The 56,038-nt window shown below is 64.0% G+C and carries 54 protein-coding genes and 1 tRNA gene (2 of these 55 only partly in view); 26 read left to right on the plus strand and 29 right to left on the minus strand.

Features of this window, described 5'->3' with window-relative positions; all coding sequences use genetic code 11:
• The 9 genes from AWB80_RS08725 to AWB80_RS08765 form a co-directional block, all read left to right on the plus strand.
• Nucleotides 1–895, plus strand: the final stretch of a protein-coding gene (locus AWB80_RS08725; RefSeq protein ID WP_061174228.1) for a sensor histidine kinase. It extends 1,535 nt beyond the left edge of the window; the window shows 895 of its 2,430 coding nt (coding positions 1,536–2,430); its start codon lies beyond the left edge, outside the window; it ends in the stop codon at nucleotides 893–895.
• Nucleotides 896–1,609, plus strand: a complete 714-nt coding sequence (esaR, locus tag AWB80_RS08730) for a response regulator transcription factor EsaR (RefSeq protein WP_061174229.1) — start codon at nucleotides 896–898, stop codon at nucleotides 1,607–1,609.
• 85 nt (nucleotides 1,610–1,694) lie between these two features.
• Nucleotides 1,695–1,770 (plus strand) — tRNA-Phe (locus AWB80_RS08735).
• A gap of 213 nt (nucleotides 1,771–1,983) precedes the next feature.
• Nucleotides 1,984–2,796: a glycosyltransferase family 8 protein gene (locus tag AWB80_RS08740; protein WP_160147426.1), complete on the plus strand. Its 813-nt coding sequence runs from the start codon at nucleotides 1,984–1,986 to the stop codon at nucleotides 2,794–2,796.
• A gap of 354 nt (nucleotides 2,797–3,150) precedes the next feature.
• Nucleotides 3,151–3,885, plus strand: a complete 735-nt coding sequence (gene queC / locus AWB80_RS08745; protein ID WP_061174231.1) for a 7-cyano-7-deazaguanine synthase QueC — start codon at nucleotides 3,151–3,153, stop codon at nucleotides 3,883–3,885.
• A gap of 37 nt (nucleotides 3,886–3,922) precedes the next feature.
• Entirely contained in the window at nucleotides 3,923–4,555 is a 633-nt protein-coding gene (gene queE / locus AWB80_RS08750; RefSeq protein WP_061174232.1) for a 7-carboxy-7-deazaguanine synthase, read from the plus strand.
• A 20-nt stretch (nucleotides 4,556–4,575) separates the two neighbouring features.
• On the plus strand, nucleotides 4,576–5,022 hold the full coding sequence (gene queD, locus AWB80_RS08755; protein ID WP_061174233.1) for a 6-carboxytetrahydropterin synthase QueD: 447 nt from the start codon (nucleotides 4,576–4,578) through the stop codon (nucleotides 5,020–5,022).
• A 173-nt stretch (nucleotides 5,023–5,195) separates the two neighbouring features.
• Nucleotides 5,196–5,978 (plus strand): HpcH/HpaI aldolase family protein, encoded by a 783-nt coding sequence (locus AWB80_RS08760; RefSeq protein WP_061174234.1) that lies wholly within the window; start codon nucleotides 5,196–5,198, stop codon nucleotides 5,976–5,978.
• Nucleotides 5,975–6,655: a tetratricopeptide repeat protein gene (locus AWB80_RS08765; RefSeq protein WP_061174235.1), complete on the plus strand. Its 681-nt coding sequence runs from the start codon at nucleotides 5,975–5,977 to the stop codon at nucleotides 6,653–6,655. The genes AWB80_RS08760 and AWB80_RS08765 overlap by 4 nt, the downstream gene beginning before the upstream one ends.
• A gap of 67 nt (nucleotides 6,656–6,722) precedes the next feature.
• Here AWB80_RS08765 and rodA read toward each other — a convergent pair whose 3' ends face one another.
• The 5 genes from rodA to AWB80_RS08790 all read right to left on the minus strand — a co-directional run bounded on the left by rodA (nucleotide 6,723) and on the right by AWB80_RS08790 (nucleotide 13,122).
• Nucleotides 6,723–7,871, minus strand: coding sequence for a rod shape-determining protein RodA (rodA, locus tag AWB80_RS08770; RefSeq protein ID WP_061174333.1), 1,149 nt, complete (start codon nucleotides 7,869–7,871; stop codon nucleotides 6,723–6,725).
• Between the two features lie 24 nt (nucleotides 7,872–7,895).
• Nucleotides 7,896–10,169 (minus strand): penicillin-binding protein 2, encoded by a 2,274-nt coding sequence (gene mrdA, locus AWB80_RS08775; RefSeq protein WP_061174236.1) that lies wholly within the window; start codon nucleotides 10,167–10,169, stop codon nucleotides 7,896–7,898.
• A gap of 82 nt (nucleotides 10,170–10,251) precedes the next feature.
• Nucleotides 10,252–10,764: a rod shape-determining protein MreD gene (gene mreD / locus AWB80_RS08780; protein ID WP_061174237.1), complete on the minus strand. Its 513-nt coding sequence runs from the start codon at nucleotides 10,762–10,764 to the stop codon at nucleotides 10,252–10,254.
• Complete coding sequence (gene mreC / locus AWB80_RS08785; RefSeq protein WP_061174238.1) at nucleotides 10,761–11,879, minus strand: rod shape-determining protein MreC; 1,119 nt, start codon at nucleotides 11,877–11,879, stop codon at nucleotides 10,761–10,763. The genes mreD and mreC overlap by 4 nt, the downstream gene beginning before the upstream one ends.
• A gap of 199 nt (nucleotides 11,880–12,078) precedes the next feature.
• Nucleotides 12,079–13,122, minus strand: coding sequence for a rod shape-determining protein (locus AWB80_RS08790; RefSeq protein WP_004189550.1), 1,044 nt, complete (start codon nucleotides 13,120–13,122; stop codon nucleotides 12,079–12,081).
• 376 nt (nucleotides 13,123–13,498) lie between these two features.
• Here AWB80_RS08790 and gatC point away from each other — a divergent pair, with 376 nt between their 5' ends.
• The 5 genes from gatC to AWB80_RS08815 all read left to right on the plus strand — a co-directional run bounded on the left by gatC (nucleotide 13,499) and on the right by AWB80_RS08815 (nucleotide 18,622).
• Nucleotides 13,499–13,798, plus strand: coding sequence for an Asp-tRNA(Asn)/Glu-tRNA(Gln) amidotransferase subunit GatC (gene gatC / locus AWB80_RS08795; protein WP_035509719.1), 300 nt, complete (start codon nucleotides 13,499–13,501; stop codon nucleotides 13,796–13,798).
• Nucleotides 13,799–13,859: 61 nt separating this feature from the next.
• Nucleotides 13,860–15,356 carry an Asp-tRNA(Asn)/Glu-tRNA(Gln) amidotransferase subunit GatA gene (gatA, locus tag AWB80_RS08800; protein WP_061174239.1) on the plus strand — a complete coding sequence of 499 codons (1,497 nt, stop codon included), beginning with the start codon at nucleotides 13,860–13,862 and terminating at the stop codon, nucleotides 15,354–15,356.
• Between the two features lie 2 nt (nucleotides 15,357–15,358).
• The gene (gene gatB, locus AWB80_RS08805) at nucleotides 15,359–16,828 is read left to right on the plus strand and encodes an Asp-tRNA(Asn)/Glu-tRNA(Gln) amidotransferase subunit GatB (RefSeq protein ID WP_061174240.1); all 1,470 of its coding nucleotides are present in this window, start codon (nucleotides 15,359–15,361) and stop codon (nucleotides 16,826–16,828) included.
• Nucleotides 16,829–16,965: 137 nt separating this feature from the next.
• Nucleotides 16,966–17,805, plus strand: coding sequence for a polyphosphate kinase 2 family protein (locus AWB80_RS08810; protein ID WP_061174241.1), 840 nt, complete (start codon nucleotides 16,966–16,968; stop codon nucleotides 17,803–17,805).
• A 28-nt stretch (nucleotides 17,806–17,833) separates the two neighbouring features.
• A complete protein-coding gene (locus AWB80_RS08815) occupies nucleotides 17,834–18,622 on the plus strand; it encodes an exodeoxyribonuclease III (protein ID WP_061174242.1) in 789 nt (262 codons plus the stop codon).
• 2 nt (nucleotides 18,623–18,624) lie between these two features.
• Here the strand turns inward: AWB80_RS08815 and AWB80_RS08820 are convergent, their stop codons facing one another.
• Genes AWB80_RS08820 through metX form a run of 4 tightly spaced genes read right to left on the minus strand, consistent with a single transcriptional unit; the run spans nucleotide 18,625 to nucleotide 22,618 of the window.
• Nucleotides 18,625–19,500, minus strand: coding sequence for a M48 family metallopeptidase (locus AWB80_RS08820; RefSeq protein ID WP_244206444.1), 876 nt, complete (start codon nucleotides 19,498–19,500; stop codon nucleotides 18,625–18,627).
• A 35-nt stretch (nucleotides 19,501–19,535) separates the two neighbouring features.
• Complete coding sequence (locus AWB80_RS08825; RefSeq protein ID WP_061174244.1) at nucleotides 19,536–20,822, minus strand: AmpG family muropeptide MFS transporter; 1,287 nt, start codon at nucleotides 20,820–20,822, stop codon at nucleotides 19,536–19,538.
• Nucleotides 20,823–20,867: 45 nt separating this feature from the next.
• Nucleotides 20,868–21,476 carry a methionine biosynthesis protein MetW gene (metW, locus tag AWB80_RS08830; RefSeq protein ID WP_061116742.1) on the minus strand — a complete coding sequence of 203 codons (609 nt, stop codon included), beginning with the start codon at nucleotides 21,474–21,476 and terminating at the stop codon, nucleotides 20,868–20,870.
• Complete coding sequence (gene metX / locus AWB80_RS08835; RefSeq protein WP_061174245.1) at nucleotides 21,473–22,618, minus strand: homoserine O-succinyltransferase MetX; 1,146 nt, start codon at nucleotides 22,616–22,618, stop codon at nucleotides 21,473–21,475. The genes metW and metX overlap by 4 nt, the downstream gene beginning before the upstream one ends.
• A gap of 294 nt (nucleotides 22,619–22,912) precedes the next feature.
• Here metX and AWB80_RS08840 point away from each other — a divergent pair, with 294 nt between their 5' ends.
• Both AWB80_RS08840 and AWB80_RS08845 read left to right on the plus strand, forming a co-directional pair.
• Nucleotides 22,913–23,194 (plus strand): type II toxin-antitoxin system Phd/YefM family antitoxin, encoded by a 282-nt coding sequence (locus AWB80_RS08840; RefSeq protein WP_061174246.1) that lies wholly within the window; start codon nucleotides 22,913–22,915, stop codon nucleotides 23,192–23,194.
• On the plus strand, nucleotides 23,191–23,511 hold the full coding sequence (locus tag AWB80_RS08845; protein WP_061174247.1) for a type II toxin-antitoxin system RelE/ParE family toxin: 321 nt from the start codon (nucleotides 23,191–23,193) through the stop codon (nucleotides 23,509–23,511). Before AWB80_RS08840 ends, AWB80_RS08845 begins: the two co-directional genes overlap by 4 nt.
• Here the strand turns inward: AWB80_RS08845 and AWB80_RS08850 are convergent.
• Nucleotides 23,497–24,249 (minus strand): pyrimidine 5'-nucleotidase, encoded by a 753-nt coding sequence (locus AWB80_RS08850; RefSeq protein WP_061174248.1) that lies wholly within the window; start codon nucleotides 24,247–24,249, stop codon nucleotides 23,497–23,499. The two genes, AWB80_RS08845 and AWB80_RS08850, sit on opposite strands and share 15 nt — an antisense overlap.
• A gap of 49 nt (nucleotides 24,250–24,298) precedes the next feature.
• Entirely contained in the window at nucleotides 24,299–25,198 is a 900-nt protein-coding gene (gene argB / locus AWB80_RS08855) for an acetylglutamate kinase (RefSeq protein ID WP_016343979.1), read from the minus strand.
• A 145-nt stretch (nucleotides 25,199–25,343) separates the two neighbouring features.
• Here argB and AWB80_RS08860 point away from each other — a divergent pair, with 145 nt between their 5' ends.
• The 5 genes from AWB80_RS08860 to AWB80_RS08880 all read left to right on the plus strand — a co-directional run bounded on the left by AWB80_RS08860 (nucleotide 25,344) and on the right by AWB80_RS08880 (nucleotide 30,979).
• Complete coding sequence (locus tag AWB80_RS08860) at nucleotides 25,344–25,565, plus strand: cysteine-rich CWC family protein (protein ID WP_087131148.1); 222 nt, start codon at nucleotides 25,344–25,346, stop codon at nucleotides 25,563–25,565.
• Between the two features lie 103 nt (nucleotides 25,566–25,668).
• Nucleotides 25,669–26,967: an ATP-binding protein gene (locus tag AWB80_RS08865; protein ID WP_061174249.1), complete on the plus strand. Its 1,299-nt coding sequence runs from the start codon at nucleotides 25,669–25,671 to the stop codon at nucleotides 26,965–26,967.
• Between the two features lie 41 nt (nucleotides 26,968–27,008).
• A complete protein-coding gene (locus AWB80_RS08870) occupies nucleotides 27,009–27,551 on the plus strand; it encodes a response regulator transcription factor (RefSeq protein ID WP_061174250.1) in 543 nt (180 codons plus the stop codon).
• 417 nt (nucleotides 27,552–27,968) lie between these two features.
• On the plus strand, nucleotides 27,969–29,528 hold the full coding sequence (locus AWB80_RS08875; protein ID WP_061174251.1) for a methyl-accepting chemotaxis protein: 1,560 nt from the start codon (nucleotides 27,969–27,971) through the stop codon (nucleotides 29,526–29,528).
• Nucleotides 29,529–29,677: 149 nt separating this feature from the next.
• Entirely contained in the window at nucleotides 29,678–30,979 is a 1,302-nt protein-coding gene (locus AWB80_RS08880; RefSeq protein WP_061174252.1) for a solute carrier family 23 protein, read from the plus strand.
• Nucleotides 30,980–31,016: 37 nt separating this feature from the next.
• Here AWB80_RS08880 and AWB80_RS08885 read toward each other — a convergent pair whose 3' ends face one another.
• Nucleotides 31,017–32,666 carry a Na+/H+ antiporter gene (locus tag AWB80_RS08885; RefSeq protein WP_061174253.1) on the minus strand — a complete coding sequence of 550 codons (1,650 nt, stop codon included), beginning with the start codon at nucleotides 32,664–32,666 and terminating at the stop codon, nucleotides 31,017–31,019.
• 402 nt (nucleotides 32,667–33,068) lie between these two features.
• On the opposite strand from AWB80_RS08885, the gene AWB80_RS08890 reads away from it, so the two are divergent.
• A complete protein-coding gene (locus tag AWB80_RS08890; protein WP_061174254.1) occupies nucleotides 33,069–34,388 on the plus strand; it encodes an EAL domain-containing protein in 1,320 nt (439 codons plus the stop codon).
• Here AWB80_RS08890 and AWB80_RS08895 read toward each other — a convergent pair whose 3' ends face one another.
• Nucleotides 34,389–37,967 (minus strand): indolepyruvate ferredoxin oxidoreductase family protein, encoded by a 3,579-nt coding sequence (locus tag AWB80_RS08895; protein ID WP_061174255.1) that lies wholly within the window; start codon nucleotides 37,965–37,967, stop codon nucleotides 34,389–34,391.
• Nucleotides 37,968–38,214: 247 nt separating this feature from the next.
• Here AWB80_RS08895 and AWB80_RS08900 point away from each other — a divergent pair, with 247 nt between their 5' ends.
• On the plus strand, nucleotides 38,215–38,865 hold the full coding sequence (locus tag AWB80_RS08900; protein ID WP_061174256.1) for a glutathione S-transferase family protein: 651 nt from the start codon (nucleotides 38,215–38,217) through the stop codon (nucleotides 38,863–38,865).
• Here the strand turns inward: AWB80_RS08900 and AWB80_RS08905 are convergent.
• The 9 genes from AWB80_RS08905 to AWB80_RS08945 form a co-directional block, all read right to left on the minus strand.
• The gene (locus tag AWB80_RS08905) at nucleotides 38,862–39,107 is read right to left on the minus strand and encodes a hypothetical protein (protein ID WP_061174257.1); all 246 of its coding nucleotides are present in this window, start codon (nucleotides 39,105–39,107) and stop codon (nucleotides 38,862–38,864) included. The two genes, AWB80_RS08900 and AWB80_RS08905, sit on opposite strands and share 4 nt — an antisense overlap.
• Nucleotides 39,108–39,176: 69 nt before the next feature.
• Nucleotides 39,177–39,398 (minus strand): hypothetical protein, encoded by a 222-nt coding sequence (locus AWB80_RS08910; RefSeq protein ID WP_061174258.1) that lies wholly within the window; start codon nucleotides 39,396–39,398, stop codon nucleotides 39,177–39,179.
• A gap of 65 nt (nucleotides 39,399–39,463) precedes the next feature.
• Entirely contained in the window at nucleotides 39,464–40,375 is a 912-nt protein-coding gene (locus AWB80_RS08915) for a carbohydrate kinase family protein (protein ID WP_061174259.1), read from the minus strand.
• A 5-nt stretch (nucleotides 40,376–40,380) separates the two neighbouring features.
• Nucleotides 40,381–41,634, minus strand: a complete 1,254-nt coding sequence (locus AWB80_RS08920; RefSeq protein ID WP_061174260.1) for an AGE family epimerase/isomerase — start codon at nucleotides 41,632–41,634, stop codon at nucleotides 40,381–40,383.
• A complete protein-coding gene (locus AWB80_RS08925) occupies nucleotides 41,631–42,650 on the minus strand; it encodes a LacI family DNA-binding transcriptional regulator (protein WP_061174261.1) in 1,020 nt (339 codons plus the stop codon). The genes AWB80_RS08920 and AWB80_RS08925 overlap by 4 nt, the downstream gene beginning before the upstream one ends.
• 203 nt (nucleotides 42,651–42,853) lie before the next feature.
• The gene (locus tag AWB80_RS08930) at nucleotides 42,854–43,468 is read right to left on the minus strand and encodes a class I SAM-dependent DNA methyltransferase (RefSeq protein WP_061174262.1); all 615 of its coding nucleotides are present in this window, start codon (nucleotides 43,466–43,468) and stop codon (nucleotides 42,854–42,856) included.
• A complete protein-coding gene (locus AWB80_RS08935; RefSeq protein WP_061174263.1) occupies nucleotides 43,465–44,256 on the minus strand; it encodes a PIG-L deacetylase family protein in 792 nt (263 codons plus the stop codon). Before AWB80_RS08935 ends, AWB80_RS08930 begins: the two co-directional genes overlap by 4 nt.
• Nucleotides 44,244–45,269, minus strand: coding sequence for an acyl-CoA dehydrogenase family protein (locus tag AWB80_RS08940; RefSeq protein WP_061174264.1), 1,026 nt, complete (start codon nucleotides 45,267–45,269; stop codon nucleotides 44,244–44,246). Before AWB80_RS08940 ends, AWB80_RS08935 begins: the two co-directional genes overlap by 13 nt.
• 311 nt (nucleotides 45,270–45,580) lie before the next feature.
• On the minus strand, nucleotides 45,581–46,600 hold the full coding sequence (locus AWB80_RS08945; protein ID WP_061174265.1) for a bile acid:sodium symporter family protein: 1,020 nt from the start codon (nucleotides 46,598–46,600) through the stop codon (nucleotides 45,581–45,583).
• Nucleotides 46,601–47,107: 507 nt separating this feature from the next.
• On the opposite strand from AWB80_RS08945, the gene AWB80_RS08950 reads away from it, so the two are divergent.
• Together AWB80_RS08950 and AWB80_RS08955 are read left to right on the plus strand one after the other, a co-directional pair.
• Nucleotides 47,108–47,479, plus strand: coding sequence for a hypothetical protein (locus tag AWB80_RS08950; RefSeq protein ID WP_061174266.1), 372 nt, complete (start codon nucleotides 47,108–47,110; stop codon nucleotides 47,477–47,479).
• 485 nt (nucleotides 47,480–47,964) lie between these two features.
• Nucleotides 47,965–49,077: a porin gene (locus AWB80_RS08955; RefSeq protein WP_061174267.1), complete on the plus strand. Its 1,113-nt coding sequence runs from the start codon at nucleotides 47,965–47,967 to the stop codon at nucleotides 49,075–49,077.
• A gap of 70 nt (nucleotides 49,078–49,147) precedes the next feature.
• Here the strand turns inward: AWB80_RS08955 and AWB80_RS08960 are convergent, their stop codons facing one another.
• On the minus strand, nucleotides 49,148–50,104 hold the full coding sequence (locus tag AWB80_RS08960; RefSeq protein ID WP_061174335.1) for an NAD(P)H-dependent flavin oxidoreductase: 957 nt from the start codon (nucleotides 50,102–50,104) through the stop codon (nucleotides 49,148–49,150).
• Nucleotides 50,105–50,308: 204 nt separating this feature from the next.
• Between AWB80_RS08960 and AWB80_RS08965 the strand changes: the two genes are divergently transcribed.
• Nucleotides 50,309–51,199, plus strand: a complete 891-nt coding sequence (locus tag AWB80_RS08965) for an alpha/beta fold hydrolase (RefSeq protein WP_061174268.1) — start codon at nucleotides 50,309–50,311, stop codon at nucleotides 51,197–51,199.
• Nucleotides 51,200–51,378: 179 nt separating this feature from the next.
• On the opposite strand, the gene AWB80_RS08970 is transcribed toward AWB80_RS08965, so the two are convergent.
• The 6 genes in view from AWB80_RS08970 to bioB are tightly spaced (at most 47 nt apart) and all read right to left on the minus strand, a layout consistent with a single transcriptional unit that may run on beyond the window.
• Entirely contained in the window at nucleotides 51,379–52,290 is a 912-nt protein-coding gene (locus AWB80_RS08970; RefSeq protein ID WP_061174269.1) for an MBL fold metallo-hydrolase, read from the minus strand.
• Entirely contained in the window at nucleotides 52,287–52,883 is a 597-nt protein-coding gene (locus AWB80_RS08975) for a DUF1289 domain-containing protein (RefSeq protein ID WP_087131130.1), read from the minus strand. The genes AWB80_RS08970 and AWB80_RS08975 overlap by 4 nt, the downstream gene beginning before the upstream one ends.
• Complete coding sequence (locus tag AWB80_RS08980) at nucleotides 52,880–53,377, minus strand: YbaK/EbsC family protein (protein WP_061174270.1); 498 nt, start codon at nucleotides 53,375–53,377, stop codon at nucleotides 52,880–52,882. The genes AWB80_RS08975 and AWB80_RS08980 overlap by 4 nt, the downstream gene beginning before the upstream one ends.
• A 12-nt stretch (nucleotides 53,378–53,389) precedes the next feature.
• Nucleotides 53,390–54,313 carry a hydroxymethylglutaryl-CoA lyase gene (locus tag AWB80_RS08985; protein WP_061174271.1) on the minus strand — a complete coding sequence of 308 codons (924 nt, stop codon included), beginning with the start codon at nucleotides 54,311–54,313 and terminating at the stop codon, nucleotides 53,390–53,392.
• Nucleotides 54,314–54,360: 47 nt separating this feature from the next.
• A complete protein-coding gene (locus tag AWB80_RS08990; protein WP_061174272.1) occupies nucleotides 54,361–55,302 on the minus strand; it encodes a 2-hydroxyacid dehydrogenase in 942 nt (313 codons plus the stop codon).
• Nucleotides 55,299–56,038, minus strand: the 3' portion of a protein-coding gene (bioB, locus tag AWB80_RS08995; protein WP_061174273.1) for a biotin synthase BioB. The gene runs 301 nt beyond the window's last position; only the last 740 of its 1,041 coding nucleotides appear in the window; its start codon lies off the right edge, out of view; its stop codon occupies nucleotides 55,299–55,301. The genes AWB80_RS08990 and bioB overlap by 4 nt, the downstream gene beginning before the upstream one ends.

Raw genomic sequence — 56,038 nt, forward strand, 5'->3', positions numbered from 1 at the left:
GACCGAAAGCGATTCCGATGACGCCGAAACGACCGGCTATGTCGTCGTGTTCGATGACATCTCCGATGTCATTTCCGCGCAGCGTTCGGTCGCGTGGGGCGAGGTCGCGCGGCGTCTCGCGCACGAGATCAAGAACCCGCTCACGCCCATTCAGCTTTCGGCGGAGCGCCTGCAGATGAAGCTCGCGGACAAGCTCGCGCCCACGGATGCCGACGTCCTCAAGCGCGCATCGACGACCATCGTGAATCAGGTGCAGGCCATGAAGCAGATGGTCGACGATTTCCGCGAATACGCGCGCACGCCGCCCGCGGTGCTCGGCAATCTGCAATTGAACGAACTCGTCGCCGAAGTGCTGACGCTGTACGGCATCGAGGACGGCAAGACGCCGATCAAGGTCGATCTCGCGAAGTTGCCCGTGATCCGCGGCGACGCGACGCAGATTCGCCAGGTGATCCACAACCTGCTGCAGAACGCGCAGGACGCGGTGGCGGAAGTCGCGGAGCCGCGCGTGCTGCTCGAAACGAGAACAGTAGAATATGGCGAGCCCGATGCAACGGGTCATGCGCGTGTCGCGGTTCGCCTGACGGTCTCGGACAACGGCTCGGGTTTTCCGGCGCGCATCCTTTCGCGTGCTTTCGAGCCTTACGTGACGACGAAAGCGAAGGGCACGGGTCTGGGACTTGCAACCGTGAAGAAGATCGTCGATGAGCACGGCGCGCGCATCGACATACGCAACCGTTCGAAGTCGGCGGATGTGATCGAGGGCGCGCAGATATCGATTCTGTTCCTCCAACTCGCGGACGATACCGCGGCGCCCGGCGCGACGCCTCCGGGGGCCGGAGCGGCCGCGAATCAGGGAACGACAAAAGCAACAGTGCAGACAAGGGCAGCGTAAATGGCAACCATCCTGGTGGTAGACGATGAAATGGGGATCCGGGAACTGCTCTCCGAGATCCTGAGCGACGAAGGCCATGTCGTGGAAGTGGCGGAAAACGCGCAGCACGCGCGCGACTACCGCTTGCAGCAGACGCCCGACCTCGTGCTGCTCGACATCTGGATGCCCGACACCGACGGCGTGACCCTGCTCAAGGAGTGGGCCGCGCAGGGCAAGCTCACGATGCCGGTGATCATGATGTCGGGGCATGCGACCATCGACACGGCTGTCGAAGCGACGAAGATCGGCGCGCTCAACTTCCTCGAAAAGCCGATCGCGCTGCAAAAGCTGCTGAAGGCCGTCGAACAGGGGCTCGCGCACGGCTCGGCGGCGGCGCCGGCCGCGATGGTGGCGAAGCCGCCGGCGAGCGTGAGCGCGTCCGGCGTGCCGGTGGCGGCCGCGTTGCCGACGGCCTCCGCGCTGAATGCATCGAACGATGTGTCGGCGAGCGGCGTGCCGCAGAACCAGACGGGCATGACGGCGTCCATCTCGTTCGATATCCCGTTGCGCGATGCGCGCGATGCGTTCGAACGCGCGTACTTCGAGTATCACCTCGCGCGCGAGAACGGCAGCATGACGCGCGTCGCGGAAAAGACCGGGCTCGAGCGCACGCACTTGTATCGCAAGCTGAAGCAGTTGGGCGTCGATCTCGGAAAGAACAAAAACGAGGTATGAACGCTTCCGTCTGAATATTTGCAGAAAAATGCGCCGAAGGGCTTGAGGGGCGCGATTCTCTCTGCTATAGTCTCACTTCTTCGTTGGCCCGGTAGCTCAGTTGGTAGAGCAGCGGATTGAAAATCCGCGTGTCGGTGGTTCGATTCCGCCCCAGGCCACCATAGTTTCAGGCAAAAAGCCCAGTCATTTGACTGGGCTTTTTGCTTGGCGCGCGCCGGGATTGCTTGCCTGCGGACAGGACGTCGCAGCCAAGCGCAAGCATTGCCCTCTTTTTTACAGTCAAAACGCAGTGAAAATCGAGTATTTCGGAAAAGGCGGATACTTTTGCTCTGACCCTGTTGAGAAAATGGGGAAAAATTCTTGAGGAGCAAAATTTGTCCGTTGTCACTGTCGTTTACTGCATCGATAAGGAATACGCACCATATGCTGCCGTATCCACATGTTCGTTGAACTCGAACACGCAATCCCCTCTTCGGGTTGTCTGGATTGTTCCCTGTGGAGATGAGGCGGACATCATTCCGATCGCAGGCGCCGTCGAGCAGAAAACGGGATTGTCGATCAGCGTGGTGGCGGCGTCGCTAGACCATTGCAGTAATTGGAAGGCTACTTTTTATTTTTCGCGCGCCATGTATCTGCGCCTGATGATTCCGGCAATGATTCAGGATTCGCGCGCCATCTATATCGATGCCGATACGCTCGTTCTGTCCGACCTCGGTCCGCTTTTCTCCATTGAAATGGGTGATAAATGGATCGCTGGCAGACTGGACCCTCAATCGGCGACCGCCGCGCATACCCTACCAAGAAGCCCCGGCGATCCGTACATCAACAGTGGCGTGATGCTCATGGATCTGGATGCACTCAGAAGAGACGACATGTTTGAAAAATCAAAAATCGTCTATCGGGAAAACGAGGAGAGGTTGTTTTTTCCCGATCAATGCCTGATCAATAAGTACGCGGACGGCCGTAAGATCGTGCTCGATACAAAATGGAACAGGATGGTGTTCGCGCCTGATTTTACCGATGCGGGGTTCAACGAAATGTTGGCAGCTGAAAATCCGGCTGTTCTTCATTTCGTTGGTGATGTCAAACCGTGGAAGGATAATTGCACGACTGCCGCGATTGTCGGCCTCTGGCGCCACTATGCCGCTCAGGGCCGAGTCGTGGACCGAGTCTCTGAATGTGCCTGATAGCGCCGACCGACCTCGGCGCCAGGAACTCGCTGTAACGCGCGTTTTGCAACGCCGGCCGCGCCCGAGCTCGGCGAACAACCCCGCTCCGTGATAAAATTCGCGTCGAATTAAGGACTTGCCTCGTCCTCGGACCCGCAAGTCCTTTTCTTTTCGACGCTCCGAATCGCTCGCTCATCCGTCTCACGTTCCGCTATCGGCGGCATAAAAGGCGTGCGCGTACGGGCGAGGGTCGCCGGCCTATACTGGACTCGCATACGTCGCGCCCGCAACGTGCCCCGGCAAAGTCCGGTCACTCCGACAGCCTGTGCGGCGCGCGACGCCTTCTCATTCACGGAGTACGGAGTTTTCACGGTGACTCGGATAGACGCTAAAGACAGCGCGCTCGTGCTGTTCTCCGGCGGCCAGGACTCGGCCACGTGCCTCGCCTGGGCGCTCGAACGCTACAAGACGGTCGAGACCCTCGGCTTCGATTACGGACAGCGGCATCGCGTGGAACTGGAATGCCGCGACGGCTTTCGCGCCGCGGTCGCGCGCGAGTTTCCGCAGTGGGCCGAGCGTCTGGGTGAAGATCACATGATCGATCTGTCCGTGCTCGGCGCGATCAGCGACACCGCGATGACCCGCGAGATCGAGATCCAGGCGACCGCGAACGGCCTGCCCAACACGTTCGTGCCGGGGCGCAATCTGCTGTTCGTGACGATCGCGGCGGCGGTGGCGTATCGGCGCGGATTGAAGGTGCTGGTCGGCGGCATGTGTGAGACGGATTTCTCAGGCTATCCGGATTGCCGCGACGACACGATGAAAGCGCTGCAGGTCGCGCTCAATCTGGGCATGGAAACGCGTTATGCGGTCGAAACGCCGCTGATGTGGCTCGACAAGGCCGACACCTGGCGGCTCGCGGAAACGCTGGGCGGCGAAGCGCTCGTCGAGTTGATCCGCATCGAAACGCACACGTGCTATGTCGGCGAGCGCGCCGAATTGCATGACTGGGGCTTCGGCTGCGGCCAATGTCCGGCCTGCAAACTGCGCAAGCGCGGTTATGAGGCGTATCGCGCGGGCGAGCAGGTCACCACCGCGCCGGTTTGATTTTTACGACGGGTTTTACGAGGCAGACAGGGCAGTCATGACGTATGCGGTAAAGGAAATCTTCTACACGTTGCAGGGCGAAGGCGCCAATGCCGGGCGCCCGGCCGTGTTTTGCCGTTTCGCGGGCTGCAACCTGTGGTCGGGGCGCGAGGAAGATCGCGCGGACGCGGTCTGCCAGTTCTGCGATACGGATTTCGTCGGCACGGACGGCGAGAACGGCGGCAAGTACAGGACGCCAGCGGAGCTCGTCGCAAAGATCGCATCGCTGTGGCCGGAAGGCGCGGGGCACAGGTTCGTCGTCTGTACGGGCGGCGAGCCGATGCTGCAGATCGACCAGCCGTTCGTCGATGCGCTGCACGACGCGGGCTTCGAAATGGCGATCGAGACCAACGGCTCGCTGCCGGTGCTCGAGAGCATCGACTGGATTTGCGTGAGCCCGAAGGCCGACGCGCCGCTCGTCGTGACGAAGGGCAATGAACTGAAAGTCGTGGTGCCGCAGGACAACCAGCGTCTTGCGGAATACGAGAAGCTCGATTTCGAGTACTTTCTCGTGCAGCCGATGGACGGCCCGTCGCGCGACATCAACACGAAGCTGGCGATCGACTGGTGCAAGCGCCATCCGAAGTGGCGCCTGTCGATGCAGACGCACAAATACCTGAACATCCCCTGAATATAAGACGGTCAGCCGACGTGCAGACGATTACCCGAAAACTCGAATTCGATGCGGGCCACCGCATCCCCGATCACCGCAGCCAGTGCCGCAATTTGCACGGCCATCGCTACGTGCTCGAAATCACGCTGCAAGGCGACCTCGTCGACGTGGAAGGCGCGCCCGATCGCGGCATGGTGATGGACTTCGCCGACGTGAAAGCGCTCGCGATGGAGCATCTCGTCAACAAGTGGGACCACGCGTTCATCGTCTATGAAGGCGATGTCAAAGTGCGCGAATTCCTCCAGACGCTGTCGGATCACAAGACCGTCGTGCTGGATCGCATTCCGACTGTCGAGAACCTCGCGGCGGTCGCGTTCAACATTCTCGCGAACGTCTACGACGCGCATTACGGCGTCAATCTCAAGCTCAATCGCGTGCGTTTGTACGAAACGCCGAACTGCTGGGCCGACGTCGAGCGCAACTGAGGCGCGCCCAAGGCACGCCCGGCGCGTGCGCTTCTGGCACGGTATGATCGTCCGATGAGTCGCCCGCCATCCGAGGCGACGAGACACGGAGCGCGCATGCCGTCACTTCTTCCGTCGTTTTCTCTGCCGCGACCGCGTGCGGTCATCCTTCGACCCAACGAAGGGACCGCGCGATGAGCACATTCACCAATCCCCTCAAGCAGCGCCTCTCCGAAACGGGCACCCTGTTCGGCCTGTGGCTGTCGCTCGGCAGCGCCGATGCCGCCGAAGCCCTCGCCCACGCGGGTTTCGACTGGCTCTGCATCGACATGGAACACTCGCCGAACGATAGCGCCGATGTCGTCGCGCAGTTGCGCGCGATCGCGGCCGCGCATCTGCCGAGCGAGCCGATCGTGCGCGTGCCGGCCAACGAAGGCTGGCTCGTGAAGCGCGCGCTCGATGCCGGCGCGCGCACGCTCATGTTCCCGAACGTGCAGTCGGCGGAAGAGGCGGCGCGCATCGTCCGGCTCACCCAGTATCCGACCACGGCGGCGCTGGATGGCTTGCGCGGCGTCGCGGGCGCGGTGCGCGCGGCGGCATACGGCATGCGTCGCGACTACATGGCGGGCGCGAATGCGCAGATCGCGACGATCGTGCAGATCGAATCCGTGGCGGCGCTCGAAGCCGTCGACGAGATCGCCGCGACGCCGGGCATCGACTGCCTGTTCATCGGCCCTGCGGACCTCGCGGCGAGCCTCGGTCATCTCGGCGACGGCAAGCATCCCGACGTGCAGGCGGCGATCACGAAAATCGTCGATGCGGCGAATCGCGCGGGCATCGCGAGCGGCATCTTCGCGCTCGATGCCGCGAGCGCGCGGCAGTACGCGCAGGCGGGCATCAAGCTCGTCGCGATCGGCGCGGATGTGATGTGGCTCTTGAAGGCGACGCGCCAGGCGTTGCAGGAGGCGAGATCATGAAATCCGCGATAGCGTCGGTCGTCGCAGCGGTGAGCCTCTCGATATCGGCGGGCGCGGCCCACGCCGACAACGCGCCCAAGCCGACCGACATCGCGACGCAGAACGCCGTCGCCGACTACAACGCGGGCAATCTCGTCGCGGCGCGTTCGGAGTTTCGCCGTGCGGCGCAGCGCGGCAGCCGGCTCGCCGAATTCAACTACGCGATGATGCTGCTCAATGGCGAAGGCGGCGCGGCGGACGTGCCGGAGGGCAAGAAGTGGCTGCGCCGCGCCGCCGACGCTAACATGACGCACGCGCAATACGTGTACGGCAAGATGTACGACGACGGCCAGTTCGTCGAGAAAGATCCGGCGGAGGCGCATCGCTGGTTCCTGCGCGCGGCGAACCAGGGCCATGTGCAGGCCGAACTGGCGCTCGCGAACCAGTTTCTCGACGGACGCGGCACCGCGCGCGACAACGTGCAGGCGTTCGCCTGGTACAAGAAGGCAGCGGAAGGCGGCGACATGACGGCGCAATACGTCGCGGGTTCGTTCTACGAGCGCGGCGGCGACGGCGTCGAGCGCAATCTGAATGTGGCGCGCGCGTATTACGCGGCGGCGGCCGCGCAGGGCGATCCGGCCGCCAAGCTCAAATATCTGCAACTGAGCGCCGAACTCGAGCAGCAAAAGCCGCAGTGAAGCGCGTCGGCAAACAAAAAAGCCGCGGACGAATCCACGGCTTTGGCTTTGACGCGAGCGATCATCGCTAACTCTGCATCAACCTCTTTTGCCGCGCGACGCTCATGATCAGCCCGGCCGCGACGCCGAGCGTCGTCAGCGCGGTGCCGCCGTAGCTCATGAACGGCAGCGGCACGCCGACCACGGGCAGAATCCCGCTCACCATGCCGATGTTGACGAACGCGTAAGTGAAGAACGCGAGCGTGAGCGATCCGGCCAATAATCGCCCGAAGAAGGTCGCGCCGTTCGCCGCGATATACAGCCCGCGCGCGATCAGCGCCATATAGAGGAAAAGCAGCACGAGTCCGCCCGCGAGCCCGAACTCCTCGGCGTACACGGCGAAGATGAAGTCGGTGTGCTTTTCGGGGATGAATTCCAGATGGGCCTGCGTGCCTTTCAGCCAGCCCTTGCCGAGCGTGCCGCCGGAGCCGATCGCGATCACCGCCTGAATCGTGTGGAAGCCTTTGCCGAGCGGATCGGAGGTCGGGTCGAGCAGCGTGCAGATGCGGTGTTTCTGGTAGTCGTGCATCATCGGCCAGACGACATCGGGTTGACAGATCTTGTCCTGAAACACCGCTATACTCGCCACCGCGATGACCGCCGCCACGAGCACCGGCAGGATCAGCTTGAAACTCAATCCGGCGAAATAAATGACGAACATGCCGGCCGCGAACACGAGCACCGCCGTGCCCAGGTCGGGCTGCTTCGCGATCAGGCCAACCGGCAGCATCAGAATCAGAAATCCGACGATGTAATCCCACCAGCGGATATTGCTTTCGCGTTTCTGGTAGTACCACGCGAGCATCAATGGCATCGCGATCTTCATGATTTCCGACGGCTGGATCACCACGCCGACATTGAGCCAGCGTTTCGCGCCCTTGCGCGTCAGCCCGAACGCGGCGACAGCGATCAGTAACGCGACGCCGACCGTATAGAGCGGCACCGCGAACCGCATCAGCATTTGCGGCGGGATGTTGGCGAGCACCCACATCAGGCCGAAGGTCAGCATGATGTTGCGAAGCTGGTCTTCGACGCGCCCGGGCATGTCGAGACTCGCGCTGTACAGCGTCACGATGCCGACGCACAGCAGCAGGAACACGATGAGCGCGAGCGGCTTGTCGAACCCCGCGAACATGCGCTTGGCGCGGTCGAGCATTTCGCGCTTGTCGAATTGCATGTGCAGTTGCATGGCGGTTTTCCTTTACTCGTCGATGCCGCCGGACGGCGCGAGAACGCGCACAGCGTCGTTTTCATTGCCGCGCACCATGGTGGGCGTCGGCTCGGCCGGGCGTTTTTTTGGCGCGGGCGCGCGGCCCGGCGTCGACGCGGGAAGCGCGGCGGCAGGCGGCGCGGATGCGGCGCGCGGCGTCGAGGGTTTCGGGGCGGAAGCCGCGAGCGGCGGCGCGATAATCGACTTCGCGACAGCCGGATTCGACGCGGCCTGCGGCGAAAACGCCGGCGACGAATTCGCGACCGACGCAGGCAACGCGACGGCTGCGGGCGATTGCGTGCCGCCGATCATCGGCAGACCGGTATCTTCCGTCGCCGATGCCGCCGCGGCAACCGCGGCCGCCTGTGCGCCCGGCTTCATGCGGTCGATCAGATAGTAGTCGAGCACCTTGCGCGCGATCGGGCCGGCGGACTCCGCGCCCCAGCCGCCGTTTTCGACGATCAGCGCGAGCGCGATCTTCGGCTGCTCGGCGGGCGCGAATGCGATGAACAGCGCGTGATCGCGCAGATGTTCGGCGAGCGCGTGCCCCTTGTAGTTCGCGCCCTGCAACGAATAGACCTGCGCCGTGCCGGTCTTGCCCGCCGCCAGATACGGCGCGCCCGCGAACACCTTCGCCGCCGTGCCGTTGGTGACGACGCCTTCCATCGCGCGCTTGATGAAATCCACGTCTTTCTGTTGCACCGGGATCTTGTCGCTCGGATCGCGCACGACGGCGCGCGTCGCCTTCGAGATCGGATTTTCGATATCGCGCACGAGGTGCGGCTTCATCACGACGCCGTTGTTCGCGAGCGTCGCCGTGGCGTGCGCGAGTTGCAGGATCGTGAACGAGTTGTAGCCCTGACCGATGCCGAGGCTGATCGTTTCGCCTTCATACCAGCGCTGCTGCTCGGGCTTACGATACGCCTTGCGCTTCCATTCGGTCGACGGGAGAATGCCGCGCGCCTCGCCAGCGATATCGATGCCGGTGATCTGTCCGAAGCCCCACGGCTTCATGAAGCCGGCCATCGCATTCACGCCGAGATCGCGCGCGAGCATGTAGAAGTAGGTGTCGTTCGACACGACGATCGCGCGGTTCATGTCGACCCAGCCCTGGCCCGAGCGCACGTCGTTGCGGAACGTGTGGCCGCCGAAGGTGAAGTAGCCCGGATCCTGAAAGCCCCAGCCCGGCGTGCGCTTGTGCAGCGTCAGCGCGGCGAGCGCCATGAACGGCTTGTACGTCGAGCCCGGCGGATACGTGCCGTGCAGCGGACGATTCAGGAGCGGGTGATCCGGCGAATTGTTGAGGGCGTCCCAGGTTTGCTGATCGATGCCGTCGACGAACGAATTCGGGTCGAAGCTCGGCGCGGAGACGAACGCGAGCACGTCGCCGGTGGAGGGCTCGATCGCGACGAGCGCGCCGCGCTTGCCCGCGAACGCCTGCTCCGCGACCTGCTGCAAGCCGATATCCAGCGACAACTGAAGGTTGTTGCCCGGCGTCGCCTGCGTGCGCGACATCGTGCGCACCGGCCGGCCGCCCGCCGTCACTTCGACTTCCTCGAAACCGGTCAGACCGTGCAACTCGGTCTCATAGCTCTGCTCGACGCCGATCTTGCCTACGTAGTCCGTGCCCTTGTAATTGTTGGCGTCGAGGCGCGGATCGTAGTGATCCGAGCTTTCGTCGTTGGCGTCGCTCGCGTCGTCGATGCGCTCCTGATCGCGCTGCGAGATCCGGCCGATGTAGCCGATCACATGCGCGGCGGTCGCGCCGAGCGGATACTGGCGGAACAGGCGCGCCCGCACTTCGACGCCCGGAAAGCGAAAGCGCTGCGCCGTGAACTTCGCCACTTCCTCATCGGTGAGGCGCGTGCGGATCGGCAGGCTTTCGAAATTCTTCGAGTCTTCGAGCACCTTCTTGAAACGCCGGCGGTCGCGCGCGTCGATCGGAATGACCTGCGAGAGTTCGTCGATGGTTTCGTCGAGCGTGCCGTTGATCTTCGAACGCGTGATTTCGAGCGTATAGGCGGAATAGTTCTTCGCCAGCACGACGCCGTTGCGGTCCGTGATGATGCCGCGGTTCGGCACGATCGGCGCGACGGAAATGCGGTTTTCGTTCGCCTGCAACGAGTATTTGCTGAAGTGCCAGACCTGCAGATACAGAAAGCGCAGCCCGATCAGCCCGAAGCAGACGAACACGAACAGTCCCGCCGCCGCGACGCGCAGGCGGAACTTCGACAACTGTTGCTCGGTGTTCTTTATTTCGGTCATGCAGCTTTCGCGGTTTGCTCGCGATTCAAGTGTAGTTCGCGCGCGGCGGTTTATTCGGTGACCCGGCGCCGCGCGGTCGCGCTCAGATCGGGCGCGTGTCGTCCGGATCGGCGGCGCGGCGTTGCGGCATCAGCAAGAGGAAGCTCGCGATCGGCCAGAGCAGCGCTTCGACGAATCCGTTGACCAGATAACTCCAGCCGGGAAACGCCGCGCCCGTCATCAGGCGGATGATGAACGGCACGAGATGCGCGCCCACCAGCAGCGGCGCCACGACGAACATCTGCACCGGCAGCGAGATCCACAGCACGCGGCGGTGGATGGTGATCGCGCCGTACGAAAGTAGCGTGTAAGCCAGCGCGTGCTCGCCGAGCAGATTCGCGTTATGGACGTCCATCAGAATGCCGAGCATGAACGCGATGCCCATGCCGACCTTGCGCGGCTGATGCACGTTCCAGAACAGCAGCACGAGCGCGACGAAATCCGGCACGCCGATGAGCCGTCCCCACGGCATCAGATTCAGCAGAAACGCAGCGGCGAGACTGAACGTGATGAAGTACGGATTGACCGGCTGCAGGATGTATTGCGGACGGTTCATCGCGCGGCTCCCGAGGATGCGGGCTTCGGCGCATTCGCCTTCTTCGACGGCTTCGCCGCCGCGCTCGATGCCGCCTTGGGTGCGGCCGCTTTCGCCGGAGGAGCCTCGGCGGGCTTCGCCGCCGTTGCGGCCGCAGCCGGCGCGGACGCCGCCGCAGCCGCCGATGCGCCGCTTGCGCCCGCCGCAGCCGCCGCCTTGGGTGTGGCTTTCTTCTTGCCCTTGTTTTCCTTCGCTTCCTTGGCGGCCGCGGCCGCTTCGACTTCGATCGGATTGGGCGGCACGTTCAGGTTGTAGTGCAGCACGAGCAGCTGGCGCGCGCCGCGCACCGCCGCGATCGGCACGCAGACGACGCGCGCGAACGCAGTGTCCGCCTGTTTGTCGACGCGCAGCACCTTCGCCACCGGCAAGCCCGGCGGATAGATGCCGTCGAGGCCGCTCGTCACGAGTTCGTCGCCGGCTTGCACGTCGGCGCTGATCGGCACGAAGCGAAGATCGAGCGTATCGCCTTTCGGCGTGCCGTAGATCACGCTGCGCAAGCCGGTGCGCGCGATCTGCACGGGGACGGCCTGATCCTTGTCGCTGAGCAGCGTGACTTCCGATTGCAACGGAAACACGCGCGTGACCTGGCCGATCACACCGTCTTCGGTGACGACCGGCGCGCCGTCCTGGATATTTTGCTGCGAACCCTTGCCGATCACGACTTTCTGCGTGAACGGATCGCGCGTGTCGTACTGGATTTCGGCGGGCGTCTCTTCGGTGCTCGCGCGCGATTGCAGATTGAGCAGCGCGCGCAGATGCGCATTCTCGATGGCGAGCTGCGCCGCATCGCCTGCCTTCACGGAAAGCTCCAGGTTTTTATCGGCGAGCTTCGCGTTTTCGCTGCGCAGCGTCGCGCTGGTCACGGCGAGGTCGGCCGCGCCCATGAAGATGTCGCGCGGCACGAGCGCCGCGCGCTGCAACGGATAAAGCCCCGCGCCGAGCATGCCGCGAACGATTTCCAGCGTGCTGAAGCGGGCGTCCGAGATCAGCAACGCGATGGCGAGCACCACGAAGAAAATCAGGCGCGCGAGCGCGGAGGGGCCTTGCTTGAAGAGTGGCGGCGGACTGTATTCCATGGTCGGCGCCGAGGGCGTGAACGGATGGATCGATGCTGCAGGTTATCTCGCCGGCGGCGAGACCTGCCCTACGCTGTTCCGACAACGGCCCGGACAGAAGCCGGGCCGTGCGCGCGTCGCGTTACGCGGGTGCTTTTGGCTCTCGCGTCGAAGACCGTCACGCCCGGAGAAACAAGGGCGAAAGCCTTCAGCAGGGAGATCACTCGTACGAGAAGATGCTGCCGAGCTTGTCCATGCGCTCGAGCGCCATGCCCGAGCCGCGCACCACGCAGGTCAGCGGGTCTTCGGCGACCAGCACCGGCAGGCCCGTTTCTTCCGCGAGCAGGCGGTCCAGGTCGCGCAGCAGCGCACCGCCGCCCGTCAGCATCATGCCGCGCTCGGCGATGTCCGCGCCGAGTTCCGGCGGCGTCTGTTCCAGCGCGATCTTCACCGACGACACGATCTGGTTCAGCGGGTCCGTCAGCGCTTCGAGAATTTCATTGCTCGAGATAGTGAAGCTGCGCGGAATGCCTTCGGACAGATTGCGGCCCTTGACTTCCATTTCCTTCACTTCGGAGCCGGGGAACGCCGAACCGATTTCCTTCTTGATGGCTTCGGCGGTCTGTTCGCCGATCAGCATGCCGTAGTTGCGGCGGATGTAGTTGACGATGGCCTCGTCGAACTTGTCGCCGCCGACGCGCACGGAGCCCTTGTACACGATGCCGCCCAGCGAGATGACGCCGACTTCCGTCGTGCCGCCGCCGATGTCGACGACCATCGAGCCCGTTGCTTCCGACACCGGCAGGCCCGCGCCGATGGCTGCGGCCATCGGTTCTTCGATCAGATAGACCTGCGACGCGCCCGCGCCGTGCGCCGCTTCCTTGATGGCGCGGCGTTCGACCTGCGTGGAACCGCACGGCACGCAGATGATGATGCGCGGCGAAGGCGAGAACATGCGGGATTCGTGAGCGGTCTTGATGAACTGCTTGATCATCTGCTCGGTGACGGTGAAGTCGGCGATCACGCCGTCTTTCATCGGGCGGATCGCCTCGATGTTGCCCGGCACTTTGCCGAGCATCTGCTTGGCTTCCTTGCCGACCGCCTGAATGGTCTTCTTGCCGTTGGGGCCGCCTTCCTGGCGAATGGAAACGACCGAAGGCTCGTCGAGGACGATGCCCTTGCCGCGCATGTAGATCAGCGTGTTGGCGGTACCGAGGTCAATCGCCAGGTCGTTGGAAAAATAGCTGCGCAAAAAACCGAACATTCAAAAATCCTGTCTCGCTGGGTGGCCGTTCGTCGCGAGGAGCGCCGGGGACGGCAGCGGAAAAAATAACGGATTGCAAGGGCGGCGAACGCTCGCCGTGAAGTGCAATTCCGGGAAGAAATCTACCGCAGAATGGAACGCTGCACGCAAACGTTTCTCGCAATTCACTGATTCAGGGAGAAAGCCGCTGACAAGCCGTTCCAGAGGTGAGTCGAACGTGTAATGATACCTTATAATTTGTGGGTATCTATAGGAAAAGGATGGCACTTTTGACCATCGCCAGCCCTGCTTCCGTAAGCTCCTTTCGAGATCGTAACTCGCTGTCACAGCGAAGGTTTTCGAGATTGGGGCCGTCCACGTTTTCTCCGGTGATTCCATGTCTTTGACCCTGACCGACGTAAAACGCATCGCGCATCTGGCGCGGCTCGAATTGCCCGACCACGAAGCCGAACCCACGCTTGCACGGCTCAACGACTTTTTCGGTCTCGTCGAGCAGATGCAGGCCGTCGACACGACCGGTATCGAACCGCTCGCACACCCGATCGAACAGATCGAGGAAGTCGCGCTTCGTCTGCGTGACGACGCTGTCTCAGAGCGCGTCGAACGCGAAGAGTTCCAGCGATCCGCGCCTGCCGTGCAAGACGGGCTCTATCTCGTGCCGAAGGTGATCGAGTAACGGTCGACAATCCAGCGATACCGCGCGCGGGAATGAAGACCGCGCTCATCAGGGAACTGCAATGCATCAAAAAAGCTTGACCGAACTGCGCGCCGCGCTCGACTCGAAGGAGATCTCCGCGGTCGAACTGGCGCAGTCGTATCTGCAACGCATCGAGGCCGCGAAGGCGCTGAATGCGTTCATCGGCATCGATCGCGAGCTCACGCTCGAACAGGCAAAAGCCGCCGATGCCCTCATCGCGCAGGGCAACGCCGGCGCGCTCACCGGTCTGCCGGTCGCGCACAAGGACGTGTTCGTCACGCGCGGCTGGGCGTCGACGGCCGGTTCGCACATGCTCGAAAACTACGCGAGCCCGTTCGACGCGACCGTGGTCGATCGTCTGAAGCACGCCGGCATGGTGTGCCTCGGCAAGACCAACATGGACGAGTTCGCGATGGGCTCGTCCAACGAGAATTCGTACTTCGGCGCGGTGAAGAATCCGTGGGACCTGAAAGCCGTGCCGGGCGGTTCGTCGGGCGGTTCGGCCGCTGCCGTGGCCGCGCGCCTCGCGCCCGCCGCGACCGGCACCGACACCGGCGGCTCGATCCGCCAGCCCGCGTCGTTCACCGGCATCACGGGCATCAAGCCGACTTACGGCCGCGTGTCGCGCTACGGGATGATCGCGTTCGCGTCGTCGCTGGACCAGGGCGGCCCGATGGCGCAAACCGCCGCCGACTGCGCGCTGCTGCTCAACGCGATGTCCGGCTTCGACGAGCGCGACTCGACCAGCCTGCAACGCGAGAACGAAGACTACACGCGCCATATCGGCAAAACGTGGAACGGTTCCGATGATGCAAGCAAGCCGTTGAAAGGCCTGCGCATCGGCATGCCGAAGGAGTACTTCGGCGCCGGACTCGCGGACGACGTGCGCGCGTCCATCGACGCGGCGTTGAAGCAATACGAAGCGCTCGGCGCGACGCTCGTCGAGGTGTCGCTGCCGCAGACCGAGCTGTCGATTCCCGTGTACTACATCATCGCGCCGGCGGAGGCTTCGTCGAACCTGTCGCGCTTCGATGGCGTGCGCTACGGGCATCGCGCGGCCGAATACCGCGATCTGCTCGACATGTATAAGAAGTCGCGTGCGGAAGGCTTCGGGCCGGAAGTGAAGCGGCGAATTCTGGTTGGCACGTATGTGCTATCGCACGGCTACTACGACGCGTACTACCTGCAGGCGCAGAAGATTCGCCGCATCATCGCGCGCGACTTCCAGGAAGCGTTCAAGCAGTGCGACGTCATCATGGGACCGGTCGCGCCGACGGTCGCGTGGAATCTCGGCGAGAAGGCCGACGATCCCGTGCAGATGTACCTCGCCGATATCTACACGCTGTCCGTCAGTCTCGCGGGCTTGCCCGGCATGAGCGTGCCGTGCGGCTTCGGCGCGGGCGCGAACGCGGATCGCCCGGTCGGGCTGCAGATCGTCGGCAACTATTTCAACGAAGCCCGGATGCTCCAGGTCGCCGACGCGTTCCAGCGCGCGACCGACTGGCACCGCAAGGCACCATCGGCATCGGGAGTGTGAACATGCAGTGGGAAGTCGTCATCGGTCTGGAAACGCACGCGCAGCTTTCCACCGTCTCCAAGATTTTCTCGGGCGCGCCCACCCAGTTCGGCGCGAGCCCGAACTCGCAGGCGAGTCCCGTCGATCTCGCGCTGCCCGGCGTGCTGCCGGTGATGAACCGCGGCGCCGTCGAGCGCGCGATTCGCTTCGGGCTGTCGATCGGCGCGCATATCGCACCGCGCAGCATCTTCGCGCGCAAGAACTACTTTTATCCGGATCTTCCGAAGGGCTATCAGATCAGCCAGTACGAGATTCCGGTCGTGCAGGGCGGTCAGATCACGATCCAGGTTCCGGCCAATGAAAAAGCGGGCAAGGAAGCGTATTCGAAGACCGTCAATCTGACGCGCGCGCATCTCGAAGAAGACGCGGGCAAGTCGCTGCACGAAGACTTCGCGGGCATGACGGGCATCGACCTGAACCGCGCGGGCACGCCGCTGCTCGAGATCGTCACGGAGCCGGAAATGCGCAGCGCGGCGGAAGCGGTCGCGTATGCGAAGGCGCTGCACGGACTCGTCGTGTGGCTCGGCATCTGCGACGGCAACATGCAGGAAGGCTCGTTCCGCTGCGACGCGAACGTGTCGGTGCGGCCGGTCGGCCAGAAGGAGTTCGGCACGCGCGCGGAAATCAAGAATCTGAACTCGTTCCGCTTTCTCGAAGAAGCGATTCAATTCGAAGTGCGCCGTCAGATCGAGCTGATCGAGGACGGCGGCACCGTGGTTCAGGAAACGCGTCTCTACGATCCGGACAAGCGCGAAACGCGTTCGATGCGCAGCAAGGAAGACGCGCACGATTACCGCTATTTCCCGGACCCGGATCTGATGCCGCTCGTGATCGAGGAAAGCTGGATTGCGCGCGTGAAGGGCGAACTGCCCGAGCTGCCGGCGGACATGCAGAAGCGTTTCGTCGACACGTACGGTCTGACGCCGTATGACGCGGGCGTGCTGACTTCGTCGAAGGCGATGGCGTCGTACTTCGAAGCGCTCGTGCAGAAGGCGGGCGCGAACCAGGCGAAGATCGCCGCGAACTGGATCATGGGCGACGTCTCCGCGCAACTGAACCGCGAATCGCTCGATATCGGCGAGTCGCCGGTGTCTGCCGCGCAGCTCGCGCTGATCGTGCAGCGCATCGCCGACGGCACGATCTCCAACAAGATCGCGAAGGACATCTTCCAGACGATCTGGGAAGAAAAGGCGACGGACGAAGGCGCGGCGGATCGCATCATCGATGCGAAGGGCCTGAAGCAGATTTCCGACACCGGCGCGCTCGAAGCGATCATCGACGAAGTGCTCGCGGCGAACCAGAAATCGGTCGAGGAATTCCGCGCGGGCAAGGAGAAGGCGTTCAACGCGCTGATCGGCCAGGCGATGAAAGCGACCAAGGGCAAGGCGAATCCGCAGCAAGTGAACGAGTTGTTGAAGAAAAAGTTATCCTGATAGGGCCTTCAGGGGCATTCCTCCGCGTAAGCGGAGATAGACCGAAGTTATCCTGACAGCGTGTCCCCAACGGGATGAACGGGCTGCTGCCGGTTAAGCCTGGCAGCGGCCCGTTTTCATTAGACGACGGTAAAAAAATGGCAAAGAAACCCGAACTCGACGACTTTCGCGTACCGTTCTTCGACGCCGGCAAGAAACTGAAGCCGTTCGACCTGAGCGCGATCGACCCGTCCGCGAAGCCATTTTCCAGCGGCGCGAAGGAAGAAGACCGAGAACGCCTCGCCGCGATCGGCGCGCAACTCGATGACCTTCAGGAGAAGCTCCACGCGCAGCGTCGCCAGCGCGTGCTGCTGGTGCTGCAAGGCATGGACACGAGCGGCAAGGACGGCACCGTGCGCGCGGTGTTTCACGATGTCGATCCGCTCGGGTTGCGCATCGTGCCGTTTCGCGCGCCGTCGGAACGCGAGGCCGCGCACGACTTCCTGTGGCGCGTGCACGCGCAGGCGCCGCAGGCCGGCGAATTCGCGATCTTCAATCGCAGCCACTACGAAGACGTGCTCGTGCCGCGCGTGCTGAAGCAGATCGATGCCGATCAATGCGAGCGTCGCTATCGCCACATTCGCGCGTTCGAGTCGCTGCTTGCGGACAGCGGCACGACCATCGTCAAATGCTTTCTGCATATTTCGAAGGACGAGCAGCGCGAGCGTTTGCAGGCGCGCATCGACGATCCGACCAAGCACTGGAAGTTCGACGTCTCCGATCTCGAAGCGCGCAAGCAGTGGAGCGACTATCAGGCCGCGTACGCGGACGCGCTCGGCGCGACGTCGACGGAATACGCGCCGTGGTACATCATTCCGGGCAATTCGAAGACGCATCGCAACGTGATGGTCGCGGAACTGCTGTTGCGCACGATGCAGGACATGAAGCTCGAATTCCCGCCGGCCAAGGAATCGCTCAAGGGCGTGAAGGTCGACTAAACGAAATCGATAAAAAGGAAGCAAGCGTATGTTTCGCGTGATTACCGCCAATCTCAACGGCATCCGTTCGGCCGCCAAGAAAGGTTTCTTCGACTGGTTCGGCGAGCAGAAATCCGACGTCGTCTGCGTGCAGGAAATCAAGTGCTCGCAAGACGATCTGACGCCGGAATTCCTCGCGCCGCACGGCTTTCAGGGCTATTTCCAGCACGCGGTGAAGAAGGGCTACAGCGGCGCGGGTCTCTACACGCGTCATGAGCCGGATGACGTGATCATCGGCTTCGGTTCGGAAGAGTTCGATCCGGAAGGGCGCTACGTGGAAGCGCGCTTCGGGAAACTTTCCGTGGTGTCGGTGTATGTGCCGTCGGGGTCGAGCGGCGACGAGCGTCAGCAGGCGAAGTACCGCTTCATGGACGAGTTCATGCCGCATCTCGACGCGCTTTCGAACGAGCGCGAAGTGATCCTGTGCGGCGACGTGAATATCGTGCACAAGGAAATCGACATCAAGAACTGGAAGAGCAATCAGAAGAACTCCGGCTGCCTGCCGGAAGAGCGAGCATGGCTCACCAGGCTCTTCGACGACGTCGGTTATGTCGACGTGTTCCGCACAATCGATCAGCGTCCCGAGCAGTACACGTGGTGGAGCAATCGCGGTCAGGCGTATGCAAAGAACGTCGGGTGGCGGATCGATTATCAGATCGCGACGAAGGAAGTCGCCGCGACCGCGAAGAAGACGTCGATTTTCAGGGACATCAAGTTCAGCGACCACGCGCCGCTGACTATTGATTACGACTGGAAGATCGCGAAGGCGAAGAAGTAAGGCTAGCGGCCGGACTTCTTGAACCGCCCCATCCCCGCATAGTTGGGCAACTGATCGATAGTCTTGCCCACCGCCTTCGCATATAGCGGCATCATGTCCGACATCCGCTTGAGCAGGTCCTGCCTGCGATCCGGCCCATACGGATGCAGCCACACGAAGCCGTCGTCCGCGCGCCGCGTTCCCGAATCGATCTTGTTCCACAACGTGACGGCCGCGCGCGGATCATAGCCCGCGCGCGAGGCGATCTCGCTGCCGATCACATCGGCTTCCGTTTCGTCGGCGGGGGAATAGCGCATCGACAGCAATTGATCGCCGATATCCGGCTGCTGCGACGCATAGTTCGAGAAGCCGAAAAGCTGCGGCATCGTGCCCGCGCTCAACTGCGCCGCCTGCTGTCTGCCGAGCCGCTCGCGCGCATGCTCGCGCAACGCGTGCGCGATTTCATGGCCGATCATCATGCCGATCTCGTTGTCGTTCAGACGCAGTTTGTCGATGAGCCCGCTATACACGACGATCTTCCCGCCCGGCAGGCACACCATGCGCTCTTCGGGCGACTTGATGACGTTGATTTCCCACTTCCAGTTCTTCGCGCGATCGTTCCACTTGAGCGCGAACGGAATCTCGTGATTCGCGATCTCGCGCACGCGTTTCACGAGCGGGTTGTCATCGGGCAGCAGCGTCTTGTTGCGCTCGGCATCGTGTATGACCTGCCTGTATTCATCCGCCGACTGCGCTTCGAGCGTCGCGGGCGGAATCAGGTTGCGAAAGAGCGCCGTGTTGCCGAAGCGGATCTGGTTGTTCGGCGCGGAGTACGGCGGCGGCGTCTTCTGCTCGTCCTGGCCATGCGCGAACAAAGGCGCGAGCGACGCCAATGCCATTGCGCAAACCGAGGCGCGAAGCTTGCAAGAAACCGTCATCGTTGAGTTCTCCAGGGCGCGATTTTCGGCAACAGTAACATGCCCGGAATGGACAGCGCGACGCAGATCAGGAAGTATGAAAACCACCCGGTTTCATTGACGATATAGCCGCTGCCCGCCGCGGCGAAGGTGCGCGGCACCGCCGCGAGGCTCGTGAAGAGCGCGAATTGCGTCGCGGTATAGCGCGGGTCCGTCGTGCTCGCGATATACGCGGTGAAGGTGGCGAGCGTGAGACCCGTCGCGAAGGTTTCGAAGCCGTACAGCACGCCGAGCGCCAACGGCGACGGCCCGATCTTCGCCAGCCACGCGAAGCCCACCGTTGCGACGATCTGCAGAATGCCGAAGATCCACAGTCCGCGCGCGATGCCGATCTTCACCAGCGCGATGCCGCCGAGCAAGCCGCCCGCGATGCTCGCCCAGAACGCGACCGCCTTCGCGATCACGCCGATCTGCGCAAGCGAGAAACCGACGTCGATGAAGAACTTCGTCGCGAGCGCGGTCGCCATCGTGTCGCCGAGCTTGTACAGGAAGATGAAGCCGAGCACGAGCAGCGCCGCGCGCCAGCCATCGCGCGTGATGAATTCATGAAACGGCTCGACGATCGCCTCGCGCAGACTCTTCGGCGGCGCGCCGTGAATCGCCGGCTCCTTGACGACGAGCGTCATGATGAGACCCGGCAGCATGAACGCGGCGGTAATCAGAAATACGGTCTTCCACGGCAGGACGGTCGCGAGAATCAGCGACAGCGAACCGGGTACGAGACCCGCGACCTTGTACGCATTGACGTGCACCGCGTTGCCCAGCCCTTGTTCGGTATCGGCGAGCAGTTCGCGCCGATAGGCATCGATGACGATGTCCTGACTCGCGCTGAAGAACGCGACGAGCGCGGCCACCGCCGCGACGGCCCACAGATTCCGCTCCGGCGAGAAGAACCCGAACGAGCCGATCGCCACCATCACGAGCACTTGCGTAAGGAACATCCAGCCGCGCCGTCTGCCTGGAGTCCAGCCCGGAAAGCGCGGAATGTAACGGTCCATCAGCGGCGACCAGACGAACTTCCATGTATAGGGAAGTCCGATCAGCGCGAACAGGCCGATCTCCTTCACATTGATATGCGCGGTCGTGAGCCACGCCTGCAGCAAGCTGTACAGCGTGAAGAGCGGCAATCCGGACGTGAAGCCGAGAAAGACGCAAATGAGGATGCGCTTGTTGAGAAACGCGCGCCATCCGGGATGATCTTCGTGAGCAGTTAGAGCGGGCGCCTCGTGTGGCGTATCAGGCATGTCGTATAGCAGGCAGTTGTCGATGCGCGAGCGCGCCGGTCATCGTTACCGGCGCTTCACGCGATAGACCGCAAGACTACCACGCCAGTTCGCGCCCCAACGGACCGGCTGCCCGTCGTGCAGCACGACACGGTCCAGAATCTCGATGCCGACTTCCGGCGCGAGCGCCTCGAAATCCTTGATCGTGAGCACACGCACGTTCGGCGTGTTGTGCCACTGATACGGCAGCGACTTCGACACCGGCATACGCCCCTGAATCACCGAAAGCCGGTGCTGCCAGTAACCGAAATTCGGAAACGACACGATGCACTGACGCCCGACGCGCACCGTCTCGCGCAGGATCGCGGCGGTTTGATGAATCGTCTGCAGCGTCTGCGAAAGAACCGCGAAATCGAAACTGTCGTCTTCGAAAAGACGCAAACCGTCTTCGAGATTCTGCTGGATCACGTTCACGCCTTTTTGCGCGCACGCGAGCACGCCGGCGTCGTTGATCTCGATGCCATAACCCTTCACTTCGAGCTCTTCCCCGAGCAGCGACAGCAGCGAGCCGTCGCCGCAGCCGAGATCGAGCACCGTCGAGCGCGGTTCGACCCAGCGGGCGATCGCGCGAAAATCCGAACGCAGCGCGAGCGAATCGAGTGTGTGCTGGTTCATGCGCCGATCTCCGTGGCAATGCGTTCGTAATAGGCGCGCATGAGATTGTGATAGCGCGCGTCGTCGAGCAGGAAGGCGTCGTGGCCGTGCGGCGCGTCGATTTCCGCGTAGCTCACCGTGCGTTTGTTGTCGAGCAGCGCCTTGACGATTTCGCGCGAACGCGCGGGCGCGAAACGCCAGTCGGTCGCGAAGCTCGTGATGAGATATTTCGCCTGCGTGTTGGCGAGCGCTTTCGTGAGATCGCCGTCGAAGGCCTTCGCGGGATCGAAATAATCGAGCGCGCGCGTGATGAGCAGGTACGTGTTCGCGTCGAAGTATTCGGCGAACTTGTCGGCCTGATAGCGCAGATACGACTCCACTTCGAATTCGACATCGAAGTTGAAGTTGTACGCATCGAGCGCGCCTTCGGCACGGCGCAGCGCGCGGCCGAATTTCACGGCCATGTCGTCGTCCGACAGATACGTGATGTGGCCGATCATGCGCGCGACCCGCAAGCCGCGACGCGGCTTCACGCCGTGCGCGTAGTAATCGCCGCCGTGAAAATCGGGATCGGAGAGGATCGCCGAGCGCGCCGTTTCGTTGAACGCAATGTTCTGCGCGGAGAGCTTCGGCGTCGACGCCACCACGATGCAATGCGCGAGCCGCTCCGGATACATCATGCTCCACGCGAGCGCCTGCATGCCGCCGAGGCTGCCGCCCATCACGGCCGCGAAGCGCTCGATGCCGAAGCGGTCCGCGAGACGCGCCTGCGCGTTCACCCAGTCCTCGACCGTGACGACCGGAAAGCTCGCGCCGTACGGCTTGCCCGTGGCGCCGTCGATGCTCATCGGCCCGGTCGAGCCGAAGCACGAACCGAGATTGTTCACGCCGATCACGAAGAAGCGGTTGGTGTCGAGCGGCTTGCCCGGCCCGACCATGTTGTCCCACCAGCCGACGTCCTTCGGGTTATCGGCGTGGATGCCCGCGACGTGATGCGACGCGTTCAGCGCGTGGCACACCAGCACGGCGTTCGAGCGCGCGGCGTTGAGTTCGCCATACGTTTCGACGACGAGTTCGTAGTCGCCGAGCATCGAGCCGTTCTGCATGGCGAGCGGCTCGGTGAAGCGCAGTGTTTGGGGCGTGACGATGCCGATCGATTCCATTCATTCCGCCTTTGACCAAGCGGCTAAACGGTGTCGGCGATGCGCGTGAATACAGCGATGGCGCGGCTGACGACCTCTTTAGCCGCATTTATAGTGAACCTTCGGCAATGCAGCCCTGAGGTTCGCGCGCCCGCAATCGAGTCAGCAAATCGGCGCGTCGTTGATGTTCGAGAAAATCTCGTTAGCGATGAAGTATAGCGGAAATCGTCATAACGCCGCCATGTCGGCCATCTTGGATATGGCCCGCTTTTGCGTCTATATTGTCTAATCGTCTCGTCTTGCCAAGGAACGGAAATGAAACCGAGCCGGGTCAGACCGCTCAGTCACCTGAAGAGCCGTGCGGCCGAGATGATCCGCAATGTCGTCGAAAGCCGCGAGCCGATGCTCATCACGCAGAACGGCGAAGGCAGGGTGGTCGTGCAGGACGTGCAGTCGTATGAGGACGTGCATCAGACCCTCGCGCTGCTGAAGATTCTGGCGATGGGACAGAAGACCATCGAAGCCGGTCAGTGCACGAGCGCAGCCGATGTATTCGCCGAGATCGAGCGTATGGACCGCGCGGAAGGCATCAAGTGAAGACCGTCTTTCTCGATCCGGTGCGCCAGGATTTGCAGGATTTCCGGCGCTACGTCATCAACAAGTTCGGCGGCACCGCCTGGGCCGCGACGCGCAACCGGATCGCGGATACCATCGCCGAAATCGAAGCCGCGCCGCGCAACGGCGTGACGCCGCCCGAACTCGTCGACTTCCGCATGTCGGGCTACTACGAAGTGCCGAGCGGCACGATCCGCATCATCTACAAGATCGAGGGCGACACGATCTACGTGCATCTCGTCGTCGATGCGCGCTCTGACCTCGAAGACATCCTCGCGCGCCGCTTATTCCGAATGTAGGCGCCGCCCATGCGATGACGTCAGCGCGCGCAGCGAGCGCACGGTGCGATCGACGTAATGCGGCCGGCCCACGCCCGGCAAACGTACGGACATGCCGCCGCCCGACGTTTTCGCGACCGGCAGATGCCCCACGATCCACACCGTGCGAATTCCCAGCCGCCGATAGCTCTTCAGATGCCCGCGCGTATCCTCGACGAGAATCGCGTCTTCGAGACGCACGTGCGCGCGGCGCATCGTACGGCGCAGCATCGGCGCATCGGGCTTGGCGCGCCAGTGGCTGCCCTCGCGCATGTCCTCGATCGCGATCACGCGCTCGAACAGCTTCGCGATGCCGAGTTCCGCGAGCACGGTGCGCGCGTAGAGCGTCGGCGCGTTGGTGAGCACGATCTTGCGGCCGGGCAGCGCGCGCAGGATTCGCGTGAGGCCGCGCTCGGCGCGCAGCATCGACGGCAGATCGGGGAAGGTGTGAACCTCGCGCAGGAAGTCGGCCGGATCGATGCCGTGATGCCTGACGAGCCCGAGCAGCGTCGCGCCGTAGCGCACCGTATAGCCGACGCGCAGCCGGTTCGCCTCGTCGACATCGACATTCAGGCGATCCATGATGTACTGCGTCATCCCGCGATTGATCGCCGGAAAAATCGCGTGCGACGCGTGATGCAGCGTGTTGTCGAGATCGAAGAGCCAGACAGGGCCGCGTGCCTTGACGCGGCGGCGGCGGGACGGGCGATGCGCGGTCATATATGAAAACGCCCGCGCATTGGCGGGCGTTGAAGGAACGGGAGAAAGCTCAATGCGAGCGGATCATCGTGCCGAACGGCTGCTCGGTCAGGATTTCGAGCAGCACCGAATGTTCGATCCGGCCGTCGATGATGTGCACCGAGCGCACGCCGCTCTTCGCGGCATCGAGCGCGGAGGAGATCTTCGGCAGCATGCCGCCGGAAATGGTGCCGTCGGCGAACAGCGCGTCGATCTCGCGCGCGGAAAGGTCGGTCAGCAGATTGCCTTCCTTGTCCATCACGCCGGGGATGTTCGTCATCATGACGAGCTTTTCGGCGTTCAGCACGACGGCGAGCTTGCCCGCGACCAGATCCGCGTTGATGTTGTACGAGAGGCCGTCTTCGCCGAAGCCGATCGGCGAAATGACCGGAATGAACGCGTCGTCCTGCAGCGCCTTCACAACCGCCGGGTTGATTGCCTCGACTTCGCCGACCTGACCGATGTCGATGAACTGGCCCGGATTATCGCGGTCCGGCATCAGCAGCTTGCGCGCGTGGATGAGTCCGCCGTCCTTGCCCGTCAGACCGACCGCCTGACCGCCGAAGTGATTGATCAGCGTGACGATGTCCTGCTGCACCTCGCCGCCGAGCACCCATTCGACGACTTCCATGGTTTCTTCGTCGGTGACGCGCATGCCCTGGATGAAGGTGCCCTGCTTGCCGATCTTCTTCAGCGCCTGGTCGATCTGCGGGCCGCCGCCGTGCACGATCACCGGATTGATGCCGACGAGTTTCAGCAAAATGACGTCGCGCGCGAAGCCCTGCTTCAGGCGCTCTTCGGTCATGGCGTTGCCGCCGTATTTGATCACGACCGTCTTGCCGTGATACTGACGGATATAGGGCAGCGCCTCGGCCAGGATTTCAGCCTTCAGGGTCGGCGCGATTTGCGTGAGGTCGGGTAGCTCGGACATGGCGGCAAATGAGGCGAGGAGCGTTTAAACACGCCGAATTGTACAGGACTGACGCATTGCAGCAGGACGAATTGCCGCGCGGGCGCCAACGTTTTCCGGCATGGCGGCCGGCATGCGATCATCGTTCAGGCAGATCGATGACAGGATGATGAACGACTCCCCCGAAACGAACGAGCGTGAAGCGCCGGGCTCGCTCATTTGTGCGCGCTGCGGCGCGCCGTTTCGCTGCGGCGCGCAGGCGGGCGATTCCACCTGCTGGTGCGCGACGCTGCCCGCGCTGCCGGCCGATCGTCTGCGGCCCGGCGTGAGTTGCCTGTGCCCGGCGTGTCTCGCGGCCGAAATCGGGCGCGCCGGGCGCGCGAAATAGCGCGCGGCAAGGTGCGACAAATCGCGCCAGATGCCGCAGCAAGCCTGATGCAAGCGGGATAATGTCGCATGAAGCGTGATAACGCAGTCAGGCACTCAACCAGATGCATCGCATAACCAATACCGGACGGGTCAATCTCGGTCATCTCTTCTGGCTTCGCTCGCTCGCGATCATCGGCCAATTGACGACCATCGCCGTCGTGCAGATCTTCTTCGGCGCGAAGCTCCCGCTGCCCGCGATGCTGCTCGTGATCGCGCTGGAGATGATCTTCAACGGCCTCACGTGGCTGCGCGTCGCGCGGGCGCGGCCGGAGACCAATCTCGAACTGTTCGGCCAGATGTGGGTCGACCTCGGCGCGCTCTCGGCGCTCTTGTTCCTCTCCGGCGGCGCGACCAATCCGTTCGTCACGCTCTATCTGCCGTCGCTCGCGATCGCCGCCGCCGTGCTGCCGTGGACGATGATGACCTGCCTCGCGCTCTTCGCCGTCGCGTGTTACGCGCTGCTCAGCTACAACTACGTACCGCTCAATATCGAGAATCCGGCCAATCTCTTCGATTATTTCCGCACCGGCCTGTGGGTGAACTTCATGGTGAGCGTCGGGCTGATCGGCTGGTTCGTCGCGCGCATGTCGCGGGCGCTGCGCGTGCGCGACGCCGCCCTCGCCGATGCCCAGCAACGCCATCTGCGCGATGAGCGCGCGGTCGCGCTCGGCGTGCAGGCGGCGACCGTCGCGCACGAGATGGGCACGCCGCTTTCGACCATCGCGATGCTGTCGGAGGAATTGCGCGACTCCGCCGCTCACGACAAAAACCTCGCGCCCTACGCGGCCGATTTCGAATTGCTCGAGCAGCAGATGGCGCTCTGCACCTCCGCGCTCGCGCGCCTGCGCAGCCGTGCGACCGGCCCGTCGAGCCGTCAGGCGCTCGGCGAATGGCTGCCGAGTTTCATCGAGCAATGGCGTCTGCGGCATCCGCAGGTGAAATTCGCGCAGATCGACCGGACGCCCGCGAATGCGTCGATCGACGATGCGGTGGCCGTCGGCCAGATCCTCACGATCCTGCTCGATAACGCCGCGCGCGCGAGCAGCGAATCGGTGACGCTGCAGGCGTCGGCGGAAACCATCGACCAACTGGATTACGTGCGCTTCGATGTGTGCGATCGCGGTCCGGGCATTCCGCCCGCGTTGCGCGCCACGCTCGGCGCGGGACCGGTCGACAGCACGCAGGGCGGCCACGGCGTCGGGCTTTATCTGGCGTTCGCGGCGGCGGCGCGGCTCGCAGGCTCGATCGAACTGATCGACGGCAAGCCGCGCGGCACCTGCGCGGTGTTGCGCCTGCCGAATCGCGGCGCGGTCACGGCGCCGGCGCACACGGCAAGAACTGAACGAAGCGGCGCGGCCTGAACTCGAACACAGGCTCGCCCGAACGGCTACGGAGAAAAAACATGAGCGATACCAACTTCCTGATCATCGACGACGACGAAGTCTTTGCCGGCATTCTTGCTCGCGGCCTGACGCGGCGCGGCTTCACCCCGCATCAGGCGCACGACGCCGACGAGGCGCTGAAGCTCGCGAACCAGCACAAGTTCGGCCAGATCACGGTCGATCTTCACCTGGGCAACGATTCCGGGCTGCGGCTCGTCGCACCGCTGCGCGATCTTCAGCCCGACGCGCGCATTCTCGTTCTGACCGGCTACGCGAGCATCGCAACCGCCGTGCAGGCGGTGAAGGACGGCGCGGACAACTATCTGGCGAAGCCGGCGAACGTCGAGACGATTCTCTCCGCGCTCCACGAGCAGGCGAGCGAGCAGACGGCCGAGGAAGCAATCGAGAATCCGACGCTGCTCTCGGTTGCGCGGCTCGAATGGGAGCATATCCAGCGCGCGCTCGCCGAGAACAACGGCAATATTTCGGCGACGGCGCGCGCGCTCAACATGCATCGGCGCACGCTGCAGCGCAAGCTGGCGAAGAAGCCGGTGAGGCAGTAAGACGGGAGGGGCGGCGCGGCATGGCGCAAGCAGAAGCGCAAAAAGCGGCGCCCCAAAAAAGAACCGCCCAAGCCGGGTGCCAAGGGCGGTAATCGGAGAGTTGCAACGACTACATGCGTGAACATGGAACACGCACGTAGAAAGCATACGTTCCAGCGTTGCCTGTCCAAATAAGAAAAATCCGAATTAAGAATTCACTTAGTTTCTCTGCGTTTTAGCAGCAATTAGCCGATTTCTTTCGGCTGTTCTTCATTGACCTTTCGCCGATATTCCGGCGTCCATTCTCAAGGCGTTATCCCGTTCATACGCGCTCAAGAAAAATGAAACGAGCGCCGTAAAGCCACTCTGTGCGCGAACCTCGGTTTGCGCTGCGCCGGCCGCGGACGTCGTCTGCGGGGCGCGACAGAGGAGACATCGATGAAATGGTTTGACCGCCTGTCCGTGCTCAGCAAGCTGTTGCTGTCTTTCGCGGTCGTGATTCTGTTCACCGCGTGCGTGGGCGTCACCGGCGTGGTTTCGCTCGCGAAAATGAACGGACTGATCGAGGAAATCGGCGATCGTCACATGGACGGCCTGTACTGGGTCGAGGAAGCCAACAAGCACAAGCTCAACACGGATCTCGCCGCCGCCAACCTGACCTTCGCCGACGATGCAGGCAAGGACAAGCTGAAGGAAGGCATGTCGGCTTCGCTCGACAGCATGCATCGCGCGTTCGAGAACTTGCGCCCGACGATGCGCTCCGCCGAGAGCATCGCGCTGTACGACACGGCGAGCAAGTCCGTCGCCGGGTGGGAGGACATCGTGCTGATGCAGATGGGCAAGAAGCCGATGCCGGTCGACGTCGACCAGATGGGTCTCATCGCGCGCGCGATCGCTGCGAGCGAAAAGGCGCGCGATTCGCTGGAGCGTCTCGCCGACTTCAAAAGGAAGCGCGCGACCGACGCGCGCCGTGACGCGGCATCGGAATATGAAACGATGCGCATCGTCATGCTCGCGCTCGTGTTCGGCGCGATGGTCGCGGGCGCGCTGCTCGCGGCGCTGATCGGACGGCGTCTTGCCGCGCAACTGGGCGGCGAGCCGGCCTATGCCGCCGATATCGCCGACCGCATCGCGCGCGGCGATCTGACGACGCGCGTCGCCACGCGCCACGGCGATGACTCCAGCATGCTCGCGAGCCTCGGCAACATGAGCACGAAGCTGGCGGATATCGTCGGCGGGATTCGCCATTCCAGCGAATCGATTCTGTTCGCATCGCGCGAAATCGCGCAGGGCAACACCGATCTGTCGCAGCGCACGGAAGAGCAGGCGGCCTCGCTGGAGGAAACCGCGTCGAGCATGGAGCAGCTCACGCAGACGGTGCGCCAGAACGCGAGCAACGCCGACGAAGCGAGCGGCCTCGCGCGCGGCGCGTCGGATGTGTCGGCGCGCGGCAGCGAGCTGGTCGGCGAAGTGGTCGAGAACATGCGTGAACTGGCGTCGGGCTCCAAGCGCATGACGGACATCATCGCCGTGATCGAGGGCATCGCGTTCCAGACCAATATCCTCGCGCTGAACGCCGCCGTGGAAGCGGCGCGCGCGGGCGAGGAAGGCCGCGGCTTCGCCGTGGTGGCGGGCGAAGTGCGCTCGCTCGCGCAACGCAGCGCGATGTCGGCGAAGGAGATCAAGGAACTGATCGAGGCATCGACGGCGCGCGTCGACAGCGGCGCGGCGCTCGCCGAACGCGCCGGCGCGACGATGGCCGAAGTCACGCAGGCCGTGCAGCGCGTGACGGACATCATGGCGCAGATCTCGTCGGCGTCGCACGAACAGAGCACGGGCATCGAGCAGGTGAATCGCGCTGTCGCGCAGATGGATCAGGTGACGCAGCAGAACGCGGCGCTGGTCGAACAGGCGGCGGCCGCGGCGGGCGCGATGGCCGATCAGGCCGAGCAGTTGAAGGGCGCCGTCGCGGTCTTCGAACTGGATCGTGGCGCCTGAAAAGCGCGCACGGTTCGGGCGGCGGTTGGCGAAACGGTCGTAATATCGGCTCGCTTGCCACTCGAGGGTCCGCTCCGTACACTCGCGCCTGTTTTTCCAACAAGCGCGCCGCACGGACGGCGCCTCACCGCCGAGAAGGAGCCCCGCAGATGTCCGATTCCTATTTCCCGCGCTGGCCGGTCCAGGCCGATGCCGAGGCGGGGCGCGTCGTCGCTCCCGACGAGCGTCTGCCCTGGCCGCAGATGATCGCGATGGGCATTCAGCACGTCGTCGCAATGTTCGGCTCGACCGTGCTCGCCCCGCTCCTGATGGGCTTCGATCCCAATCTGTGCATTTTCATGTCGGGCATCGGCACGCTGCTGTTCTTCGTGCTGGTCGGCGGCCGCGTGCCGAGCTATCTCGGTTCGAGCTTCGCGTTCATCGGTCTCGTGATCGCGGTGACGGGCTACGGCGGACACGGTCCGAACCTGAACATCGGGGTCGCGCTCGGCGGGATCATCGCGTGCGGCGTGGCTTACGCGATCATCGGTCTGATCGTCGCGGCGGTCGGCACGAAGTGGATCGAAACGCTGATGCCGCCGGTCGTGACGGGCGCGATCGTCTGCGTGATCGGGCTGAATCTCGCGCCGATCGCCGTGAAGGGCGTGATGGGCAGCAGCTTCGAATCGTGGATGGCGCTCGTCACCGTGCTGTGCGTGGGCGGCGTCGCCGTGTTCGCGCGCGGCATGGCGCAGCGGCTCCTGATTCTGATCGGCCTCGCTATCGCCTACCTCATTTACGCCGTGCTGACCAACGGCATGGGCATGGGCAAGTCGGTGGACTTTGCGATCGTCGCGAACGCCGCGTGGTTCGGCATGCCGCATTTCACCGCGCCCGTGTTCCAGGCTCCGGCGATGACGCTGATCGCGCCGGTCGCGATCATTCTCGTCGCGGAGAATCTCGGGCACATCAAGGCCGTCGGCGCGATGACGGGCAGGAGTCTCGACAAGTACATCGGCCGCGCGTTCATCGGCGACGGGCTCGCGACGATCGCGTCGGGCTTCGCGGGCGGCACGGGCGTGACGACGTATGCCGAGAACATCGGCGTGATGGCCGTCACCAAGATCTATTCGACGCTCGTGTTCGTGATCGCCGCGCTGTTCGCGATCGTGCTCGGGTTTTCGCCGAAGTTCGGCGCGCTGATCCAGACCATTCCAGGGCCGGTGCTGGGCGGCGTGTCCATCGTCGTGTTCGGCCTGATCGCGGTGACGGGCGCGCGGATCTGGGTCGTCAACAAGGTGGATTTTTCGGACAACCGCAATCTGATCGTCGCGGCGGTGACGCTCGTGCTCGGCACCGGCGATTTCACACTGAAGCTCGGCGGGTTCGCGCTCGGCGGCATCGGGACGGCTACGTTCGGCGCGATCATTTTTTATGCGTTGCTGCGGCGGCGCGGCAGCGGCGTCGTCTGATGCCTGACGTCACGCGCGCTTGATGGCGCGCGTGACGTCACCCGCCCGTCCCGCGCTTCCGATTCACGATCGCCGTCTCCGACAAATCGATCTCCCGCATCAGCTTGTTCAGCGTCTCGTCGTTGATATGCTGAAGCGTGCGCAGCCTCAGCAACTCCGCGCGTTCGGCCCGCAGCGCCGACATCTTGAGCCGCGTCTCCACCATCTCGCTCTTCTTTGCCGCCACGCGCGGTGCTTCTTCGTCGCCGAGCGATTCGAGCCGACGCCGGTACATGCCCATCACGCGCGCGGTGGAATCGGCGCAGCGCGCGGACCCGGCTTCGTCCATCTGCTCGATCAGCTCATCGTGCGTTTCGTCGATCGCGCGAATCGCCGCCTGCGCCGCGCGGCGGCGCGCCATGCGTTCTTCCGTCGCGTGCGGATTGCGCTCGCGTTCGATGCCGCGCAGCATCAGCGGCAAGCCGACGACCGCGATCAGCAGCGACACCAGAATCACCGCCGACGCGATGAAAATCGCCAGATCGCGCCCTGGGAGCATCACGGGCAACGACAGCACGCCCGCAAGCGTCACGGCGCCGCGCACGCCGCCGATCGTCGTCAGCGCGAGCGTGCGAACGCCGGGCGCGGCGCTGTCGAGGCCCTGTTTCGCAGTCTTGCGCGCCGCGACCCAGCGCAGCGAATACACCCAGACGAAACGCAGCGAATAGAGCGCGACCAGCGTCGCGAGCACATAGCCGATCAACAGGCCGACTTGCTCGTTGCCGTCGTGATGCGCCTCGATCAGCGCCTGCCCGATGATGTGCGGAAACTGCAGCCCGAGCAGGATGAAAACCATGCCGTTGAAGACGAATTCGATCATCGTCCAGGTGCTCGTCATGCGCACGCGCACCGCGCTCGGAATGCCTTCGCGCAGGCTTTGGATGTTCATCATCATGCCCGCCGACACCGCCGCCAGAATGCCCGAGCAGCCCACGTGCTCGGCCATCACGTAGGCCGCGAACGGAATCAGGATCGTGAGGATCACGCCGGCGGCGGGGTCGTCGTCCTCGGAGAATCGCAGGAGACGCGACGGAATCTCGGTGACGGCCCAACTGATCGCCGCGCCGATCACGATCCCGCCCGCCGCGATGATGAAAAAGCTGATCGTCGCGTCGCGCAGCGAGAACACGCCCGTCAGCGCGGCGGCGATCGCGAACTTCAGCGCGACGAGGCCCGACGCGTCGTTCATGAGCGCTTCGCCTTCGAGAATGTGCATCAGGCCTGCCGGAATGCGGTTGCGCCCGGCGATGCCCGTCAGCGCGACGGCGTCGGTCGGCGAGAGCACGGCGGCGAGCGCGAACGCGACGGGCAGCGGCATCGTCGGGATCATCGCGTGCAGGAAGTAGCCGAGCACGCCGACGGTGATGAACACGAGCCCGAGCGCGAGCATCAGGATCGCGCGGCGCTGCATGTAGAGCTCGCGCTTCGGAATGCGCCAGCCGTCCGCGAACAGTAGGGGCGGAATGAACAGCAGCATGAAGAGTTCGGGATCGAACGTGACGTGCAGCGCGAAGCCCGGCCAGGCGAGGCACGCGCCGAGCGCGATCTGGATGAGCGGTAGCGGCAGCTTGATCGGCAGCAGGCTCAGGCCGAAACCTGAGAGCGCCACGGCCAGCAGAAGAATGAGGACGGTGAAGACGATTTCCATGGGTGCGCGAGCGGTGACGAGCCGAAAGTTTAGCGCTTGCCTGGGACGCGGGCAGCGGCGGCGTTGTCTTGGGGGGTGTTTGGCCGGATCCCGTGATCGTTTCGGTATATTGGCGTTGCCCCGCACAGGGGCAACGCTAATAAACCAACACGAACACGGGACCCGGCGAAAAAACCGCACCGCAACGGTGCACGTTGCACAGAAAACCGCCTGCCGACGGTGCACGCCACGGTCAAACCATCGACGAATCACGCCACGCCGTGCGCATGGAGCTTGCTTTAGCGAAAGCTACGGGACATCGAGACTCCCGGCGAGATCATCGAGGGCTGTTATGAAAATGGTATGGGACCGATCCGGCGCGGGTCCGCAGGGCAAGGGGAACGTTCAGACGAGGGCATCGTCATGGTGATCGCAAATCCCGAGAAAACGACGATTTCCGCGCGCAGTTTCGAACTCGGCGTGACGTCGGGCTTCGACCGCTATTCGGTCGAGCACGGCGACTGGACACTGTCGAGCGTTTTTCAGCCGGTGTTCAGCCTGTCGCACATGCGCGCGGTCGGCTACGAAGGCCTGCTGCGCGCGCACGACGCGCTCGATCGCCCGGTGTCGCCGCTCGATGTGTTCGGGCAGGCATCGCGCGTCGGCGAAGCGTTGCAGATCGACCGCCTCGCGCAGGCGCTGCATCTCGAGAACTTCAAGATGCTCGGCGCGCAGACCGAATGGCTGTTTCTCAACGTTCATCCCGGCGCGCTGACCGAGCCGTATCACGCGGCCGCGCTGCTCGCGAATCTCAAGCGTCTCAACATCGAGCCGCGCCGCGTCGTGCTCGAAGTGCTGGAGCAAAGCGCGGAAGATATCGAGCGGCTCGCGCTCGCAGTGCAGCAGTTCCGCGATCACGGCTTTTTCATCGCACTGGACGATTTCGGCGCGGGGCACACGAACATCGAGCGGATCTGGCAGCTCGATCCGGATATCGTCAAGCTCGATCGCGTGATGCTCTCGCACGCCGGCCACAACGTGCATGCGCCGCTGTCGGCGCGCTCGCTCAAGCAGCGGCAGAACATGGAGGCGGTGCTGTCGGGCATCGTGTCGCTGCTGCACGAGGCGGGCAAGCTCGTGCTGATCGAAGGCGTCGAGACCGAGCACGAAGCGCAACTCGCGCTCGCGAGCGGCGCGGACTTCGTGCAGGGCTTTTTCTTCGCGCGGCCGCATCCGGGTCTCGCGGACGGCGCGCACGCGCAAACGGTCATCGGCGAGCTGACCGAGCGTTACCGCCTGCAGACCGAAGCGCGCGAGCGGCGCGTCGCGACACGGCTTCAGCCGTATATCCGCGCGTTCGAGCGCGCGGCCGAACGGCTCGCGGCGGGCGAGCCGCTCGAAGAAGTGTGCTGGAATTTTCTCGCGCTCGATAACGCCGCGCGCTGTTTCCTGCTCGATCAGAACGGCCGTCAGGCGGGCCGCAACGTCGTGCTGCGCGCGGACCGCGCCGCACACGAGGCGCGCTTTCTGCCGCTCATGGACGCGCAGGGCGCGAACTGGCTGCGCCGTCCGTACTTCCGCGCGGCGCTGGGCGACCCGGAGCGCGTGCACGTGACGAAGCCGTATCTGTCGATCAACGAAGCGATGCCCTGCGTCACGCTCTCCGTGGAGACGCGTTCGCAGGGCAAGCGCTGCGTGCTGTGCGGCGACCTCGACTGGTTGCCCGACGACGACATCGATTGACTACTTCGCCACGACCACCGGAATACCCTTGAGCGACGATGCGCCCCTCATCGTGTCGATGGCGGCGCGCACGGCATCGCCCGTCGCCGCTTCGATGCCGATGCGCGCGGCGATGTCGCGTTCGCTGCGCTTGACCATCGCGACGTTCGCGAGCTTCACGTGACCGTAGCCGCGCACCTTCTCGAACAGCGCGGCGAGCGCTTGCGTGTCCTTTGCGTTGTCGGCACTCACGCGAGACAAAGCGCGCGTCATCGTGATCTCGAAGTCGTCGGCGAGCTGGCGTTCCATGCGGCGTTCGAGCGTCCTGCCGAAGACATCGAGCGCGGTGCCGCGCAGCGCGCGCATTTTCGCGAGGCCGCCGAACACCGGCCACATCCACTGGCCGAACACCTTCTTCTTCGGCGCGCCGCCGTTGGTCGAATGGGATAAGGCCGGCGGCGCGAGGTTGAACTTCACCTTATAGCTTTCACCCGCCGTGCCTTCGAACTGCGCGCCGAGCGCGGCGCGCAACGCCGGGTCCGCGTGGAGGCGCGCGACTTCGTATTCGTCCTTCACCGCGAGCAGCTTGTAGAACGAAACCGCGATGGCCCGCGCGATGGCTTCGTTGCCAGCCGCCGCGTTCACCAGCTTGCGATAGCGCGCGACATACTTCGACCCGCCGTAAGCGAGCAGACGTTCCTCGCGATCGCGGATCAGCTCGGGCAACGACATCCGGTCCATCGTGACGCGCTTCGCCAGCACTTGCGCGGTCAGCGCTTCGAGCGCGGCCATGTCCGACGCCGCCAGACGGCCGATCGAAAACGCGAGCTTGTTCGCCGCGACCGCGACATTGTTCAGCTCGATCGCGCGCATCAGTGCCGCGAGCGACAGCGGCACGAGCCCAAGCTGCCACGCGAAACCGAGCATCAGGATGTTCGCGCCGATGGTGTCGCCGAGAAAGCGCTGCGCGAGCGCCTGCGCGTCGCAACTGCGCATGGCATCGTGCGCGCCGGGGCCGGCGGCGTGACGCATCTTGTCGAGCAGCGCATCCGCATGAAGATTCGCTTCGGGGTTCTGCACGAAGCTCGCGTTCGGAATCGCGTGCGTGTTCACGACGATCTTCGTGCGATCGTGCCGCACCGTCTGCAACGCCTCCGGACTCGCGCCGACGACCATGTCGCACGCCAGCAGCAAATCGGCCTGTTGCGTGTCGATGCGCACCTGATTCAGCAGCGCGTCGGTCGCGGCGAAGCGCACGAACGACAGCACCGAGCCGCCTTTCTGCGCGAAGCCCATGAAATCGAGCACCGACGCGCTCTTGCCTTCCAGATGCGCCGCCATGCTGATGAGCGCGCCCACCGTCACGACGCCCGTGCCGCCGACGCCCGTCACGAGAATGTCGTAGGGCGCGTTGTCGAGATGACCTTGCGGGAGCGCGAGCGCATCGACGCGGCGCGCGAGTTCGGCCGCATCGAACGCGTGGCCTTCGGCCTTCTTCAGCTTCGCGCCTTCGACCGTGACGAAGCTCGGGCAGAAGCCGTTCACGCACGAATAGTCCTTGTTGCACGACGACTGATCGATGCGGCGCTTGCGGCCAAGCTCGGTTTCGACCGGCTCGACGGAAAGGCAGTTCGACTGCACGCCGCAATCGCCGCAGCCTTCGCAGACGGCTTCGTTGATGAAGAGACGCTTGTCCGGATCGGGAAACTCGCCTTTCTTGCGGCGGCGGCGCTTTTCGGCGGCGCAGGTCTGATCGTAGATGAGCACGGTGACGCCCGGCGTGTCGCGCAGGCGGCGCTGCACGTCGTCCAGCTGGCCGCGGTGATGGAACGTCGTGCCGCGCGGAAACTGATCTTCGTGACCTTGATACTTCTCGGGTTCGTCGCTGACGACGACGAGCAGCGCGATGCCTTCTGCTTCCACCTGCCGCGCGATCTGCGGCACCGAAATGCTGCCGTCGACGGGCTGGCCGCCCGTCATCGCGACGGCGTCGTTATAAAGAATCTTGTAGGTGATGTTCGCCTTCGCGGCCACCGCCTGACGAATCGCGAGAATGCCCGAATGGAAGTACGTGCCGTCGCCGAGATTCTGGAAGACGTGCGGCGTTTTCGTGAACATCGAATGCGACGCCCAGTCGACGCCTTCGCCGCCCATCTGGATCAGACCGGTCGTGTCGCGCTCCATCCACGACGCCATGAAGTGACAGCCGATGCCCGCCTGCGCGACCGATCCTTCCGGCACCTTCGTCGACGTGTTGTGCGGGCAGCCCGAGCAGAAGTAGGGCGTGCGCTTCACCGCGTCGGCGACATTCGAGAGGATCTGCGGCGCGACGAGATCGACGACCTTGTCGCGGCGATCCAGCGCGGGCTTGTGACGCGCGAGCCATTGCGCGAACACCGGCAGCACGCGCGACGGACGCAGTTCGCCGAGCGCGCTCAGAAGCTGCGCGCCATCGCGCGCGTTCTTGCCGATCACGACCGGCCGCGCACCGTCGACGCGGTTGTACAGATGATCCTTGATCTGCTGCTCGATGACCGGCCCTTTCTCCTCGATCACCAGCACTTCGCTCAAACCTTCGACGAACGTTTCCAGCCGCGTCGTTTCCAGCGGATACGACAGCCCGACCTTGTAGATGCGCACGCCGGCGGCGTCGAGATCGTCGACGGTGAGTTCGAGGCGGCGCAGCGCTTCCATCAGATCGAGATGCGCCTTGCCGCACGTCACGATGCCCACATTCGCGCGCGGGCTCGGCGCGATCCATTTGTCGATGCTGTTCGCGCGCGCGAAATGGCGCACGGCGTCGATCTTCGCGGCGAGGCGCGCTTCGATCGTCAGGCTCGGCAGATCGGGCCAGCGGTTGTGCAGGCCGCCCGGCGGCGGCGTGAAATCGGCGGGCGGCTGCCAGTCGGTGCGGATCGCGTCGAGATCGACGGTCGAGCCGGATTCGACCGTCTCCGAAATTGCCTTGAAGCCGATCCACGCGCCCGAGAAACGCGACAGCGCCCAGCCGTAGAGGCCGAACTCCAGCATGTCCGCCACGTTCGACGGATTCACCACCGGCATGTGCCACGAGATCATCGTCTGGTCGCTCTGATGCGGCATCGACGACGACACGCAGCCATGATCATCGCCCGCCACGACGAGCACGCCGCCATGCGGCGACGAGCCGTACGCGTTGCCGTGCTTGAGCGCGTCGCCCGCGCGATCGACGCCCGGACCCTTGCCGTACCACATCGCGAAGACGCCATCGACGGTGCGCTCCGCATCCGATTCCACGCGCTGGGTGCCGAGCACGGCGGTGCCGCCGAGTTCCTCGTTGATCGCGGGCAGAAAGCGCACGTCGTGCGAGGCGAGCAGTTTCTTCGCTTTCCACAATTGCTGATCCACCATGCCGAGCGGCGAGCCGCGATAGCCGCTGACGAAACCGGCGGTGTTCAGGTTCGCGGCGCGGTCGCGTTCGCGCTGCATCAACACGAGGCGCACGAGCGCCTGCGTGCCGGTGAGGAAAATGCGGCCCTTGGTGGCGCTCAGGTTGTCGCTGAGCTGATAGTCGGACAGCGCGGGAGGAAAAAATGCATCGGCGGGGACGCGCGCGTTCATGAAATCTCCAGAGTCTTTTTTGATATGCGGGGCAATGCGACATTCTTTGCCGACAAATGCGGAATGTTTTTGCGCACTCGCTTCGATTCCGCTCGCATCGGAAAGCAACGCCCTGATTTTCGGGATCGGCGAGAGGAATTTTTCTCGGGCGCGCGCATCTACGCGTAAACCCGACGCCATCCGCCGCGCGATTCGTGGGGATTTGGGGCTACCCTGAACGCATCGAAAGACAACGAAAACGACGCCGATGAAGCTCTTCTACTGGCCGAAGACGCGCGCCTTCCGCGCGCTGTGGATGCTCGAGGAAATGCGCGTGCCGTATCAGCTCGAATTCGTGAATATCCGCGCGGGTGCGCAGAACGATCCGAACTTCTGCCGCGTCAATCCGATGTCCAAGCTGCCCGCGCTGGAAGACGGCAGCGTGCGCGTGGCGGAATCGGGCGCGGTGCTGCTCTATCTCGCGGACCGTTATCCGGAAACCGCGCTCGGCGTGCCGCTGGACGATCCGTCGCGCGGCCGCTTCCTGCAATGGATGTTTTTCACCGGCTCGTGTCTCGAACCCGCGATGGCCGAACGCGTGACCGGCGCGCAGGGCAACACTGTGAGTTTCGGTTGGGGCGATCTGATGCGCGTCGAGCACGCGATCGAAAACGCGCTGGAGGAAGGACCGTGGCTGCTCGGCGAACAGTTCACCGCCGCCGACATTCTCGCGGCGAGCACGCTGCAGATTGCGTTCAGGGCGAAGCTGATCGAGCCGCAGGGCGTGCTGTTCGATTACGTCGAACGCGCGCTCGCGCGTGAAGGCTACGAGCGCGCGTCAGGGATCGATCATCGCGAGGCCGAGCGGCACGCGCTCAATGCGCATGTTGGCCTCGCGCACCCGCAAAACGATAATTAGGGAAACGCGCGCGGTTTCGGAATGCCCGCGCCGGCTTCGATATCCGACACCGCGCGCCGATGCGCCAACTCGACGGCTTCGGCCTTGTCGGCGAGACCGTCATCGCCGCCGACGGTCGTCCACGGCTGCACGGCCTTGTCGTGATGACGGATCTCGTACTCCGCGTCCCAGCGCGAGCCCTGTAGCTCGACCGGCCTCACGTGGATGGCGTAGACGCCGTAAAGGAAGATCTGCTCCGGCATGATGTCCTCCGATGCCGCCAGGAAGCGCCGCGAAAGCGAAGTGCGCCACGCGCCGCCGTGGCCGCGTGGTTAAAGTTCGATTTCTCCGAGGATGCGGTGCGCGAGCGCGCGCGCTTCGTTCAGCGCTTCTTCTTCGTTGCCCGAAGCGGCTTCCACTTCGTAGAGCGTCGAGTCGGCGTCTTCGCCGTCGTCGCGCGCGAGCGAGACAAGACCCTGAAACTGGCCGCCGTCGATGGCGCGTACGCCGATCGTCGCGGTATAGATGCCTTTCGTGTAGGTGGTGTCTTCCATGATGGATTCGCCTCCGGGCAAGGACGAATCCATGCTAGCACGCTGATATGTAGCGCGTACGACGCTTATGCGAGCAACGCCTCGACCTCGTCCAGCGAAGGCGAATGCGCGCCCGAGTGACGGCACGCCGCCGCGCCCGCCGCGAGCGCGAACTTCAGATGATCGGGCCACTCGCCGTGGCGCGCCATCAGGCTGTAGAGCAATCCGCCGATGGACGCATCGCCCGCGCCGACCGTATCCGCCACTTCGACGCTCGGCGGGCGCGCGCTGTACTGCTCGCCGTCGGCGTAGAGCGTGGCGTCCGACGAACCGCGCGTGACGAGCACGGTGGCCTGTGGATTCATCGAGCGGATTTTTGCGAGCGCGTCCGCCTCGGGCATGCCTTTGAAAAGCATGTGCAGATCTTCATCCGACACTTTGATGAGATCGGCGAGGCTCGCCATGTTGCGCAGGATCGGCTCGTAGCCGTGCTCCATCAGATTGCGATAGTTCGGATCGAAGCTGATCTTCACGCCGTGCTCGCGCAATTGCCGGGCAAGCGCGGCGAGCGTCGCGCCGAGCGGCTGGCGCACGAGGCTGATGCAGCCGAAATGCGCCCACTTCACGCGCTCCATCCAGCCGGGCGGCAGCCGCGACGGATCGAACGCCAGATCCGCGCCGTTCTCGCCCATGAAGTAGTAGGTCGGCGGCTGCGTCTTGTGGACGATGGCCAGCAGCGGCGGACGCTCGACGCGCTGCATGAAGCGCATGTCGAGCCCCGATGCGGCGCTCGCGTCCCACAGATCGTCGGAGAAATTGTCGGTGCCGAGCGAGCCGGCGCAGGCCGTCGGCAGGCCGAGCCGCGCCACCGCGCGCGCGACGTTCCAGCCCGCGCCGCCCGGACGCGAAAGCCAGCTCGACACGTCCGTGCGGATCATGTCGGTGAGGATGTCGCCGGCGGAGACGAATTGCGGGAAGGTAGTTTGCTCGCTTGCCATGCTTGTCACCGTTGAGTCGAGGTCGGGCCGAGCGCGTTCAGCACTTCGTAGCACGCGCCCATGGTGTGATAGTCGGTCTTGCCGGCGGGACTTTTCTCGTCGCCGTACTTGCGGTTGTCGCACGTGAGAATGCGATACCACGCGCCGTATTCGTGATCGACGAAGTGCGCCCAGCTATAGCGCCAGAGTTCGTCGTAGCAATCCCAGAAACGTTCGCGGCCCGTGCGCGCGCCGAGCAGCGCCGCCGCCGCGAAGCTTTCCGCCTGCACCCAGAAGTATTTGTCGTGGTCGCAGATGGTGTCGTCCGGGCCGAAACCGTAGTAAAGGCCACCGTGCCGGCTGTCCCACGCGCGATTGAAGCCCGCGTCGAAGAGTTCGGCCGCGCGCGGCGCGAGCCACGGCAGCGCGCGATGCCGCTCAAGGATCAACAGCAGCTTCGCCCATTCCGTCTGATGCCCCGGCTGAAAACCCCACGGTCGAAAGATGTTCGAGCTGTCCGATTCGTTGTAATGCCAGTCCACCGACCAGTCGCGATGAAAATGCTCCCACACGAGCCCGTTCGACAGCTTCGCCTGACGCAGCGTGATATTGCCCGCGATGATCGACGCGCGATCCAGATAGATGACGTGGCCCGTCGCCTCATACGCGGCGAGCAGCGCCTCGGTCGCGTGCATATTCGCGTTCTGTCCGCGATAGTCCGAAAGCTGCCAGTTGGCCGTGGCTTCGTCGGCGTAGAGGCCGGCGTCGGCGTCCCAGAAGCGCTTGTCCATCAGCGCGAAGATTTCGTCGATCATCGGCCTGGCTTCGTCGATGCCCGCCATCGCCGCGTGCGCGCAGGCGAGCAGCACGAAGGCCATGCCGTAGCAGTGGCGCGTGCCGTCGAGCGTGCGCTTCTGGCCGTCGCGCCACTCGATTTCCCAGTCGTAGCCTTCGTTTGCGGCGTCCCAATGCGCGTCGCGCAGGAATTTGAAGGCATGCCGCGCGTCGTCTTGAAAACGAGCGTCGCCGAAATGGCGATACGCCATCGCGTAGTTGAAGACGAAGCGCGTGCTGCTGACGAGATGGCGCGTCGTGCGGTCGTAGACGCTGCCGTCGTCCTTGAAGAAATGGAAGAAGCCGCCGGACGGATCGCGCGCATTGGGCGCGTAGAAGGCGAGCGTGTCGCGCACGTGCGAGAGCAGGAAGTCGCGGCTGCGGAAATCGATCGCGCGTTCCACTGACACTTCTTCCGCGAGGGCAGGTGAGGCGGTCATGTTCATGGCGTGCTGATGTCCTGTTTCGTGCCCGAGCTCGCGCGAGGAACGAAATTGACGGCGACGAGCGTGTCGGCCTGGCTCGGCGGGCTCGATTGATCCTCCAGCAGCAACTCGACGCCGCGACGTCCGAGCGCTTCCTTGTCGACGGTCACGGTCGACAGCGGCGGCGTGCTCTGCGCGGCCGCCGGAATGTCGTCGAAACCGACGAACGCGAGGTCCTCCGGCACGCGCAGCCCGTGCGCGAGACAGACGCGCATGGCGGCGAGGGCCGCTGCATCGTTATAGGCGAAAACTGCGTCGGGCAGCGGACTGGATTGCGCGCGGGCGTCGGCGATCAGGCGCTCCATTGCGTCGGCGGCGGCCAGATCGGCGGGCAGGCCAGGCTGCGTCATGATTTCGAGCGTCGGATCGAAGAGCAGGCCCGCGTCGAAATACGCCTTGCGATAGCCGAGCGCGCGCTGCGCGATGCTGTAATGCGCGAGCGACCCGCCGATGAACGCGATCCGCCGCCGCCCTTGTGCGAACAGATGCTGCATCGCGAGCGAGGCGCCTTTCATGTTGTCGATGTTGACGGAGCGAAATCCCGGCGCGCGCAGGTCGATCAGCACGGTCGGGCGCGCGAGCGAATGCAGATGCGCGAGCAGTTCCGGTTCGACGAAGCCCGCCACCGCGATGGCGTCGGGCGCGTGCAGACGCATCTGCTGCGCGAGGTCCTGCGTCGGCCCGGCGCTGAGCACCGACGGCACGAGCCGGCGCTCGCGGCACGCTTCTTCGAAGCCATTCAGCACATGCGAAAAAAACGGGCTGAGGGCGAAGTTGTTGTGCTGCCGATGCAGCAGAAAGGTCACGCGGCGAATGCGCGTGCGCAATTGCGCCGAGTCGTAGCCGAGCTGCTGCGCCACTTCGACGACGCGCACGCGCGTCGCTTCGGACAAGCCGGGTTGATTCTTGAGCGCGCGCGACACTGTCCCTATCGAGACGCTTGCCGCCCGCGCGACATCGCGAATGGTGGTGGCCATCGTGGTGTTCTCTGTCTCCGCCTGGTTCCGGCTGTTTTTCGGGGGACGCGCTGTTTATCGCGCGGACCCGATTCGCTTGTTCAAGGCGATTGTATAGTAAAACATCTCGAAAACAGTCCCGGAAGGGATAGGAGAAAACCAGTAGAGCCTTGTTGTATATGAGATTCCTTGCGATTTGTTTGTTTAGTAAAGATCGCAAAACATCAGGTTGAGCTTTCGCGATCGTGGATCGAGCGCTTGTCGGGCGTCCAGACGTCGAGGACCAGATCATCGTCCCAGTAGTGGCCGAGCACCGGCATGCCCATGCGGCCGCGCAGCTTCGCATGAACTTCGTCGCCGGTCTGGCTCCAGCCGTCGATCGGCCTGCGCCAGTGGCACGCGATCACAGCGCCGTCGCGCGACAAGGACTGGTGAATGTGCTCGACGATATGCCATAGCTGCGGTTCGTCAAGGTAATAACCGATCTCGCTGATTAGGACGAGATCGAACTTGCCGCCTGGCCAGACATCGGGCAAGAGCATCTGCTCGACCTTCACGTTCGCGCAGTGTGCGACGCGTTGCCGCGTGAGCGCGACCGCTTCCGCGGCGATGTCCGTCGCGATCAGTTCGTCGCAGCGCGACGCCAGCAAAGCGGTCAGTTCGCCGTTGCCGCAGCCGGGCTCGAAGGCCCGCGCATAGCGCTCGTGCGGAAGCGCGGCGAGCATGAGTGCGCGCTTGCGCCGTTCATACCAGCGATGTCTGATTTTCCAGGGATCTTCGCTGCCTCGATACAGATCATCGAAGTACTGCTTAGTATCGTTGTTGATGTTGTTGTTCATATGAGTACGACTTCGAAAGGCCGGGTCAGCCGGGCCAGCACATGCTCGGGCAGCACAGGCGCCTGACCGGTTGCGGTGTCGGGTTCGAGCTGGCTTCGAAAAGCCTGCACGGCCCGGAGCTTCCGGGCATGCGTGGCGTTGTCCAGCACGATGCGGCGAGCACGGCTCCATGGCACGCGCGTATCGTCCGGCGACGCCCAGTGCCAGGTCCATAGCGGCACTTCGACGCAAGGCAGATCGAGCGCCTGTGCCGCGGAATGGACGGCGCGCCCGGCGGCCTCATGGTCGGGGTGCCCATCATAGCGCCAAGTCGTGAAAACGATGTCGCCCGGTTGAAGATAGGCCGATAGCAATCCTGACAAACTGGCCTCGATACGTTCGGGGTCGCCATCCTGAAGGCCGAGCCTGGCAACCTGTACCTGACGCAGATGCAACCGTTGCAGCGCCGCTCGCGTTTCCTGCGGACGCACGCGTGCAAGGCGCTCCGGCGGCCATTCGGTCGAATTCGGATGACTCGCGGTGCCGTCCGTGACGGCGATGACCAGCAGGTTTCGGCTTATTTCCGAGAGAAGCGCGAGCAGTCCGCCGGTGCCGAGCACTTCGTCGTCAGGGTGTGGCGCAACTACGACAGCCCGTCCGCCGAGCGGCACCAGTTCCGACGGCGCGACTTCGGGCAGCGCATTGAGACGCGCCCATCCCTGCCACGCCGACTCCGGCGTGCCCTTGCCGGAAATGATGCGGTCTATGGCAGTTTCACCGGGCGACCTCTGCGTGATCAGATTTGCCATGAAGTCTCTTCCTCCTCTATCACACGCTCGGCGAGCGAACTCTCGTCCCGCTCGGCGTGGCTTTGTCGAATGAATACCGGCAGATCGGCCATGAGTTGAGCGAAATGCGCGTCGCGGCACAGCGGGCCTGCGCCCAGCGCGCGGCCGGCGCGCTCGACGACGAGCGCCGCCGCGTGTTCGGCCGCCAGGCGGGCGCGCATCGTGGCAGCCATGGCGTCGGCGCGCGGCTCGCGGTCGATGAATGCCGCCGTCTCGCGCAACAGCGCGGCCGTGGCGGACAGCATCGTGTCGATGGCGCCGAGATGCGCGAGCTTGTACGGTCCTGCCCGATGTCTCGCGTCGCGCGCGACGAACGCCGCGATGCCCGCCGCCGCGCCGAACCAGCACGCGGCGATGCCTGCGCCGCCCTGCCAGAAGCCCGGCCGTTCGAGATACGCGCGCGGCCCGCCGACACGGCGCGCGGGCACGCGCTCGAAACGCACGTCGACGCTCGCGCTCGCCTTCATGCCGACGGCCTGCCAGCCGGCGCCGGTGATCTGCACGCCGTGCTGATTCAGCTCGACGGCGGCGAGCACCGGTTCATCGCGCTCGTTCCAGGCCGTCACGAGCGCATGGGTGACCGACGCCGCGCCCGAACACCACGCCTTGGCGCCCTGAAGCAGCAGAGTTTGCGATTCGGGATCGCCCAGCGCCTTCAGCCGCGCGCCCGGCGGCTCGGCCGCCCACACCGCCCATGCGGTGCCTTCGTCCGCTTGCGCCGCGTCGAGTTCGGCGAGGATCGCGAGCGCGTCCGTGTGACCTTCGTAGAGCTTGACCAGTGAAAGATCGAACGCGGCTACCGCACCGAGCGCACGCCAGCGCTCCGGCGTGTCGCCATGGCCGGGCAAAGGCAGGCGGTCGAGACCGGCGTCGATCAGCGCGCGCAGAGTGCGCCCGGCATCCTCTGCACTGCCGCGTTGAAACGGCGTCTCGCCGAGAAAGGCGCGCAAGGCGTGATGGTCGACCTGGTTCATCTTTGCCGTCTCGATCGATGGGTGACGCGTCTTGTCCACATGCTCGTCCTGAGTCCGTTTCTGGCCGCTGTTGGACAAGAGTGTGGCAAGGGACATGCCCGGACGCCATTAGGCGCAATGACATAGGCCAAAGCGTCGGACGCGAAGCAACTCACGTTCGATGATCGATGCGAGAGGTCAGGTGATTCGGCCTATGCCGTTCGGCCGAATCGACGCCGGCGCGCGGCCGGGTTCAAATGACACAAAGGCCGCACGAGGCGGCCTTTTCTGAACACAGCGGAGAACGACGATGAAGCAGCAGACGCCGCCAGTCAGCGACGCGCGGGCGCGCCGACACTCTTGCCCTCGCGCGGCGGTTCGGGCGCGGTCTTGCGCGCGCCCCATCGCTGCGCGAGCACGGCGCACACCATGAGCTGGATCTGATGGAACAGCATGAGCGGCAGCACCACCGCGCCGACCGCGTGCGACGCGAAGATCACCTTCGCCATCGGAATGCCGGAGGCGAGGCTCTTCTTCGAGCCGCAGAAGATGATCGTGATCTGATCCGCGCGGGAAAAGCCGAGACGCTTGGCCGTAAACGCGGTGATGAAAAGCGCGGCCGCCAGCAGCAGGATGTTGACTGCGAGCAGCCCGGCGAGCGTCGACAGCGAGATCGAGTGCCAGATGCCTTCGTTCACGGCTTCGCTGAACGCCACATACACGACGAGCAGGATCGAACCCTGATCGACGAATTTGAGCATCGCGCGATGCTTGTCGATCCATTTGCCGATGGCCGGCCGCAGCAGTTGTCCGGCGATGAACGGCACGAGCAGTTGCAGCGTGATGTTGCCGACGGTATGCCACGGCGAGCCGGTCGTCGCGCCATGGTTGCTCACCACGATCCCGACCAGCGCCGGCGTGATGAAGATGCCGAGCAGGCTCGAAGCAGACGCGCTGCATACGGCCGCCGGCACGTTGCCCTTGGCCATCGACGTGAACGCAATCGACGATTGCACCGTGGACGGCAACGTGCAGAGGAACAGGATGCCGGTGTAGAGCGCGGGCGTGACGAGCGGCGTCAGAACCGGCTTGAGGGCAAGTCCCAGCAGCGGAAAGAGGGCGAACGTGCTGAGCAGCACGACGAGGTGCAGCCGCCAGTGCGTCGCGCCCGCGACGATCGCCTCGCGGGAAAGCTTTGCGCCGTGAAGGAAAAACAACAGTCCGATGGCGAAATCGGTGATCCAGTTGAACGCCACCGCGGCGCTGCCGCGGCACGGCAGGAAGCTCGCGATGATGACGGTGCCGACGAGCGCCAGCGTGAAATTGTCGGGAAGAAGTTTGGGCCGTGCCATCAAAGGATCTCGTACCTGGACATGCCGGGAACCGTACCCGGCCTTCTCAGCGTCAAGTCAGGAAAAACCATGATTTTCCCCCGTACCCGATTAAATCGTCAAATTCATTTGCCAGATCGATTGATTCACAATGCGCATGAAAACGCCGAGTGCAGAAGGAACGAGGCAGCAACATCCGGGCCGCACGACCGTCGAATTGACGGCTTCGACAATCGTCTATCCAGCACGATTTTCGTCACATGATTGGGCATCCGAAACGGTCGGCCAAAGCGAAAAAACTCTGACGTAACACGGTGTTACAACCATCGAGCAGGCCTAACACTTTTTGGCTCGACTGCCGCCGCAAGCCCCAATAAATTGTTGGATACACCGGTCGGCGGGTTTTTGCATCACATTGATGCCTTCGCCCGAATGCTCCGACTTTCGGCCGGTCGTCCGCCTGAATCGTCAGCCCCGCGCTTTCGGTGTCACGGACGCGAATATCGGTCGGACGCAGGCAGTTTGGACATGGCGCTCATTGGCTTTCGCAAGACTACCCGGCTTTTCGTAACCGCTGCGCTCGGCGCGCTGACGGTAGCGGGTTCGCTCGCGCTTGCGGGGCCGCGCGCCGAGTGGTTGTCGCCGTCGGCGGTGTTCAGCGATTCGGCCGACAGCAGGCAATCCCTGCACTACACGCCGGTCGCCGCGAAAGACGGCCTCACTCCCGTGAGCGCCGAAGTGCGCCCCGGCACGCGCGCTGAACAGGCCACGCCCATGCGCGGCTCCGGTTCCATCCGCGCGGACATCACGCGGTACAACGAAGAACGCAGCCTGCCGCGCCAGCCCGGACGTCCGGCGGACGACGGCCGCACACCCGCCAACGCAAGCTACCGCAACTGATACGTCGCCTTCGTCGTTATTGCGCACGAATCAAAAAAGTATCGGCGCGTCTAGTTTCGCTTTCCCGATGACGTAATCACGCCACAGTTACGCGTCGAATTTCTTCAAGATATTCCGCTCTTTTTTCCGCGCAAGGACAATGCGCCCTGCGCGGATAAATGTCGTTTTCCCAATATTTCGAATGGCTTTCGGTGCTCGAAGAGGCGCGTCGATGCTCGCTGTGCGTCGCGTTCGTCATCGAGACGGGCCGCATGAGCGCGTGACGAAGTGCGCATTTCTTAATGCGCCAACGGCCTGAAGTATCCGAACCGCTATACCCGCAATAACCAAAAACATTTTTGACCGGAAAAATGGTCCGTAAAGATGGTGCCGCTCCACACGCGTTGCCACTCTCGCCCACAAAACCGTTAAGCCGGTCAGACGAGGCGAGTGCCACGCCCCTCGCCCGCCAAGCTTTCAATTTTCGACAAAAGACAGGAGAGTTCATGAAGTCAACCGTCAACCGTGCGCCGAAGACTACGGTGAGAGCAACGGTCAAGGCCACCGCAGTCGCCGCGGCGATGCTCGGCCTCTTCGCTGCGGGCGCGGCACACGCGCAGTCGAGCGTTTCGCTGTATGGGCAGGTCGACGAATGGGTCGGCGCTCAGAAGTTTCCGGGCGGCGATCGCGCGTGGAACGTGAGCGGCGGCGGCATGTCGACGTCTTACTGGGGCTTGAAGGGCGCCGAGGATCTGGGCGGCGGCTACAAGGCCATCTTCACGTTGGAAAGCTTCTTCCGCGCGCAGAACGGCCAGTACGGGCGCTTCCAGGGCGACACCTTCTTCGCGCGCAACTCGTACGTCGGCATTCAAGGTCCGATCGGCACGTTCACGACGGGCCGCCTGACGACGCAACTCTTCGTCTCGACGATTCTGTTCAACCCGTTCGTCGACTCGTATGTCTTCTCGCCGATGGTCTATCACGTGTTCCTCGGCGCAGGCACGTTCCCGACGTACCGCACGGATCAGGGCGTGATCGGCGATTCGGGCTGGAACAACTCGGTGCAGTACACGTCGCCTGACTTCAACGGTCTGTCGGGCAGCGTCATGTACAGCTTCGGCAACAACGCCGGCGATGGCCGCTCGAAGAAGTACAGCGCGCAGTTCCTGTACTTCCACGGCCCGTTCGCGGCGACCGGCGTTTATCAGTACGTGAACTTCAACAACACGCCGGGCGACCTGACCTCGGTGGACGGCTTCGCCACGCCCGGCTACAAGAGCCAGAGCGTCGGGCAACTGGGCGCGTCGTACGATCTGAAGTACGTCAAGTTCTTCGCGCAGTACATGTACACGAAGAACGACTACGAAGGTCCGGGCACCTTCCACGTCAATACCGGTCAAGGCGGCGTGACCGTGCCGCTCGGCCCGGGCACGGTGATGGCGTCGTACGCGTACTCGCGCAGCAACGGCGGGCTCGACCAGACGCACAAGAGCTGGGCGCTCGGCTACGACTATCCGCTGTCCAAGCGCACCGATGTCTACGCGGCTTACCTGAACGACAAGTACACGAACCTGTCGTCGGGCGATACGTTCGGGGTCGGCATCCGCGCGAAGTTCTAAAGAAACGCGTTCGCCCAAACAAAAACACCGCGCTTCGTGCGCGGTGTTTTTTTGCGGGCGTCGAAAATAATCAGCCGATCGCGAGGCGCGCCTTCGCGTCGTCGTACTCGCGCTTCAGGCGCTGAACCAGTTCCGCGACGCTCGGCGCGTCCTGCATCAGCCCGACGCCTTGCCCCGCGCCCCAGATGTCCTTCCACGCCTTCGCCTTGCCTTCGGCGAAGTTCATCGCGGTCTTGTCGGACGCGGGCAACGCGTCCGGATCGAGTCCCGCATTGACGATGCTCTCGCGGATGTAATTGCCGTGCACGCCGGTGAAGAGATTCGTGTAGACGATGTCGGCGGCCGTGGCATCGACGATCGCGCGCTTGTAGTTCTCCGGCGCGTGCGCTTCTTTCGTCGCGATGAAGCGCGTGCCCATATAGGCGAGGTCCGCGCCCATCGCCTGCGCGGCGAGAATCGAGCCGCCGTTGGCGATCGCGCCCGACAGCACGATCGGACCATCGAACATGCGCCGCACTTCGCCGACGAGCGCGAACGGCGAGGTCGTGCCCGCATGTCCGCCCGCGCCCGCCGCGACGAGAATCAGGCCGTCCACGCCCGCTTCGAGCGCCTTCTGCGCGTGCCGCAGATTGATGACGTCATGCAGCACGATGCCGCCGTACGAATGCACCGCGTCGATCATCTCCCTGACCGGCGCGCGCAGGCTCGTGATGAAGATCGGCACCTTGTGCTCGACGCACACGCGCACGTCCTGTTCGAGCCGCGAATTGGATTGATGGACGATCTGATTGACCGCGATCGGTCCGATCACTGCGTCGGGATTCGCCGCCTTGTGTTCGGCAAGCTCGCTTTGTATCTGGGTGAGCCATTCGTCGAGCATCCCGGCGGGGCGCGCGTTGAGCGCCGGAAACGAGCCGACGATGCCCGCCTTGCATTGCGCAAGCACGAGTTCCGGATAACTGACGATGAACATCGGCGAGCCGACGACGGGCAACGTGAGGTGCTGCAGGATGGCGGGCAGGGCCATGGCACGAATCTCCTGAATGTGTGCGGGCAGCATTGAAAGCATTCTACGAACTGCCGACAGCGAACGATCGTTCGATTATAAGCAGCGCGTTGTTTTTGAGATATCCGCCATTTCCCGAGGAAGTCTTCGGTTTTCGCGTTTGCGGGCGAGCGATCGCGCGAGCGCGCCTACAATGATCCGCAACGCCACGAACAAGAAAACACCATGTCCTTCGGAGACTACGAGCCGTTTCGCGTCGATGCGGGGGGCGTAGAGATCGTCGGGATGAAAGGCGGTGACGGGCCGCCGCTGCTCCTCATGCACGGCCATCCGCAAACGCACGAGATCTGGCACAAGTGCGCCGGCGATCTCGCGAAACACTTCACCGTCATTGCAACGGATCTGCGCGGCTACGGCGCATCGGCCAAGCCGAAGAGCGACGCGCGCCACACGCCGTATTCGAAACGCGCGATGGCCGCCGATCAGGTCGCGGTGATGCGCCACTTCGGCTTCGAGCGCTTTCTCGTCTGCGCGCACGATCGCGGCGCGCGCGTCGCGCATCGCATGGCGATGGATTTTCCCGATGCCGTCGATCGCCTGATGCTGCTCGATATCGCGCCGACGCTTGCGATGTACGAAGCGACCGACCGCTCCTTCGCGACCGCGTACTTCCACTGGTTCTTGCTGATTCAGCCGTCGCCGCTGCCGGAACTGCTGATCAGCGGCAATCCGAATGCCTACATTGACCGCGTGATGGGCAATCGGCACGCGGGCCTCGCACCGTTCGCGCCGCACGCGTTGCAGGCGTACCGCGATGCGCTCGCGTCGCCCGGCGCGATCTTCGCGATGTGCGAGGACTATCGCGCGTCGGCGAGCATCGATCTGGAGCACGATCGCGCCGATCTCGAACGCGGTCTGAAGGTCGCGTGTCCGCTGCGCGTGCTGTGGGGACAGGAAGGCGTGATCGAACGATGCTTCGACGCGCTCGACGAATGGCGGCGCGTCGCGCGCGACGTGAGCGGCCGCGCGCTGCCGTGCGGACACTACATTCCCGAGGAACAGCCCGACATGCTGCTTGCGGAAATACTCGCCTTCTTCGAGGCCGATGCGCCCTGAAACCCGCGCCGGCGTTGGGTCTTACGCGAGTTCAGGTGATCGTTAAAATTTTGTAGGGAAAGCACCGATGCACGTGAAATGGTGTCGCGTTACGATACGTTGGACGTTGATCACGTCCAATTGATTCTGCCGCTTGCCGTAGCTGACAAGCGGCTTTCTTTTTGTGCGCCCGGTTTGCTTCAGGCGGCCGACACGGTTTCGCCGCTCACCCTCACCGAGCCGCCGCGCGCCAGTTCCCCGACGATCTTTTCGATGAGCCTCCGAAGCTCGCCCGATGGCGCGAGCGTATCGGCGGCGGCGCGCATCGCGCGGGCCTGCGTGGTCATCGTGACGAGCGCGTCGAGCGTCATCGCGCGGACTTCCATCAGCTTGAAGACGATCAGCACCTTGAGTGCGTTCTTCGCGTTGCGCGCGGGATCGGCCTGCAGGTAATCGAGCCGCGACGAAGCGACGTCGAGCGCGCGGCCGACGTCCGTGAATGGCGCACCGTGGCCGGGAATCACGACATCGACGTCGAGTTGCGCGATCAGTTCGAGCACCGCGCGTTCTTCTGCGAAGCCGCTGTTGCCTTCCAGTTCGGGAAAGATCACGCCGAAGCCGTTTTCCCATAGCGCGTCGGCGCTGATCAGCACGCGCAATTCGGGGCAATGCAGCATCAGCGAATGCGGATCGTGGCCCGGCGCGCCGAGCACGTTCCAGTCGAAACCGCCGAGCGCGAGCGTCGCGCCGTGTTCGATCGTGCCCGTGAAGCCGAACCGGTCGCAGCGCTGGCCCGTCGCGCGGAACGTGAGCGCTTCCTCGTCCCAGTCGCGCACGGCGTGCGCTTCGCTCGCGGGAATCAGCGTGTCGCACTTATAGGCTTGCTGAAGCAGCGCGTTGCCGCCGCAATGATCCGAATGCAGATGCGTGTTGACGATCAGATCGAGCTTGCGCGCGCCGAGCGTTCGCTGCACGAGCGCGAGCGTCTGCGGCGCGTGCGACGCGTAGCCCGTATCGATGATCGCCGTGCCTTCGTCGCTTGCGAACAGCACGTTGTTCGACGAGAGCCAGCCGCGCTCCAACACCGTGATGGATTCCGGAAGCGCCTTCACGCGCGCGGCTCCTTCGGCATCACGACGATGGTCGCCGTCGCCTTCATCACCGTTTCGCCGAGCTGGTTGCGCGCGCCGCCTTCGAGCTTCACGAGATCGCCATTCAGGCTCGCTTTCCACTTCGCTTCGGTGACGCGCCAGAACATCGTGAGCACGTCGTGCGCCTTCACCGCGCGCGTCAGCCGGATGCCGAATTCGAGGCCGAGCGGCTGCGCGTCGCGCGAAAAGTGCGCGGCGAGCATCGCCATCAAGTGCGCGGTCGGCTGCGTGCCCGACGCGATCAGCGACCCGAAGCGGCTCGCGCGCGCGTAGGCGTCGTCGTGATGCAAGGGGTTGAGATCGTTGACGAGCGTCGCGAAGTGCTTGATCGATTCGGGCGGCAGCGCGAGCGCCGCTTCGAACGTTTCGCCGACGATCACCACGCGCGCGCCCTGGCGACGGCTCTCGACGCGCGCGAGCACCGCGCGCTTTTCTTCATCGTCGCAGGCAGCCCAGGCGGCGATTTCGTCGATGGTGCGCAGACACCCGTCGCAGAAGCCCGTTTCCGGATTCATGCGGCAGACGTCCACGCACGGCGACGCCACGTCTGTCATGACTCGGCCGTTTCGCGCAGCGCGACATCGACGACCGGCGCGCCGGTCAACTCGATCAGCTCTTGCGGCGACAGATTGAATACCGCGTGCGGATGCCCGGCCGCGGCCCACAGACTGTCGAGCGCGAGCAGGTCTGCGTCGATCAGCGTGACGGGTTCGACCGCATGGCCGATCGGGCACACGCCGCCGATCGCGTAGCCGGTCTTCTCGCGCACGAACTTCGCATCGGCGCGCGCCAATGCACCGACGCGCGCCGCGACCTTCGCTTCATCGACGCGATTCGCGCCGCTCGCGATCACGAGCACGGGCGTGTCGTCTTCCTTGCGGCGAAACAGGATCGACTTGGCGATCTGCGCGACCGCGCAGCCCAGACCGGCTGCGGCTTCAGCCGAGGTTTTGCCGGTTTCGGGCAGCATCACGACGTCGTGCGGATGGCCGCGTTCCTTCAGCAACAGCGCGACGCGGCGCGCGGAATCGGGTAAGTGGTCGGTCATCGTGTTCCCTTTTCAGGCGCAGGCGGCCGCGCCGTCGCGCTTCTTCGTGAAAATCGCGCGGCCCGCGCGCGACGAACTCGGCTTGCTGATCGCACGCGAAATGAAATCGCCGATATCGACGAGCTGATCCAGATCGATGCCCGTCTCGATGCCGAGTCCGTTCATCAGATAGACCACGTCTTCGGTCGCGACATTGCCCGTCGCGCCCTTCGCATACGGACAGCCGCCGAGCCCCGCCACCGATGCGTGGAAGATCTCGACGCCTTCGAGCAGCGCCGCATAGATATTGCCGATGGCCTGTCCGTACGTATCGTGGAAGTGCCCGGAAAGCCGCTCGCGCGGAAACACTTTCTGCGCCGCTGCGAGCACTTCGCGCGTGCGTTTGGGCGTGCCGACGCCGATCGTATCGGCGATGTCGATCTCGTCGCAGCCGAGGGCCTTCATGCGCTCGACCACATCCACCACCGATTCGATGCTCACTTCGCCCTGATACGGGCAGCCGAGCGCGCACGAGATGCTGCCGCGCAGCCGCATGCCCGCATCCTTCGCGGCCTTCGCGACCGGCTCGAAGCGCGCGATGCTCTCCGCGATACTGCAATTGATGTTCTTCTGCGAGAACGCCTCGCTGGCCGCGCCGAAGATCACGATTTCATCGGCCTTCGCTTCGAGCGCGCCTTCGAAGCCGCGCAGATTCGGCGTCAGCACCGAGTAGATCGTGCCCGGACGGCGCTCGATGCCGGCCATCACGGCGGCGGCGTCGGACATCTGCGGCACCCATTTCGGCGACACGAACGATGTCGACTCCACGTTGACGATGCCCGCGCGCGCAAGCCGGTTCACCAGCTCGATCTTGGTTTCGGTGGGCACGAACTCCTTTTCGTTCTGCAGGCCGTCGCGCGGCCCGACTTCGACGATTTTCACTTTTGCCGGAATCATGGCTGTCTCCCTTTATATGCGATGCGATGCGATTCGATGCGATGCGTTCAGTACCCGCGCCTGAAATCGACGATGCCGCTGATCGGCTCGCCGCGCGCGAGTGCTTTGATCTTGCCGGCGATCTGCACGATGCTTTCTTCGCGCAGCGTTTCCGCCGAAATATGCGGCGTCACCGATACACGCGGATGCGTCCAGAACGGATGATCCTGCGGCAACGGTTCCGTGTGAAAGACGTCGAGTGTCGCGGCGGCGATCTGGCCGCCATCGAGCGCGGCGATGAGATCCGTATCGACGAGATGCGGACCGCGCGCCACGTTTACCAGATACGCGCCGGGCGCGAGCTTCGCGAACGTGCGCGCGTTCAGAATGCCTTCGGTGTCGGGCGTGTGCGGCAACAGATTGATGAGCACCTTCACGCCGTCGAGAAACGCATCGAACCGTTCCGGGCCCGCATAAACCTGCACGCCTTCGATCGTCTTCGGCGAGCGGCTGTAGCCACGCACGGGCACGCCGAGTTTCAGCAAGCCCTTTGCGACTTCGCCGCCCAGCACGCCGAGGCCGAGCACGCCGACGGTAAACGATTCACGCGCGTGCTGCGGCAGTTTTTCCCAGCGGCCTTCGCGTTGCAGCGCGTCGTATTCGTCGAAACGGCGCAGGTAGCGCAGCACGCAGTACGTCGCGTATTCGACCATCTGCTGCGCCATGCCGGTATCTTCCAGACGCACGAGCTTCGCGTTCGGCGGCAACGTGCCGGGTTCCTTGCGCTCGACATCGAGAATTGCATCGACGCCCGCGCCGAGATTGAACACCGCCTGCAAGTCCGGACGATTCGCGAACAGCTCGCGCGGCGCGCGCCAGACGATCGCGTAGTCGGCGGGCGCGGTGTCGCCCGGCTCCCACACGCGCAGATCCGCGCCCGGCAGCTCGCGCCGCAGGCCGCCGAGCCACGCGTCGAGATCGGCGCCTTTTTCGTAGAAGATGATTTTCATGCGTGGCCGTGCCCGCACGAGCGCTCAGTGCTTTCGACGCCGGCATTCTGGGCCGACTCCGCGCGCATGCCCAGACGCTCGATCAGCTTGCGATCGGCTTCGGCCTGCGGGTTGCTCGTCGTCAAAAGCTGGTCGCCGTAGAAGATCGAGTTCGCGCCGGCGGCGAAGCACAGCGCCTGCAGCGCCTCGTCCATCTGCTCGCGGCCGGCCGAGAGACGCACCATTGCCTTCGGCATCGTGATGCGTGCGACCGCGATCGTGCGCACGAACTCGAACGGATCGAGCGCCTCGACGCCGGTGAGCGGCGTGCCCGCGACCTGCACGAGATTGTTGATCGGCACCGATTCCGGATACGGCTCCATGTTCGCCAGTTGCGAGATCAGGCCCGCGCGTTCGCGCCGCGATTCGCCCATGCCGACGATCCCGCCGCAGCACACGTTGATGCCGGCGTCGCGCACATGTTCGAGCGTGTCGAGGCGATCCTGATACGTGCGCGTCGAGATGATCTGGCCGTAGAACTCCGGCGAGGTATCCAGATTGTGGTTGTAGTAATCGAGGCCCGCATCGCGCAGTCCTTGCGCCTGATGCGCCTCCAGCATGCCGAGCGTCACGCAGGTTTCGAGGCCCATCGCCTTGACGCCGCGGATCATGTCCTTGATCGGCTCCAGATGGCGATCCTTCGGATTGCGCCACGCCGCGCCCATGCAGAAGCGCGTCGCGCCATTGCTCTTCGCGA

This window comes from Caballeronia pedi (assembly GCF_001544915.2).
GTDB classification, from domain to species: Bacteria; Pseudomonadota; Gammaproteobacteria; order Burkholderiales; family Burkholderiaceae; genus Caballeronia; species Caballeronia pedi.

Coding starts and splice junctions, on each gene's coding strand:
- esaR (WP_061174229.1), top strand. CDS start 896: ATGGCAACCATCCTGGTGGTAGACGATGAAATGGGGATCCGGGAACTG.
- queE (WP_061174232.1), top strand. CDS start 3,923: ATGACGTATGCGGTAAAGGAAATCTTCTACACGTTGCAGGGCGAAGGC.
- AWB80_RS08760 (WP_061174234.1), top strand. CDS start 5,196: ATGAGCACATTCACCAATCCCCTCAAGCAGCGCCTCTCCGAAACGGGC.
- AWB80_RS08765 (WP_061174235.1), top strand. CDS start 5,975: ATGAAATCCGCGATAGCGTCGGTCGTCGCAGCGGTGAGCCTCTCGATA.
- rodA (WP_061174333.1), bottom strand. CDS start 7,871: ATGCAATTCGACAAGCGCGAAATGCTCGACCGCGCCAAGCGCATGTTC.
- mrdA (WP_061174236.1), bottom strand. CDS start 10,169: ATGACCGAAATAAAGAACACCGAGCAACAGTTGTCGAAGTTCCGCCTG.
- mreD (WP_061174237.1), bottom strand. CDS start 10,764: ATGAACCGTCCGCAATACATCCTGCAGCCGGTCAATCCGTACTTCATC.
- mreC (WP_061174238.1), bottom strand. CDS start 11,879: ATGGAATACAGTCCGCCGCCACTCTTCAAGCAAGGCCCCTCCGCGCTC.
- AWB80_RS08790 (WP_004189550.1), bottom strand. CDS start 13,122: ATGTTCGGTTTTTTGCGCAGCTATTTTTCCAACGACCTGGCGATTGAC.
- gatC (WP_035509719.1), top strand. CDS start 13,499: ATGTCTTTGACCCTGACCGACGTAAAACGCATCGCGCATCTGGCGCGG.
- gatA (WP_061174239.1), top strand. CDS start 13,860: ATGCATCAAAAAAGCTTGACCGAACTGCGCGCCGCGCTCGACTCGAAG.
- gatB (WP_061174240.1), top strand. CDS start 15,359: ATGCAGTGGGAAGTCGTCATCGGTCTGGAAACGCACGCGCAGCTTTCC.
- AWB80_RS08810 (WP_061174241.1), top strand. CDS start 16,966: ATGGCAAAGAAACCCGAACTCGACGACTTTCGCGTACCGTTCTTCGAC.
- AWB80_RS08815 (WP_061174242.1), top strand. CDS start 17,834: ATGTTTCGCGTGATTACCGCCAATCTCAACGGCATCCGTTCGGCCGCC.
- AWB80_RS08820 (WP_244206444.1), bottom strand. CDS start 19,500: ATGGCATTGGCGTCGCTCGCGCCTTTGTTCGCGCATGGCCAGGACGAG.
- AWB80_RS08825 (WP_061174244.1), bottom strand. CDS start 20,822: ATGCCTGATACGCCACACGAGGCGCCCGCTCTAACTGCTCACGAAGAT.
- metW (WP_061116742.1), bottom strand. CDS start 21,476: ATGAACCAGCACACACTCGATTCGCTCGCGCTGCGTTCGGATTTTCGC.
- metX (WP_061174245.1), bottom strand. CDS start 22,618: ATGGAATCGATCGGCATCGTCACGCCCCAAACACTGCGCTTCACCGAG.
- AWB80_RS08840 (WP_061174246.1), top strand. CDS start 22,913: ATGAAACCGAGCCGGGTCAGACCGCTCAGTCACCTGAAGAGCCGTGCG.
- AWB80_RS08850 (WP_061174248.1), bottom strand. CDS start 24,249: ATGACCGCGCATCGCCCGTCCCGCCGCCGCCGCGTCAAGGCACGCGGC.
- argB (WP_016343979.1), bottom strand. CDS start 25,198: ATGTCCGAGCTACCCGACCTCACGCAAATCGCGCCGACCCTGAAGGCT.
- AWB80_RS08860 (WP_087131148.1), top strand. CDS start 25,344: ATGATGAACGACTCCCCCGAAACGAACGAGCGTGAAGCGCCGGGCTCG.
- AWB80_RS08865 (WP_061174249.1), top strand. CDS start 25,669: ATGCATCGCATAACCAATACCGGACGGGTCAATCTCGGTCATCTCTTC.
- AWB80_RS08870 (WP_061174250.1), top strand. CDS start 27,009: ATGAGCGATACCAACTTCCTGATCATCGACGACGACGAAGTCTTTGCC.
- AWB80_RS08875 (WP_061174251.1), top strand. CDS start 27,969: ATGAAATGGTTTGACCGCCTGTCCGTGCTCAGCAAGCTGTTGCTGTCT.
- AWB80_RS08880 (WP_061174252.1), top strand. CDS start 29,678: ATGTCCGATTCCTATTTCCCGCGCTGGCCGGTCCAGGCCGATGCCGAG.
- AWB80_RS08885 (WP_061174253.1), bottom strand. CDS start 32,666: ATGGAAATCGTCTTCACCGTCCTCATTCTTCTGCTGGCCGTGGCGCTC.
- AWB80_RS08890 (WP_061174254.1), top strand. CDS start 33,069: ATGGTGATCGCAAATCCCGAGAAAACGACGATTTCCGCGCGCAGTTTC.
- AWB80_RS08895 (WP_061174255.1), bottom strand. CDS start 37,967: ATGAACGCGCGCGTCCCCGCCGATGCATTTTTTCCTCCCGCGCTGTCC.
- AWB80_RS08900 (WP_061174256.1), top strand. CDS start 38,215: ATGAAGCTCTTCTACTGGCCGAAGACGCGCGCCTTCCGCGCGCTGTGG.
- AWB80_RS08905 (WP_061174257.1), bottom strand. CDS start 39,107: ATGCCGGAGCAGATCTTCCTTTACGGCGTCTACGCCATCCACGTGAGG.
- AWB80_RS08910 (WP_061174258.1), bottom strand. CDS start 39,398: ATGGAAGACACCACCTACACGAAAGGCATCTATACCGCGACGATCGGC.
- AWB80_RS08915 (WP_061174259.1), bottom strand. CDS start 40,375: ATGGCAAGCGAGCAAACTACCTTCCCGCAATTCGTCTCCGCCGGCGAC.
- AWB80_RS08920 (WP_061174260.1), bottom strand. CDS start 41,634: ATGAACATGACCGCCTCACCTGCCCTCGCGGAAGAAGTGTCAGTGGAA.
- AWB80_RS08925 (WP_061174261.1), bottom strand. CDS start 42,650: ATGGCCACCACCATTCGCGATGTCGCGCGGGCGGCAAGCGTCTCGATA.
- AWB80_RS08930 (WP_061174262.1), bottom strand. CDS start 43,468: ATGAACAACAACATCAACAACGATACTAAGCAGTACTTCGATGATCTG.
- AWB80_RS08935 (WP_061174263.1), bottom strand. CDS start 44,256: ATGGCAAATCTGATCACGCAGAGGTCGCCCGGTGAAACTGCCATAGAC.
- AWB80_RS08940 (WP_061174264.1), bottom strand. CDS start 45,269: ATGAACCAGGTCGACCATCACGCCTTGCGCGCCTTTCTCGGCGAGACG.
- AWB80_RS08945 (WP_061174265.1), bottom strand. CDS start 46,600: ATGGCACGGCCCAAACTTCTTCCCGACAATTTCACGCTGGCGCTCGTC.
- AWB80_RS08950 (WP_061174266.1), top strand. CDS start 47,108: ATGGCGCTCATTGGCTTTCGCAAGACTACCCGGCTTTTCGTAACCGCT.
- AWB80_RS08955 (WP_061174267.1), top strand. CDS start 47,965: ATGAAGTCAACCGTCAACCGTGCGCCGAAGACTACGGTGAGAGCAACG.
- AWB80_RS08960 (WP_061174335.1), bottom strand. CDS start 50,104: ATGGCCCTGCCCGCCATCCTGCAGCACCTCACGTTGCCCGTCGTCGGC.
- AWB80_RS08965 (WP_061174268.1), top strand. CDS start 50,309: ATGTCCTTCGGAGACTACGAGCCGTTTCGCGTCGATGCGGGGGGCGTA.
- AWB80_RS08975 (WP_087131130.1), bottom strand. CDS start 52,883: ATGACAGACGTGGCGTCGCCGTGCGTGGACGTCTGCCGCATGAATCCG.
- AWB80_RS08980 (WP_061174270.1), bottom strand. CDS start 53,377: ATGACCGACCACTTACCCGATTCCGCGCGCCGCGTCGCGCTGTTGCTG.
- AWB80_RS08985 (WP_061174271.1), bottom strand. CDS start 54,313: ATGATTCCGGCAAAAGTGAAAATCGTCGAAGTCGGGCCGCGCGACGGC.
- AWB80_RS08990 (WP_061174272.1), bottom strand. CDS start 55,302: ATGAAAATCATCTTCTACGAAAAAGGCGCCGATCTCGACGCGTGGCTC.